Annotated in this window: 60 protein-coding genes (1 of these 60 cut by a window edge); 19 read left to right on the top strand and 41 right to left on the bottom strand. The window is 71.5% G+C overall.

The genetic code is table 11. The features are described from left to right. The 3 genes from EDF53_RS18425 to EDF53_RS19500 all read left to right on the top strand — a co-directional run. Positions 1–438, top strand: partial view of a fumarylacetoacetate hydrolase family protein gene (locus EDF53_RS18425; protein ID WP_123294901.1) — the 3' portion only. The gene continues 246 nt to the left of window position 1, outside the view; the window shows 438 of its 684 coding nt (coding positions 247–684); the start codon falls outside the window, past its left edge; the stop codon is at positions 436–438. Positions 439–597: 159 nt separating this feature from the next. Then, a complete protein-coding gene (locus EDF53_RS18420; protein ID WP_123294900.1) occupies positions 598–1,590 on the top strand; it encodes a sugar phosphate isomerase/epimerase in 993 nt (330 codons plus the stop codon). A gap of 11 nt (positions 1,591–1,601) precedes the next feature. Then, positions 1,602–1,778, top strand: a complete 177-nt coding sequence (locus EDF53_RS19500; protein WP_165901280.1) for a hypothetical protein — start codon at positions 1,602–1,604, stop codon at positions 1,776–1,778. A 3-nt stretch (positions 1,779–1,781) separates the two neighbouring features. Here the strand turns inward: EDF53_RS19500 and EDF53_RS18415 are convergent, their stop codons facing one another. The 7 genes from EDF53_RS18415 to EDF53_RS18390 all read right to left on the bottom strand — a co-directional run bounded on the left by EDF53_RS18415 (position 1,782) and on the right by EDF53_RS18390 (position 8,652). After that, positions 1,782–2,111, bottom strand: a complete 330-nt coding sequence (locus EDF53_RS18415; protein ID WP_123294899.1) for a hypothetical protein — start codon at positions 2,109–2,111, stop codon at positions 1,782–1,784. Beyond that, positions 2,108–2,677 carry a hypothetical protein gene (locus EDF53_RS18410; protein WP_148058388.1) on the bottom strand — a complete coding sequence of 190 codons (570 nt, stop codon included), beginning with the start codon at positions 2,675–2,677 and terminating at the stop codon, positions 2,108–2,110. The genes EDF53_RS18415 and EDF53_RS18410 overlap by 4 nt, the downstream gene beginning before the upstream one ends. Then, positions 2,674–3,288, bottom strand: a complete 615-nt coding sequence (locus EDF53_RS18405; RefSeq protein ID WP_260216133.1) for an RNA polymerase sigma factor — start codon at positions 3,286–3,288, stop codon at positions 2,674–2,676. Before EDF53_RS18405 ends, EDF53_RS18410 begins: the two co-directional genes overlap by 4 nt. 151 nt (positions 3,289–3,439) lie before the next feature. Then, a complete protein-coding gene (locus EDF53_RS19495; RefSeq protein ID WP_159570798.1) occupies positions 3,440–3,595 on the bottom strand; it encodes a hypothetical protein in 156 nt (51 codons plus the stop codon). Between the two features lie 178 nt (positions 3,596–3,773). Next, positions 3,774–6,290 (bottom strand): ATP-dependent DNA ligase, encoded by a 2,517-nt coding sequence (locus EDF53_RS18400; RefSeq protein ID WP_123294897.1) that lies wholly within the window; start codon positions 6,288–6,290, stop codon positions 3,774–3,776. Beyond that, positions 6,287–7,177 carry an SDR family oxidoreductase gene (locus tag EDF53_RS18395; protein WP_123294896.1) on the bottom strand — a complete coding sequence of 297 codons (891 nt, stop codon included), beginning with the start codon at positions 7,175–7,177 and terminating at the stop codon, positions 6,287–6,289. The genes EDF53_RS18400 and EDF53_RS18395 overlap by 4 nt, the downstream gene beginning before the upstream one ends. After that, a complete protein-coding gene (locus EDF53_RS18390; protein ID WP_123294895.1) occupies positions 7,174–8,652 on the bottom strand; it encodes a hypothetical protein in 1,479 nt (492 codons plus the stop codon). The genes EDF53_RS18395 and EDF53_RS18390 overlap by 4 nt, the downstream gene beginning before the upstream one ends. Positions 8,653–8,739: 87 nt before the next feature. On the opposite strand from EDF53_RS18390, the gene EDF53_RS18385 reads away from it, so the two are divergent. Both EDF53_RS18385 and EDF53_RS18380 read left to right on the top strand, forming a co-directional pair. Next, on the top strand, positions 8,740–9,750 hold the full coding sequence (locus EDF53_RS18385) for a Ku protein (protein WP_123294894.1): 1,011 nt from the start codon (positions 8,740–8,742) through the stop codon (positions 9,748–9,750). Between the two features lie 69 nt (positions 9,751–9,819). Continuing rightward, entirely contained in the window at positions 9,820–10,635 is an 816-nt protein-coding gene (locus EDF53_RS18380) for a hypothetical protein (protein ID WP_133937556.1), read from the top strand. A 1-nt stretch (position 10,636) separates the two neighbouring features. On the opposite strand, the gene EDF53_RS18375 is transcribed toward EDF53_RS18380, so the two are convergent. Further along, entirely contained in the window at positions 10,637–11,080 is a 444-nt protein-coding gene (locus EDF53_RS18375) for a DUF488 family protein (RefSeq protein WP_123294892.1), read from the bottom strand. A 66-nt stretch (positions 11,081–11,146) separates the two neighbouring features. Between EDF53_RS18375 and EDF53_RS18370 the strand changes: the two genes are divergently transcribed. Continuing rightward, on the top strand, positions 11,147–11,758 hold the full coding sequence (locus tag EDF53_RS18370) for an antibiotic biosynthesis monooxygenase (RefSeq protein WP_123294891.1): 612 nt from the start codon (positions 11,147–11,149) through the stop codon (positions 11,756–11,758). Here the strand turns inward: EDF53_RS18370 and EDF53_RS18365 are convergent. From EDF53_RS18365 to EDF53_RS18340, 6 genes are read right to left on the bottom strand one after another with little or no spacing between them, the layout of a single operon-like run. Next, the gene (locus EDF53_RS18365; RefSeq protein ID WP_123294890.1) at positions 11,755–12,366 is read right to left on the bottom strand and encodes a TetR/AcrR family transcriptional regulator; all 612 of its coding nucleotides are present in this window, start codon (positions 12,364–12,366) and stop codon (positions 11,755–11,757) included. The two genes, EDF53_RS18370 and EDF53_RS18365, sit on opposite strands and share 4 nt — an antisense overlap. Next, positions 12,363–13,070, bottom strand: a complete 708-nt coding sequence (locus EDF53_RS18360) for a DUF998 domain-containing protein (protein ID WP_123294889.1) — start codon at positions 13,068–13,070, stop codon at positions 12,363–12,365. Before EDF53_RS18360 ends, EDF53_RS18365 begins: the two co-directional genes overlap by 4 nt. A gap of 19 nt (positions 13,071–13,089) precedes the next feature. After that, a complete protein-coding gene (locus EDF53_RS18355) occupies positions 13,090–14,034 on the bottom strand; it encodes a Ppx/GppA phosphatase family protein (protein WP_123294888.1) in 945 nt (314 codons plus the stop codon). A gap of 28 nt (positions 14,035–14,062) precedes the next feature. Then, the gene (locus EDF53_RS18350; RefSeq protein WP_123294887.1) at positions 14,063–14,944 is read right to left on the bottom strand and encodes a ribokinase; all 882 of its coding nucleotides are present in this window, start codon (positions 14,942–14,944) and stop codon (positions 14,063–14,065) included. After that, positions 14,941–16,371 (bottom strand): MFS transporter, encoded by a 1,431-nt coding sequence (locus EDF53_RS18345; protein ID WP_123294886.1) that lies wholly within the window; start codon positions 16,369–16,371, stop codon positions 14,941–14,943. Before EDF53_RS18345 ends, EDF53_RS18350 begins: the two co-directional genes overlap by 4 nt. Before the next feature lie 5 nt (positions 16,372–16,376). Next, positions 16,377–17,390, bottom strand: coding sequence for a nucleoside hydrolase (locus tag EDF53_RS18340; protein WP_123294885.1), 1,014 nt, complete (start codon positions 17,388–17,390; stop codon positions 16,377–16,379). A gap of 163 nt (positions 17,391–17,553) precedes the next feature. Here EDF53_RS18340 and EDF53_RS18335 point away from each other — a divergent pair, with 163 nt between their 5' ends. Further along, a complete protein-coding gene (locus tag EDF53_RS18335) occupies positions 17,554–18,552 on the top strand; it encodes a LacI family DNA-binding transcriptional regulator (protein ID WP_260216126.1) in 999 nt (332 codons plus the stop codon). 219 nt (positions 18,553–18,771) lie between these two features. Here the strand turns inward: EDF53_RS18335 and EDF53_RS18330 are convergent, their stop codons facing one another. The 6 genes from EDF53_RS18330 to EDF53_RS18305 are packed head-to-tail and all read right to left on the bottom strand — an operon-like array spanning position 18,772 to position 23,535. Next, a complete protein-coding gene (locus EDF53_RS18330; RefSeq protein WP_123294884.1) occupies positions 18,772–20,475 on the bottom strand; it encodes an MDR family MFS transporter in 1,704 nt (567 codons plus the stop codon). Then, on the bottom strand, positions 20,472–21,092 hold the full coding sequence (locus EDF53_RS18325) for a TetR/AcrR family transcriptional regulator (RefSeq protein ID WP_260216124.1): 621 nt from the start codon (positions 21,090–21,092) through the stop codon (positions 20,472–20,474). Before EDF53_RS18325 ends, EDF53_RS18330 begins: the two co-directional genes overlap by 4 nt. A 50-nt stretch (positions 21,093–21,142) precedes the next feature. After that, complete coding sequence (locus EDF53_RS18320; RefSeq protein ID WP_260216122.1) at positions 21,143–21,625, bottom strand: GNAT family N-acetyltransferase; 483 nt, start codon at positions 21,623–21,625, stop codon at positions 21,143–21,145. A gap of 40 nt (positions 21,626–21,665) precedes the next feature. Next, positions 21,666–22,355, bottom strand: a complete 690-nt coding sequence (locus EDF53_RS18315; protein WP_123294882.1) for an HAD family hydrolase — start codon at positions 22,353–22,355, stop codon at positions 21,666–21,668. Between the two features lie 55 nt (positions 22,356–22,410). After that, a complete protein-coding gene (locus tag EDF53_RS18310; protein WP_123294881.1) occupies positions 22,411–23,052 on the bottom strand; it encodes an MBL fold metallo-hydrolase in 642 nt (213 codons plus the stop codon). A gap of 57 nt (positions 23,053–23,109) precedes the next feature. Beyond that, positions 23,110–23,535 (bottom strand): MarR family winged helix-turn-helix transcriptional regulator, encoded by a 426-nt coding sequence (locus EDF53_RS18305; protein WP_123294880.1) that lies wholly within the window; start codon positions 23,533–23,535, stop codon positions 23,110–23,112. Between the two features lie 52 nt (positions 23,536–23,587). Between EDF53_RS18305 and EDF53_RS18300 the strand changes: the two genes are divergently transcribed. Then, positions 23,588–24,343: a glycosyltransferase family 2 protein gene (locus EDF53_RS18300; RefSeq protein WP_123294879.1), complete on the top strand. Its 756-nt coding sequence runs from the start codon at positions 23,588–23,590 to the stop codon at positions 24,341–24,343. Between the two features lie 95 nt (positions 24,344–24,438). Beyond that, entirely contained in the window at positions 24,439–25,131 is a 693-nt protein-coding gene (locus tag EDF53_RS18295; RefSeq protein WP_123294878.1) for a hypothetical protein, read from the top strand. 26 nt (positions 25,132–25,157) lie between these two features. On the opposite strand, the gene EDF53_RS18290 is transcribed toward EDF53_RS18295, so the two are convergent. Then, positions 25,158–25,766: a helix-turn-helix domain-containing protein gene (locus EDF53_RS18290; protein WP_123294877.1), complete on the bottom strand. Its 609-nt coding sequence runs from the start codon at positions 25,764–25,766 to the stop codon at positions 25,158–25,160. A gap of 67 nt (positions 25,767–25,833) precedes the next feature. Between EDF53_RS18290 and EDF53_RS18285 the strand changes: the two genes are divergently transcribed. Beyond that, complete coding sequence (locus EDF53_RS18285) at positions 25,834–26,820, top strand: NAD(P)/FAD-dependent oxidoreductase (protein WP_123294876.1); 987 nt, start codon at positions 25,834–25,836, stop codon at positions 26,818–26,820. A gap of 83 nt (positions 26,821–26,903) precedes the next feature. Here the strand turns inward: EDF53_RS18285 and EDF53_RS18280 are convergent, their stop codons facing one another. From EDF53_RS18280 to EDF53_RS18255, 7 genes are all read right to left on the bottom strand, one after another. Further along, entirely contained in the window at positions 26,904–27,569 is a 666-nt protein-coding gene (locus EDF53_RS18280; protein WP_123937311.1) for a pentapeptide repeat-containing protein, read from the bottom strand. Positions 27,570–27,573: 4 nt separating this feature from the next. Next, positions 27,574–27,993, bottom strand: a complete 420-nt coding sequence (locus EDF53_RS19490) for a DUF6314 family protein (protein WP_185021108.1) — start codon at positions 27,991–27,993, stop codon at positions 27,574–27,576. Between the two features lie 9 nt (positions 27,994–28,002). Continuing rightward, a complete protein-coding gene (ccmI, locus tag EDF53_RS18275; protein ID WP_123294874.1) occupies positions 28,003–28,257 on the bottom strand; it encodes a c-type cytochrome biogenesis protein CcmI in 255 nt (84 codons plus the stop codon). Next, entirely contained in the window at positions 28,254–28,607 is a 354-nt protein-coding gene (locus EDF53_RS18270) for an SHOCT domain-containing protein (protein WP_123294873.1), read from the bottom strand. Before EDF53_RS18270 ends, ccmI begins: the two co-directional genes overlap by 4 nt. A gap of 168 nt (positions 28,608–28,775) precedes the next feature. Beyond that, on the bottom strand, positions 28,776–29,861 hold the full coding sequence (locus EDF53_RS18265) for an NAD-dependent epimerase/dehydratase family protein (protein WP_123294872.1): 1,086 nt from the start codon (positions 29,859–29,861) through the stop codon (positions 28,776–28,778). Further along, on the bottom strand, positions 29,861–31,054 hold the full coding sequence (locus EDF53_RS18260; protein ID WP_123294871.1) for a zinc-dependent alcohol dehydrogenase: 1,194 nt from the start codon (positions 31,052–31,054) through the stop codon (positions 29,861–29,863). Before EDF53_RS18260 ends, EDF53_RS18265 begins: the two co-directional genes overlap by 1 nt. A gap of 124 nt (positions 31,055–31,178) precedes the next feature. Then, positions 31,179–32,066 carry an aminoglycoside phosphotransferase family protein gene (locus tag EDF53_RS18255; protein ID WP_123294870.1) on the bottom strand — a complete coding sequence of 296 codons (888 nt, stop codon included), beginning with the start codon at positions 32,064–32,066 and terminating at the stop codon, positions 31,179–31,181. A 22-nt stretch (positions 32,067–32,088) separates the two neighbouring features. Here EDF53_RS18255 and EDF53_RS18250 point away from each other — a divergent pair, with 22 nt between their 5' ends. After that, the gene (locus EDF53_RS18250; protein ID WP_123294869.1) at positions 32,089–32,457 is read left to right on the top strand and encodes a nuclear transport factor 2 family protein; all 369 of its coding nucleotides are present in this window, start codon (positions 32,089–32,091) and stop codon (positions 32,455–32,457) included. Positions 32,458–32,533: 76 nt separating this feature from the next. Here EDF53_RS18250 and EDF53_RS18245 read toward each other — a convergent pair whose 3' ends face one another. From EDF53_RS18245 to EDF53_RS18215, 7 genes are all read right to left on the bottom strand, one after another. Continuing rightward, a complete protein-coding gene (locus tag EDF53_RS18245; RefSeq protein ID WP_123294868.1) occupies positions 32,534–33,091 on the bottom strand; it encodes a TetR/AcrR family transcriptional regulator in 558 nt (185 codons plus the stop codon). A 27-nt stretch (positions 33,092–33,118) separates the two neighbouring features. Continuing rightward, entirely contained in the window at positions 33,119–34,651 is a 1,533-nt protein-coding gene (locus EDF53_RS18240; RefSeq protein WP_221181237.1) for an MFS transporter, read from the bottom strand. Between the two features lie 69 nt (positions 34,652–34,720). After that, positions 34,721–35,359 (bottom strand): DNA alkylation repair protein, encoded by a 639-nt coding sequence (locus EDF53_RS18235; RefSeq protein WP_185021107.1) that lies wholly within the window; start codon positions 35,357–35,359, stop codon positions 34,721–34,723. Positions 35,360–35,475: 116 nt separating this feature from the next. Beyond that, positions 35,476–36,672, bottom strand: a complete 1,197-nt coding sequence (locus EDF53_RS19790) for a peptidoglycan DD-metalloendopeptidase family protein (RefSeq protein ID WP_123294866.1) — start codon at positions 36,670–36,672, stop codon at positions 35,476–35,478. A gap of 123 nt (positions 36,673–36,795) precedes the next feature. Further along, positions 36,796–37,272 carry an SRPBCC domain-containing protein gene (locus EDF53_RS18225; protein WP_123294865.1) on the bottom strand — a complete coding sequence of 159 codons (477 nt, stop codon included), beginning with the start codon at positions 37,270–37,272 and terminating at the stop codon, positions 36,796–36,798. Continuing rightward, complete coding sequence (locus EDF53_RS18220; protein ID WP_123294864.1) at positions 37,269–37,676, bottom strand: helix-turn-helix transcriptional regulator; 408 nt, start codon at positions 37,674–37,676, stop codon at positions 37,269–37,271. The genes EDF53_RS18225 and EDF53_RS18220 overlap by 4 nt, the downstream gene beginning before the upstream one ends. A gap of 77 nt (positions 37,677–37,753) precedes the next feature. Beyond that, on the bottom strand, positions 37,754–38,509 hold the full coding sequence (locus EDF53_RS18215) for a helix-turn-helix domain-containing protein (RefSeq protein WP_123294863.1): 756 nt from the start codon (positions 38,507–38,509) through the stop codon (positions 37,754–37,756). Between the two features lie 76 nt (positions 38,510–38,585). Between EDF53_RS18215 and EDF53_RS18210 the strand changes: the two genes are divergently transcribed. Continuing rightward, positions 38,586–39,404, top strand: a complete 819-nt coding sequence (locus EDF53_RS18210; RefSeq protein ID WP_123294862.1) for a sulfite exporter TauE/SafE family protein — start codon at positions 38,586–38,588, stop codon at positions 39,402–39,404. A 29-nt stretch (positions 39,405–39,433) separates the two neighbouring features. Beyond that, entirely contained in the window at positions 39,434–41,284 is a 1,851-nt protein-coding gene (locus EDF53_RS18205; protein ID WP_123294861.1) for a gamma-glutamyltransferase family protein, read from the top strand. A 117-nt stretch (positions 41,285–41,401) separates the two neighbouring features. Here the strand turns inward: EDF53_RS18205 and EDF53_RS18200 are convergent, their stop codons facing one another. Beyond that, complete coding sequence (locus EDF53_RS18200; RefSeq protein WP_123294860.1) at positions 41,402–42,445, bottom strand: NAD(P)-dependent alcohol dehydrogenase; 1,044 nt, start codon at positions 42,443–42,445, stop codon at positions 41,402–41,404. A 298-nt stretch (positions 42,446–42,743) separates the two neighbouring features. On the opposite strand from EDF53_RS18200, the gene EDF53_RS18195 reads away from it, so the two are divergent. Together EDF53_RS18195 and EDF53_RS18190 are read left to right on the top strand one after the other, a co-directional pair. Continuing rightward, positions 42,744–43,184 carry an OsmC family protein gene (locus tag EDF53_RS18195; protein WP_123294859.1) on the top strand — a complete coding sequence of 147 codons (441 nt, stop codon included), beginning with the start codon at positions 42,744–42,746 and terminating at the stop codon, positions 43,182–43,184. A 113-nt stretch (positions 43,185–43,297) separates the two neighbouring features. After that, the gene (locus EDF53_RS18190) at positions 43,298–44,827 is read left to right on the top strand and encodes a threonine/serine exporter ThrE family protein (protein WP_123294858.1); all 1,530 of its coding nucleotides are present in this window, start codon (positions 43,298–43,300) and stop codon (positions 44,825–44,827) included. Positions 44,828–44,945: 118 nt separating this feature from the next. Here EDF53_RS18190 and EDF53_RS18185 read toward each other — a convergent pair whose 3' ends face one another. After that, positions 44,946–45,629 carry a TetR/AcrR family transcriptional regulator gene (locus EDF53_RS18185; RefSeq protein WP_123294857.1) on the bottom strand — a complete coding sequence of 228 codons (684 nt, stop codon included), beginning with the start codon at positions 45,627–45,629 and terminating at the stop codon, positions 44,946–44,948. A gap of 178 nt (positions 45,630–45,807) precedes the next feature. On the opposite strand from EDF53_RS18185, the gene EDF53_RS18180 reads away from it, so the two are divergent. Beyond that, positions 45,808–46,125 carry a hypothetical protein gene (locus EDF53_RS18180; protein ID WP_123937293.1) on the top strand — a complete coding sequence of 106 codons (318 nt, stop codon included), beginning with the start codon at positions 45,808–45,810 and terminating at the stop codon, positions 46,123–46,125. 90 nt (positions 46,126–46,215) lie between these two features. Here EDF53_RS18180 and EDF53_RS18175 read toward each other — a convergent pair whose 3' ends face one another. Then, a complete protein-coding gene (locus EDF53_RS18175) occupies positions 46,216–47,142 on the bottom strand; it encodes an SDR family oxidoreductase (RefSeq protein WP_123294855.1) in 927 nt (308 codons plus the stop codon). A 198-nt stretch (positions 47,143–47,340) separates the two neighbouring features. On the opposite strand from EDF53_RS18175, the gene EDF53_RS18170 reads away from it, so the two are divergent. After that, entirely contained in the window at positions 47,341–48,057 is a 717-nt protein-coding gene (locus EDF53_RS18170; protein WP_123294854.1) for a hypothetical protein, read from the top strand. Position 48,058: 1 nt separating this feature from the next. Here EDF53_RS18170 and EDF53_RS18165 read toward each other — a convergent pair whose 3' ends face one another. From EDF53_RS18165 to EDF53_RS18155, 3 genes are all read right to left on the bottom strand, one after another. Next, on the bottom strand, positions 48,059–48,841 hold the full coding sequence (locus EDF53_RS18165; protein ID WP_123294853.1) for an endonuclease/exonuclease/phosphatase family protein: 783 nt from the start codon (positions 48,839–48,841) through the stop codon (positions 48,059–48,061). 34 nt (positions 48,842–48,875) lie between these two features. Then, positions 48,876–50,369 carry an LCP family protein gene (locus EDF53_RS18160; RefSeq protein WP_123294852.1) on the bottom strand — a complete coding sequence of 498 codons (1,494 nt, stop codon included), beginning with the start codon at positions 50,367–50,369 and terminating at the stop codon, positions 48,876–48,878. Positions 50,370–50,457: 88 nt separating this feature from the next. Further along, positions 50,458–51,810 (bottom strand): MFS transporter, encoded by a 1,353-nt coding sequence (locus EDF53_RS18155; protein ID WP_123294851.1) that lies wholly within the window; start codon positions 51,808–51,810, stop codon positions 50,458–50,460. A gap of 109 nt (positions 51,811–51,919) precedes the next feature. Here EDF53_RS18155 and EDF53_RS18150 point away from each other — a divergent pair, with 109 nt between their 5' ends. Together EDF53_RS18150 and EDF53_RS18145 are read left to right on the top strand one after the other, a co-directional pair. Then, positions 51,920–54,166, top strand: a complete 2,247-nt coding sequence (locus EDF53_RS18150) for an FAD-dependent oxidoreductase (RefSeq protein WP_123294850.1) — start codon at positions 51,920–51,922, stop codon at positions 54,164–54,166. Positions 54,167–54,195: 29 nt separating this feature from the next. Then, positions 54,196–54,972 carry an IclR family transcriptional regulator gene (locus tag EDF53_RS18145; protein WP_123294849.1) on the top strand — a complete coding sequence of 259 codons (777 nt, stop codon included), beginning with the start codon at positions 54,196–54,198 and terminating at the stop codon, positions 54,970–54,972. The last annotated feature ends 172 nt before the right edge of the window (positions 54,973–55,144 follow it).

Raw genomic sequence — 55,144 nt, 5'->3', positions numbered from 1 at the left:
GTCGTTGCGATCGGCACCGGCGGCGCGGACATCGGCGTCGACGACGCGCTCAGCCACGTCTGGGGCTACGCGGTGGGCATCGACCTCACCCGACGCGATCTCCAGGCCGAGGCCAAGCGTCTCGGTCGGCCCTGGGACACGGCGAAGGGGTTCGACGCCTCGGCACCGATCGGCGCGATCGTCCCGGCGCAGGGCATCGACCCGACGGCTGGTGTGATCGAGCTCGTCGTCGACGGCGAACGACGCCAGGTCGGTGACCTGGCCGAGCAGATCTGGTCGGTGGCAGAGACGATCGCGGCGCTGTCGCGATCGGTGACGCTCGCCCCAGGGGACCTGCTCATGACGGGGACGCCCGAGGGGGTCGGGGCCCTGCAACGCGGACAACTCGTCGTCGGCACGATCGCCGGCATCGGCACGGTCCGCACCCGCATCGTCTGACCGGCGTTTCCGCAGTGTGACGCGCCGCTGGGAGGGCTCGCAGACACGCCGGGTATCCCTGGTTCGACGCCAGGTGGGGATCGCGGCGTCACACACACGGGGCAGGACCATCGCGACGGGCGTCTGCAGCTGCTCCGGGATGACGGAGGTACGGCCGTGATGGAACACGATCTGCTGGCGACGTCGTGGACGTGGGCGGGCGACGAGCCCATCAGCGAACGGGTCCACGCGGTCGGTGCCGCTGGGTTCGCCGGGCTCTCGTTGTCGCTCGACGACCTGCACGAGGTGCGTGCGACGACGGGCTTCGCCGAACTCCGCCGCATGCTCGACGGTGCGGGGATCGTCTGGGTCCAGTTGGGGCCGCTCGACCGCTGGTGGACCTGCACGAGCCGGGCCGACGACGACGCCGCCGACCGCGGGGTGGTCCTCGAGGCCGCCGCGGCGCTCCGTGCCTGGCAGGTGATCGCTCGTGCTGACACGACGTTGCCCGGCGCTTCACCGATCACTATGGCCGACGACTGGACCGTGCTGGCCGACCAGGCCGCGGCCGTCGGCGCGCAGCTCGTCCTCGAACCCGAGCCGTGGTCGAACCTGCCGACGATCGAACGGGCCTCGCGGTTCGTCGTGGCGGCGGGTCACCCGAACGGCGGGCTGCTGCTCGACGCGATGCACACCCTGCGGGGCGGGTCCACGTTGGCGTCGATCCGCCAGGCGGTCGCGCCCGCGACGCTCGCGGCGGTCGAACTGAGCGACGGGCTCCTGCACACCCCGGCCGGCATGACCCTGTCCGAAGAAGCCCGCGAGGCACGGTACCTGCCCGGCGCGGGCGCGTGGGACCTGCCGGGGCTCGTGCGCACCATCCGGGAGCTCGGCTTCGACGAGCCGTGGGGCGTCGAGGTCCGGACCCCCGGCCACCGGGCGATGCCGATCGGCGACGCCCTGCGCACGGCCGCTGCGGCGACGCGCGCCGTGCTCGATGCGGCGGACGCGTACGGCGCACCGGCCGCGCCGGCGATGCCCTCGTCACCGGCTCCGACCTCGGCGGTCGACTTCGAGCCGCCCCACCCGAGGACCGATCCGCGGGGCAGGACACACTGGGGGTCGCACCGCCCGGCCGGACGCCGGGACGCCGACACAGGCACGCCCGCGTAGCCTCCTGGAGCATGAGCGACCAGACTGCACACGACGACGACCTCCTCCGCCGCTCGCAGGAGTCCATCGACGAGGCCAAGGCCGCTGCGGCCGAGGTGTCCGAGCCCGGCGAGGACGAGCTCGTCGACGAGGACCTCCCCGTCGCGGACGACGCCGAGCCGTCGGACGGACCGGCACCGGCCGCCTGACGCTCAGTCGATCTCGACGACGCGGACGGTGACGTCGGAGGGCGATGCCCCGAGGGCGTGGAGCGCTGCGGTCACGACGGCGTCACGCACGGCCCGGATGACCGTGATCGTCGGCACGGCCCGGTCGGTCGTGACGACCACGCGGATCCGCGCCCCGTCCGGGCGGTCCTGCACGAGCACGGCCCCACCGTCCCGCGGGATCTCGAGCACGGAGCGGACGTCGCGGACGAGCGTGGCGAGCCCGGGTCCGGGCGGCAGGACCGACCGGACGCCCGGCACCGCGAGGACGACGGAGGTGAGTTCGCGGGAGAGCACCCGGACGTCCGCGGTCACGGTGTGCCCCCGACCACGACGTCGGCGACGCGGACGACGACACTGCGGATCCGGAACGGTGCGTGTGCGCCGAGCACCGACGTGATGTGCGCCCGGAGCGCCTCGGCACGGTCCGACACCGATGCCTCGAGCGTGGCCACGATGGTGACGTCGACGTCCACGGCGCCGCCGGGGACCCCGACGTCCCCGCTGAACCGGGTCCGCCGGACGACGACACCGGGCACGTCGTCACCGAGGGTGCGGACGAGTCCGCGCAGAGCCCCCTCGGTCACGACCAGGTGCGCGGCCGGATCGTCGTCGGGGACCGGGATGTCGCGTCCGGCGTGGGCGGTCGTCCGGATGGACGCGAGCACCGAGCTGATCCAGCGTTCGTCGCCGTCCGCCGATGCCTCGGTGTCGAGCAGGTCCCGTGATGCCACCCGCAGGGCCTGCAGCCGCTCCAGTGCGGCGACGGCTTCGGGATCACCCTCGATGTCCGCCCGGACAGGAGTCCGGTCGGCGTCGAGGTAGTCGGAGAGTTCGTCCAGCGTGAAGGCACCGTGACGGTCGTCGACGTCGTCGCTCATCGCCACCCCTCCATCTGTTCGAGCACGTGTCGCCGCGCACGTGCGAGCAGCCCGCGGACGGTCGGCGCAGGCAACCCGGTCGCCTCGGCGATCTCGGCGTAGGGCGCCCCACCCACCTCGCGCATCACCCAGACGGCGCGCTGTGCATCCGGGAGTGCCTGCACGATACGCGCGAGTTCCCGCACCTGCATCCGGGTGGCGACCACCTCGTCGACGGGGCGTTCGTCCGGGGCGTCGACCATCGCTTCGAGGTCGGCGTGCGGGTGCCGCCTGCGGAGCCGGTCGAGGGCCTTGTTGGCCGCGATCCGGAAGAGCCAGTTGCGCACCCGCTCCGGGTCCTCGACCCGGTCGATGCGCTGCCAGGCCTGCAGTGCGGCTTCCTGGACGGCGTCGTCGGCCTCGCCGTCGCCGTACCCGAGGATCCGAGCCGCATAGGCCCGCATGTGCGGTCCGTACCGACGGATCAGCACCCCGAACGCGGCCGTGTCGCCGTCGGCGCTGCGCTCGACGAGCGAGGCGTCGGACAACGCCGCGAGGGCTTCGTCGCTGGACAGGAGCAGCTCCTCTTCGCGGATCTCGGATTCTCGTGTGACGAATCGGGTGTTCGTCACGTCCTTAGTACGTGCCTACCAGGTACGCCTCCGCGCGCCTGGTGCGAGCGCGCCGTGGCCGGCCATCCCTGAAGGGTCGGTCACGGTGCTTCGACGGCGGCCCGTGCGCTCCCTGATCCGGTGCACGGGCCGTCTTCTCCCCCGCCGGTGGCTACTCGTCGGTCTCGTCGGCGAGGAAGTCCGCGTAGGTCGCTTCGGTGTCGGTCACCACGGCCCCCGGATCGACCGGGATCCGTGCGGCACGATCTCCGTTGATCGCGACGCGTTCCTCGGCCGTGTACGGCGGCAGGTACTTGCTCGAGCTCATCCCCAGGCCCTTTCGTCCCGGCGAACGTAACAGCCGGCGGCGGACCGGCGGCCGGACGGGTGGAAACGTCCCCCGCCCGGGCGCCGGACGGGGGACGGAATTTCGCCACGGGCGGACCCCATGCGCACGCATCAGCGCGTTCGCGAGCTGGCACAGGGCGGCCGGTCCGGCGAGCAGGTCAGTGCTCGCGCATCACGTCCTCGGGGTCCTTGTCCGGACGCCAGCCCCGCCAGGACGGCTGCCGCAGGCGCCCGTCACCGGTCCACTCGGCGAACTCGACCTCGCCCACCCGCTTCGGCGTCACCCAGTGCGCGTCCCGTGCGTCGATCCGGGGCACGTCGACGAACGGCGAGGTCTTCCGGTCGAGCGGTCGCAGCGCTGCGGCGATCTCGTCGAGGTCACGGTCACGGAACCCGGTGCCGACCTTGCCGACGTACTCGAGACCGTCCGGACCGGGCACGCCGAGCAGCAACGAGCCGATCCCACCCGCTCGACGACCGCTGCCCGGCTTCCACCCACCGACCACGACTTCCTGCGTGGCGTGGTGCTTCAGCTTCAGCCAGGCCTCGGACCGCCTGCCCTCGGCGTACTTCGAGCTGCGCTTCTTCGCGACGACCCCTTCGAGGCCCTGCTCCTGCGACGACGCCATCACGCCGTCGAGGTCACCCTGCGAGGCTGGCGGCACGTCGATCGCCCCGCCGGGCTCGACGACCGTCTCGAGCGCTTGCCGCCGGGCGTCGTACGCCAGGCGGGTGAGTTCGTGCCCGTCGGCCTCGAGCACGTCGAAGACCAGGAACCGCACGGGGGTCGTCTGCTGCGCCGCCCGCACCTCGCGCGCCTTCGTCAGGCCCATCCGGTTCTGCAGGAGCTGGAAGCTCGGGCGCCCCCGGTCGTCGAACGCGACGATCTCGCCGTCGAAGACGCCGTCGACCCCGGCACGGTCGCCGAGTTCCTGCAGTTCCGGGTACTGCTCCGTCAGGTCGTTGTCGTTCCGGCTCCGCAGCGTGACCGAGCCGTCCCGGACGGTGGCGAGCGCACGGACGCCGTCCCACTTCATCTCGAACGCCCAGTCGGCCGGGTCCAGCCGGGGTGCGTCCTTCGCCAGGGTGGCCTGCATGGTCCGTCGGTCCCCCGGAGGGGTGTCCGCAGGGCTGGCTCCGCTGATGCGCCGCTGTCCGTCTCGGTGCGCGGCAGAGGGACGGGAGGCCCGCCCCGCGTCCGTCGCGCCGCCGGCGTCCGCCAGCTTGTCGGGTTGCTCCTTCGTGCGGTGGATGAGCCAGTTCTTCTCGTCGCCCGCTCCGCCCCGACCGCGGGTGTGCAGGAGCGCCAGTCGGCGAGCGCCGCCGGTCCGACCGTGCAGGGTGACGATGACCTCTTCGCCCTCGCGCCACTTCTCGAGCTCGTAGGTGCCGTCGTCCCAGAGCGTGACCGTGCCGCCGCCGTACTCGTCCTTCGGGATCGTGCCCTCGAACGCGCCGTACTCGAGTGGGTGGTCCTCGGTCTGCACGGCCAGGTGATTCTTGCCCGGGTCGGTCGGTTCGCCCTTGGGCAATGCCCAGCTCACGAGCACGCCGTCGTGCTCGAGCCGGAAGTCGTAGTGGTCGCGGGTGGCGTGGTGCTCCTGGATCACGAACGTCGGGGTGCCGTCCTTCCGGACCGTGGGGGCTCCTTCGGGCACCGGTTCCGGCGTCTTCGAGGCGTCGCGCTTCGCGCGGTAGGCGGTGAGCCGGTCGCGAGCCGGCTGCTCGGCCTCGTTCGCACGCTCGGTCCGGTCGCTGTCCCAGTGACCGTGGTCGTCGCGCCCGACGGCCAGCGAGGCGGAGGCGACCGGGTGCAGGTGGTCCCCGTGCGCCTGCAGGCGTTCGAGGACCTCGTCCAACGTGAGCTGCGCGAGCCCGCGTTCCTCGAGCTCCTTCCAGGTACGGGGTGCTGCGACCGTCGGCCGCTCGCGGCCGCGCAGCGAGTACGGCGCGATCGTCGTCTTGTTGCCGTTGTTCTGCGACCAGTCGACGAACACCTTGCCCGTCCGCTCGGCCCGGCTCATCGACGACAGCACCAGGTCGGGCAGGTCGTGCTCGAGCGCCTTTGCGAGTTCGTGCGCGACGTCGGAGACGTTCGCCGTGGTCGACCGGCCGTCGAGGGCGGCGTAGAGGTGGATCCCCTTCGAACCGGAGGTCACCGGGTACGGGTCGAGCCCCATGCCGTGCAGGATCTCGCGTGCCGCGACCGCCACCTCGACGCACTCGGGCAGGCCGACGCCCTCGCCGGGGTCCAGGTCGAGCACGAGCCGGTCCGGGTTCTGCTGCCCACCGCGCGGGCCGAACCGCCACTGCGGCACGTGGAGTTCCAGCGCGGCCTGCTGCGCCATCCACACGAGGGTCGGCAGGTCGTCGACGATCGGGTACTCGTTGTCGTGCTCGGAGTGGTGGATGGTGTGGTGGCGGACCCAGTCGGGCGCGGAGTCCGGCAGGTTCTTCTCGAAGAAGACCTTGCCGTCGACGCCGTTCGCCCACCGCTTCCGGGTCACCGGGCGGTCCTTGACGTGCGGGATCATCCACGGCGCCACACGCTCGTAGTACTCGATCACCCGCCCCTTGGTCGTGCCGGTCTCGGGGTAGAGCACCTTGTCCGTGTTCGTCAGCGCCAGTCGCCGATCGCCGACCAGGACGACGGTCTTGCGGGCCGCCGGACTCACAGCGCCACCCCGGTCGCTCCCGCCACCGTCAGGGTCGTGCCCGAGGTGTACGACGACTCCGGCCCCGCCAGGTACACGTAGGCGCTGCCGAGCTCGACGGGCTGCGCCGGCCGGCCGAAGGGGGTGTCCTGGCCGTACCGTGCGATCTCGTCGCCCGGGTAGCTGATCGGCTGCAGCGGCGTCCACACGGGCCCGGGCACCACGGTGTTCGCCCGGATGCCCTTCGCCGCGAGCTGCCGCGCGAGGCCGTTGGTGTAGGTGGTGATCGCGGCCTTCGTCGCCGCGTAGTCGATCATGCGGTCCTGCGGCTGGTACGCGGACACCGAGCTCGTCGTCACGATCGCGCTGCCCGGCGCCATGTGCGGCACGGCTGCCCGGACCAGCCAGAACAGCGAGTAGAGGTTGACCTTCATCGTGCGGTCGAAGTCCTCGGTCGACTGCTCGGTGACGTCCTCGTGCACCAGCTGGTGTCCGGCGACCAGGACGAGGGCGTCCAGCCCGCCGAGGTCGCGCACCGCCGTCCGGACGAGTTCGTCGCAGAAGCCCTCGTCCGTCAGGTCACCGGGCAGCATCACGGCGTTGCGACCGAGGTCGGCGATGACGTCACGGACCTCGGTCAGGTCGTCGATCTCCTCGGGCAGGGAGTTCAGTGCGACGTCGGCCCCTTCCTTCGCCATCGCGATCGCCGCGGCTCGGCCGATGCCGGAGTCGGCACCCGTGACGAGCACGCGGTACCCCCGCATGCGCCCCGTGCCGAGGTAGGAGACCTCGCCGTGGTCGGGCGGCGGGTCCATCGCACTGGCCAGCCCGGACCCCTGCTGCGTCTGCGCGGGGAACGGCGGTCTGGCGAACTGCGAGCGCGGGTCCTGCTTGTCGAGCTGGCTCATGCGCCCATCGTGCTCGCGTCGACCGGTCGACGGTCCAGCGAACCCGGATCTGTGGACGACTCACTCGACGCGGCTGCACTCTCGCCTCCGCCGGCGACGGTGCGGCCGGGCGCGCCAGCGAGTCGCCACGCTTCGTCCGCCCGCCGGATGCGGCGATCGGCAAGCCAGAGGCACACAGCGGCCCACACGGACAGCGGCCCCAGCGCGAGTCCCGCGGCCACCCCGACGAGCTGCGCGACCACCGTGGTGGTCGTCGTGCCGACCACGCTCGTCAGGATCCAGGCCGCCGTGAACGCAATCACGACCGACGCGGTCGCGTACGGCCAGCTGCCGCGACGGACCGGACGGCCGGCCGCCGCGAGCCCAGTCGCCAGGCGGTAGTCATCGGTGATCCGCACGACACCGGCCGCCACGGTGACGCCGACGAGCGTGGTGATCCATGCGATCGTCGCGACGCTGAGGAACGGAGCCGCGACCGGTACGAGAGCGACGACACCGACGACGGCAGCGCCGCCGAGGAGGACGACCGCACCGATGGTCATCAACCGGTCGTGCAGCGGGACGCCACGCGTGAGTGCGGACCGTACCCCACCGATGACCACCGCCAGGAGCATCAGCCCGGACACCGCTCCGCCGAGCAGCACGGACCAGGAGGTCGGGAGGTCGTCGGCGAGCTGCGCCGTCCAGGCCCACAGGGCACGGATGGTGCCGGTCTGCCAGAGGGCCACGAGCGCGAGGACCACCAAGGTTCCGAGCGTCATCACGACGCGGAAGCGCGGTGGGAGGGCTCGGAGGTCCGCCGCGGCGGCGCACAACCGATGCCGCGCGGGGCCGACCAGCGCGGCGAGGAGTGCGAGGACTGCCGCGGAGGTACTGATCTCGCCGGCGGCGTCCGCCACACCCCGCGACGTGCCGCCGGCGACCACGACCGCACTCAGCAACGCACCGCCGCCACCGACCCAGGCGGCGAGATGCCCGGACAGACGGAGACGTCGTCGGTCGGTGGCGGCGCGGACGAGCCACACAGCGGCGTCGACGAGCGATCGGAGCTCGTCCGTGCACCCGGCCAGCCGTGTCCTCCAGAGCGCCGCGCGCAAGGTCGGCGCCCCCTTCAGGGCACGGTCGTGAGCGTCGAGCCGCCGGACGGCGTGCGCCCTGGACCGCACGACGAGTTCCGCACGCGTCCGACCGGGGTCCCGGAGCCATGGCTCGAGCGCGGCGAGCGCCTCCGTCCCGGGTGGTGTCGGGTCGTCGCGAGCCGGCAGCAGCGCGGCGATCTGCTGTCGTTGCGCCTGCGACACCGCACCGCCCGAGCGCAGGAAGGGCATCAGCCACCGTGCTGTCCGGTCGTCGATCCGCTGCTGCAGGTCGGCCGGTCGCAGCGCTCCGCGCACGAACACGAGCAGCGTCCCGACCGCCACCACGACCCCGGCTCCGGTCAGCGACTGCACCGTCCGCATGATCCCCTCGAACATGTGTCATGGGTACCAGCGACCGCGGACATCCCGTCGCATCCAGCGACACTGCGGGCGCTCCCGTGCGGACACGGGCATCATGTGCGCATGAGGTCGATCTGGAAGGGCTCCATCGCGTTCGGGCTCGTCAACGTGCCCATCAAGGTCTACGCGGCCACTGAGACGCACGACGTGTCCCTGCACCAGGTCCACGACGAGGACAAGGGCCGCATCCGCTACAAGCGCGTCTGCGAGTTCGGGCACGAGGTCGAGTACGCCGACATTCAGCGCGCCTACGACGACGGCGACAAGACCGTGGTGCTCACTGCGGACGACTTCAAGCAGCTCCCCGAGGAGCAGTCGCACGAGGTCGAGGTGCTCGAGTTCGTGCCCGTCGACCAGGTCGACCCGATGATGTTCGAGAAGACGTACTACCTGGAGCCCGACTCGCGCTCGCCGAAGGCCTACGTGCTGCTGCGCGAGACCCTGGCGAAGACCGACCGGCTCGCGATCGTGCAGTTCACGCTGCGCCAGAAGACCCGGCTCGGCGTGCTGCGTGTTCACGACGACGTGATCCTGCTGCAGGGGCTGCTGTGGGGCGACGAGGTCCGAGCCGCCGACTTCACGGCGCTGGACTCGTCGGTGAAGGTCAGCGCGAACGAACTGAAGATGTCCTCGTCGCTCGTCGAGAGCATGTCGACGGACTTCGATCCCGACCGCTACACCGACTCCTACCAAGAGGAACTGCAGCAGCTCATCGACGCCAAGCTCGACGCCGGTGACGACATCGACACCGAGAAGACGTTCGGCGCGAAGGAGGACGAGGACGACGAGGGCGAGGGCGGTGACGTCCTCGACCTGATGGCCGCCCTGCGTGCGTCCGTGGACAAGAAGCGGACAGGAGGCTCGGGGTCGCGTTCGGCGTCGAGCTCACGTTCGTCGTCGGGTTCGGACAAGAGCGCGTCTGGGTCCACGAAGAAGGCGCCGGCTGCGAAGGCGCCGGCTGCGAAGGCCGCGGCGAAGAAGTCAACGGCGGAGAAGGCCCCTGCGAAGAAGAAGGCGCCCGCCAAGAAGCCCCCGGCGAAGAAGGCACCCGCCGAGAAGAAGCAGGCGAGCTAGCCCGAGCCGCCCGATGCGGACGGCCTCGCAGCCCAGTATGCTGAGATTTCAGGGCGAGAGGGGTGGCGAATGCCGGAACGGATGCAGGTGCTGGTCACGGTCAAGGCGGCACCCGAGCCCTCGAACACCTACATCGACACGGTCTGCGTTGCCGGCGTGCGCGTCGATGGCGACCGGCGCGACTGGGTCCGCCTGTACCCGGTGCCCTTCCGGCATCTCTCGACAGATCAGCAGTTCAAGAAGTACGACGTGATCGAGGTCGACACGATCCCCGCGAAGTCAGACAGTCGCCACGAGAGTCGTCGACCGATCTGGGACTCACTTCGCGTCACGACCAACCTCAAACAGAAAGCCGCACGCGAACGCGTCCTCTCGACCTTGATCGGCCCGAGCATGTGCGATCTGATTGCGGGAGTGCACCGCCATCAGGACTCTCAGTCCCTCGGCCTTGTGCATGTGGCTCGCTTCGATCGCCTTGTCATCAGCCGGCACAAGGGCTGGTCGCAATCGCAACAGCGGGCGGTCGAAGCCGCAGTTTCACAGCCGACGCTCTTCGACGATCCGGGCTCTGCACGAGCGCCGCTGCAGCCGCCGCGGTTCGTGGTGAAGATCCGGTACCGGTGCGACACCGCGAGTTGCCCCGGTCACGAACCGTCTCTGCTCGATTTCGAGCTGTCGGCGCTGCAGTACCATCAGCGGCACCTTTCGGACGATGCGCTGAAAGCCCAGATCGAGCGCAAGTTCGGCGATGAGCAGTTCAGCTCCGACCGGCGCACATCGCTGTTCGTCGGCAACATCGCCGACCCTCCGAAACGAAGGAGCTTCTCGGCGCTCGGAATCCACCACGTACCGAGGGACTCGGACTGGGGTTCGACGCTCTTCTGAGTCAGACCACGAGGGCAAGCGCCCCGACGCCGAGCGCCTCCAGGACAAGTTCCCGATGACAGTGTGATCCGTCGGCCTCAAAGCACATCAGCGCGACGCGATGGCCGGTGGCGAGCTCCCGGATCTGTGAGAGTGCATCCTGCGCTGCTTCCGATCGCAGGAGTTGCTGGTACGCAGTCCGGCTTGCATCCGCCGCGGGGCCGGTCGTGCTTGCGAAACCATCGCGGTTCGTCTTGGGGTTTCCGAGTGCGCGGAGGTGGCTGTAGCCGAGGCCCGCCGCGCCCAGCCCTGCCCGCAACGCCGTCTTCGAGAGGCCGCGCTTTCGTGAGATCGGGTTCAGTCTGACGTCCACGACGTGGTCTACACCGCGGAGGCGCAGCTTTGCAATGAGTCCGTCGAGGTCAGATCCCTCGTAGCCGATCCCGATGATTCGCTGCGGCGTCATCGGACCAGTCAAGCACGGACGGAGACACGACACGAGCCGGTAACACGCGTCCGCGAGACTGGACCCATGACTCCACAAGAGCCAGGGAGCCTGCAGTCGTCACCCGAGACCGCCGGCCCGCCCGTCACCGTGTCCATCACCCGCCTGGTCGAACCCGACCGCATCCCCGAGGTCACCCACTGGGTGCAGTCCGGCGTGAACCTCGCCAACCGCTACCCGGGGTTCCTCGGCTCCGGGTGGGTGCGGTCCCGGGCGCAGTCCCGCGAGTGGCACATGCTCTACCGCTTCGCCGACCACGACTCGCTGGCCACGTGGGAGAACTCCGACGACCGGCTGCGCTGGCTCGACCTCGGTCGCGACCTGGTCGTGGAGTCCCGCGTCGAGAAACGCACCGGCATCGAGGGCTGGTTCGACGTCCCGCAGGACGCCCCGGCCTCGAGCGCTCCCCCGCGGTGGAAGCAGGCGGTGAGCATCTGGCTCGGCTTCTTCCCGGTGAACCTGGCGTTCACGATCGTCGTCGGGCTGCTCGTGCCGTCGTTCGCGGGACTCGCAGCGCTGCCGCGGGTGCTCATCACGACGCTCGTGCTCACACCGATCATGACGTTCTGGGTGCTGCCCTTCGTGACGAAGCTGATCCGTCCGTGGCTGCTCGCTCCGCCGAGGTCCGAGCGGGCTTAACCGACGAACCCGAGCGGCACGGGCCCACCGTGGCCGAGGGCGTCCCATCCGATCTGCAGCATGTGCGGCCGGGCCTCGGCGGCGGAGGCCTCGGTCTCGTACGTCAGCGCGAGCATCACGATCGCACCGAACGCGCCGGAGACCCGCGCCCGCCGATCGAGCGGGGTGGCCGTGGCGTCGGCCATGTCGATGCCGAACACGTCGAGGAGCGTCGCGGCGACCGGTTCGAGCCGGACGCCGACGTCGTCCCCGCGCCGCAGGGTGAACGCCGCGAGGGCGAGTTCCGCCCACCCCGGCCGGGCGAGTGCGAGGTCGGCGATCCCCGCGAGCGCCGCGGCGTCGCGGGACTCCCCCGCGGGGGCGGCGGCGGCAGCTGCCCGGATCGCCTCGGTCTGCACGGCGCACTGCGCGAGCGCGGCCTCGACGAGCAGCTCCTTGCTCGTGAACCGGGCGAGGATGCCCGCCTTCGAGTAGCCGGCCTGGTCGGCGACGGCCTGCACGGCGGTGTCCTTGATGCCGCGGCGGGCGATGAGTCCGGCGGTGATGTCCAGGACGTCCCCGTTGATCTCCTCGGCAGAGGGCCGAGCACGGCGCGCGGGGCGGGTCATGCGCGGACCGCCGCGGCTCGTGCCGCCCGCCGCCGGGTCCCCGCGACCAGCAGGGTGATCCCGGTCATGAGCTCCCACGCGACGATCGTGTACACGGACGCACGCTCCCACACGCCGTCGGGGAGCAGGTCGATCACCGTCGACGACGAGTCCACGACGAGCATCACGAGGGAGACGAGGCCAAGGATCCCGAGCACGACGCTCGCGATCCGGTAGGCCGCCGGTGCCCGCAGCGCCCGGGACCCGATGCCGACGGTGATCGCCACGAGGTTGCCGGTCGTGATCGCTGCTGCGGCGCCGAGGACGTGGAACACGATGGTGCCGCCGTCGGTGCTCGTCTGGCTGCCGTGGAACGAGCCGACCAGGACCATCCCGACCAGGTGGACCACGGCGAGGACCGCGGTCGCCACCCGCGCACGGCGGGACGCGGCACGGAACACCACGACGGCGAGCACCGCTGCGATCCCGAACAGGACGCCCTGCCCGATGAACGTCGTGTTCATGAGCGCGTGCAGCGGTGAGTCGATGGACCGCCCCTCGAACGCGCCGACGTCGGGGACCCCGAGGTCGGAGATGTAGTTCGTCGCGTAGCTGTAGCCGGGGAACGCCGACGCCGAGACGGCTTCGCCGACGAGCCATCCGACTCCCGCGACCGTCCAGAGTGCGCCGGGGACGAGCGCACGGGGTGTGTCCGTTTTGGTCATGTACTGACCATAACGGTCACTACTGGGAGTTGCCCAGCACCGACAGCTGGTCGAGCCGCTCGAGGATCACGCCCTCGCGGAGCGCCCACGGGCAGATCTCCAGCGCCGGCAGGTCGAAGATGTCGAGGCAGGCCTCGGCCACGAGCGCACCCGGCACCACCTGGTGCGCACGGCTCGCCGACACCCCGGGCAGCGTCGCGAGTTCGTCGACCGACATGGTCAGGAGCGCCGGCAGCTTCGACCGGAGCACGTCACCGTCGAGCACCCGCGGCACGAGCGGACCGGCACCCGAGGGCGCCGCCCCGCAGATCCGCGCGATCGACCGGAAGGTCTTCGAGGTCGCCACGGCACGGTCCGGACGTCCGGCGCGGAGCAACTTGCCGGCGTCGCGGGCGATCTCCACGCGGATCTCGTGCCGGATGCGGCGGACGTCGTCCTCGGTCGGGGTGCCCGCGGCGAAGTACGAGCGGGCGAGCCGTGCAGCACCGATCGGCATCGACCACGCGACGTCCGGAGCCTCGTCGGCGCCCCCGGCGATCTCGAGCGAGCCGCCGCCGATGTCGAACACCGCGAGCCGTCCGGCCGACCACCCGAACCACCGCCGGACCGCCAGGAACGTCAGTCGCGCCTCGTCCCCACCGGACAGCACGGCCAGTTCGACCCCGGTCGAGGCCTCGACGTGGGCGAGCACCTCGTCGGAGTTCACCGCGTCGCGCACGGCCGAGGTCGCGAACGCGAGCATGTCCTCGCAGCCGCGTTCCTCGGCGACGCGGACGGCGTCCGCGACGAATCGCGTCAGCGCGTCGACGCCCTCAGGCGTCACCGCGCCGGCGTCGTCGAGGTGCTCGGCCAGTCGGAGCGGCTGCTTGAACGAGGACGCCGGCAGCGGCGCGGCGCCGCCGTGGGCGTCCACCACGAGCAGGTGGCCGGTGTTGGACCCGATGTCGAGGACTCCCACGCGCATGCCACAACGCTAGCGGCCGGGCCGGCGATCAACGGCCGGGAGGCCCGTCCTCCGCCCGCAGGAACGCCTCGAGTTCCGCCGTGGTCGGGTACGAGGCCTGTGCGCCCGCCTTGGTCGCGGCGTACGCCCCGACCCCCACCGCGAACCGTGCGGCGTCGACGAGGGAGTCTCCCACCGCCAGCCGCAGGGCCACCGAACCCATGAAGGCGTCGCCGCAGCCCGTCGTGTCCACCGGCTCGACCCGGACGGCGTCGATCGACACCGGGTCCGCCTCACCGTCGTGCACGACGCAGCCCGAGCCGCCGCGGGTGACGATCGAGCGCTCGACACCGTGCTCGCCGAGCGACTCGGCCTCGTGCTCGTTGACGAGCAGGACGTCGGTGAGCTCGAGCAGCTCGGCGGGGACGTCCCCGAACGGCGACAGGTTCGTCAGCACCGCGACCCCGGCGGCGTGCGCTGCCCGGGCTGCGGCGAGGACGACGTCGATCGAGACCTCGAGGCACAGGCCGAGCACGCCGGCGTCGTCGAATGCGTCGGCGGGCACGTCGTCCGGCGTCAGCGTGCCGTTGGCGCCGGCGGAGATCACGATGGTGTTCTCCCCCGCGGCGTCGACCGTGATGACGGCGGTGCCGGTGGCCACGCCCTCCCGGACGGCGACGTGCGTCGTGTCCGCACCCGCAGCCGCGACGGAGTCGCGGAGCAGTGCACCGTTCCCGTCGTCGCCGACCGCACCGATCATGCGGACCGTGCCCCCGAGCCTCCCGGCAGCCACCGCCTGGTTGGCGGACTTGCCACCCGGCAGGATCGCCAGGTCGGACCCGTGCAGGGTCTCACCGGGCTTCGGGAACCGCTCGGTCCGGACCACCAGGTCCGCGTTGAGCGATCCGACGATCACGATGGTCTGGGTCAACGGACGGTCTCCTTCTGCGGCGCGACGGACGTGGTCTCGGCGCTCTCCGGGCGGGGGATGAGGAACGAGATCGCGAGCGCGGCGGTCGTGATCACGGCACCGAGCAGCATGCCACCCGAGTACCCGGCGGTGCCCGCGGACCCGCCGACCCCGAGCGCGATCTGCAGCGCCGGCAGGACGGCGAAGCTGACCCCGGCACCGAGGTTGAACGCACCGGCGTTCAGACCGGGCAGGAAGCCGGGGTTCGACTCCGGCGAGAGCACGATGCCCAGGCCGTTCAGGATGATGTTCGCGATGCCGGCGTACGTGATGCCGATCAGGACGGTCGCGGTGACCAGGACCGGCAGCGAGTGCACGCCCACCAGTGCCATCAGGACCGTCGAGACGATGCTGCCGATCAGGCCGAAGCGGAGCACGGCGCGGTAGCCAATGGTCGGCGCGAGGCGTCCGGCGAACGGACCGACGATCCAGCCGACCAGCGCGTACGGGGTGAGGAACACCAGCGAGGCGAGGTCGGGTTCCATGCCGAAGCCGGCGTCGCCGTTCTGCGCGAGCGACGTGACGAGACCGTTGACGACCGCGAAGACGCCCGTCATGGTCAGGAAGGTCGTCGCGAGGAGCGCCCACGTGGCACGGCGCTTCAGGAACCGGGTCTCGACGAGCGGCTCCTTCACGCGGGACTCGACCGCCCAGAACACCGCGAAGGCGGCGAGCGCGACGACGACACCGCCGATCACCAGTGCCGGGTTGGCGGCACCGAGCTTGCCGGCCTCGTTGAACGCGGTGAGCAGGGCCCCGACCGAGACGACGAGGGGCACGACACCGATCCAGTCCATCCGGGTACCGGCGGACGGCTTCGACTCCACACCCCACACGGCGACGAGCGCCAGCGCGATGACGGTGACGACGGCGATGACCCAGAAGATCCCGCGGAACCCGAAGTTCGTGGCGATCCAGCCACCGGCCAGGGCATCGACCCCGGCGATGCCGCCGTTCACGGCGGTGAGCAGACCGAGCGCGGCGCCGTAGCGCTTCGGGTCGGCGATCTCGTTGCGCAGGACGAGCAGGCAGATCGGGACGACCGGACCGGTGACACCCTGGATGATCCGGCCGGCGAACAGCATCGGCACGTTCACGGCGAGTGCGGCGACGATGCTGCCGACGAGCATCACGGCGAGCATGCCGATCAGGACGCGCTTGCGGCCGACGATGTCGGACAGGCGCGGCAGGAACAGCGAGAACAGTGCCGCGAGCGTGAAGTACAGGGTCTGCGAGAGCCCGATGGTGGCGTCGTCGGTCTTGAGCTCGCGCGCCATCGTGACCAGCGCGGGGCTGAGCATGCTCGCGTTGAGCTGGAACGCGATGCACGCTGCGAGGAGCGCCGCGGTGAGGGCGCCGATCGACTTCTTCGTCGATGTGGTGGTCATGGTGCTCAGATCTCCGAGGTCGTGGTGGTGGTCGTGGCGGCGCGCGGGGTCCAGCCGGTGTCAGGGGTCTCGCCGATGCGCTCGAGGGCGTCGACGACCAGGTCCCAGAACCGTTCGTGGTCGAGCTCCATGGCGGCGCTCGTCCGGCAGTCCTCCGGCGCGGGCGCACGGAAGTCGGCGACGGTCATGCCCAGCGTCAGGGTGCCCTGGGTCTCGATGTGGATCGGGACCTTCACGGCGCGGACGATGGTCGGGTCGATGACGTAGGCGACGGCGCAGGGGTCGTGCACCGGCGGGGCGTCGAAGCCCTGGGCGTCCTTGTAGGTCTGGCCGAAGAAGTCGAGCAGCTCGCCGACGAACGCGGCGGGGGCGGTGCCGACGGCGGCGATGCGTGCGGCGACCTCGGGGGTGGCGAGGGCCTGGTGCGTCAGGTCGAGTCCGACCATGACGACGTCCCAGCCGGCGTCGAAGACGATCGACGCGGCCTCGGGGTCGATGACGATGTTGAACTCGGCGACGGGGCTCCAGTTGCCGACGTGCACGCCGCCGCCCATGAGCACGACCTGCTTGACGCGCTCGACGATGCGGGGTTCCTTGCGGGCCGCGAGGGCGATGTTCGTCAGGCCGCCGGTCGGCACCAGCGTGACGGTGCCGGGCTCGTGCGCCATGACCGTCTCGATGATCAGGTCGACGGCGTGCCGCTGGTCGAGCTCGAACGAGGGCTCGGGCAGCATCGGCCCGTCGAGTCCGCTCTCGCCGTGGATGTCCGGCGCGACCTCGATCTGGCGCAGGAGCGGACGATCGGCGCCCGCGGCGAACGGCACCCCGGTGATGCCGGCGATGCGCGCGACGGCGAGGGCGTTGCGGGTGACCTTCGGCAGCGTCTGGTTGCCGACGACGGTGGTGACGGCCAGGAGCTCGATGTCCGGGTTGCCGTGGGCCAGCAGGATGGCGACGGCGTCGTCGTGGCCGGGGTCGCAGTCGAGGATGATCTTCGCGGGCTGGGTCGCACTGGGCACGCTGGGCGCTCCACTTCTTCGGGGAATCGAGGGGTCTGTGCTCGACGCGGTGGGGATCCGCGGTCCGACAGAGCGTCGTCACGCAGCGCGTCAAGCGTTTGACATCGAAACACGTCAAGCGTTTGACGTCAAGTCGTCGAGGCCTCCTCGGTAGCATCGACCCGTGCCTTCATCCGTCGCCCCGGGCCGCCGTGTGACCGCTGCCATGGTGGCCGAGCGCGCCGGCACGAGCATCGCCACGGTCTCCCTGGTCGTCAACGGCAAGGACCGCGGCCGGGTCTCCGTCCCCATCGCCACGCGGGTGCGCGACGCCGTCGACGAGCTCGGCTACGTCGTCGACCACGCCGCGAGCTCCCTGGCGCGCGGCAGCGGCGACCTGGTCGTCCTCATCGCCCCCGACCTGTCGAACCCCTTCTTCGCCGAGGTCATCCGCGGCGTGCGCGACACCATCGGTGACCGGTTCCAGCTCGTGCTGTCGGTCACCGAGCGCGGCGCGCAGCCCCTGGCAGCCGATGTCCGCCGCTTCGAACGCCTCCGGCCGGCGGGCATCCTCGTCGACGCTCCGGCCGCGGGCGAGTCGATGTCGGCGAGCGTGCCCGTGGTGCTCCTCGACGCCCCCGGTGGTTCCGAAGCGGTCAACTACGACCTCTCCCCCGGCGTCCACGACCTCGTCGCGCACCTGCACGAACAGGGGCACCGCCGCGTCGGGTACCTCGACGGGACCTCGCGTGCGACGACGTTCGGGGTCCGACGCGAGCTCTTCGAGCAGGAGTGCGCCGCCGCGGGCATCACCGTGTCCGAGGTCACCGCCCGCGCCGACCTCACCGTGGACGCCGCTGCCTCGGCCACCGAGCACGTCATCGAGGCCTGGCAGGACGACGACGTCACCGCGGTCGTCGCCGCGGCGGACACCCTGGCTTACGGCGTCCTGCGCGTCGCCGGGTCACTGGGCATCGCGGTTCCCGGGGAGCTCGCGGTCGCCGGCTTCGACGACCTGCCGTCGTCCTCGGTCACGGCACCCGCGCTGACGAGCGTCGCCCTGCCCGGCGCCGACCTCGGGCGCGCGGCCGCCGAACGGCTGCTCGCGACGCTCGACGGCACCGCGGCCGAGCCGGCAGCGCTCCCCACCCGCCTGGTCCGGCGCGCGAGCACCGGCGCGTAGCGCCCGGTCGCGCGACCTCACGCGCTCAGCGACACCTCACGCGTGCTGGAACGCGCGAGGTGTCGCTCACCGCAAAACGCCGGCCGCGGCAGTGGACGCGACCGGACGACGGACGGGAGGCGCGGTACCAGCTGGCACCGCGCCTCCCGTCAGCACGCCGTCGTCTCCACAACGCGCCCCGCGATCCGCAGGACGCCGCCGGATTCGGCGGCGTCTCGCTCAGTCGGAGGCGTCCCGGCGGGACGCCGGCGTCTCACCACCCGACGACCCGGACTCCGCCGAAACGGACTCCGCCCGGCTCGCGCGCTGCGCACGCTCGAGCTCGTCGGCCTCGTCGCCACCGACGGCCTCGCCACGGGCAACCATGCCGGCCGTGTCGGAGAGCGTGATCTGCGGCAGGAACAGGGCGAGCAGGAACGCCACCGCGATGAAGGGCAGCAGGTACCAGAACACGGGCGCCAGCGAGTCGGCGTACGCGTTCACGATGCCGTCCTGCACTGCCTCGGGCAGCTTCGCCACGGTCGCGGGGTCGATGCTGCCCGCCGACGACGCCGCATCGGTCGCCGAACCGCCGGCCCCGGTGAACACGTCGGTGAGCGACGTCGTGAGCCGGGCCGTGAACAGGGCACCGAACACGGCGGTCCCGAGGGAGGCGCCGACCTCGCGGAAGTAGTTGTTCGTCGAGGTCGCGGTGCCCACCTGCTCGGCCGGCACGGCGTTCTGCGCGACCAGGACGACCACCTGCATGATCAGTCCGAGCCCGGCGCCGAAGACGAACAGGTACGCGCAGATCAGCCAGATCGGGGTGGCCGCGGCGAGCTGGGTCATCGCGAGCATCGCGATGGCGACCAGGACCGTGCCGATGATCGGGAACATCCGGTAGCGGCCGGTCTTGGTGATCAGGTTGCCGGACGCGATCGAGGTGCCGATCAGGCCGACCATCATCGGCAGCATCAGCAGACCCGACACCGCGGCCGAGGTGCCTGATGCCATCTGCAGGAACGTCGGGACGAAGCCGATCGCGGCGAACATGCCGATGCCGAGCACCAGGCCGATGCCGGTCGCGAGCAGGAAGGTGCGGTTCTTGAAGAACGACAGCGGCAGGACCGGGTCCTGCGCACGTGACTCGACGAGCACGAGGAGCGCGGCGGAGACGACGAGCCCGGCGAACCACGCCCAGGTCTCGGGGGCGTCCCAGCCGTGGTCCTTGCTGCCGCCGAACTCCGAGAAGAACACCAGGCACGTGGTCGCGGCGGACATGAAGAGCACGCCGAGCACGTCGATGCGCTTCGTCGCCTTCTTGTTCGGCAGGGTCAGCGCGAACCACGCCACGAAGAACGCCGCGATGCCGACCGGGATGTTGATGTAGAACGCCCAGTTCCAGGTGAGGTGGTCGACGAAGAAGCCACCGAGCAGCGGGCCGCCGATCGCGGACAGGCCGAAGATCGCACCGAGCGGGCCGAGGTACTTGCCGCGCTGCGAGGCGGGCACGATGTCGGCGATGATCGCCTGCGACAGGATCATCAGACCGCCGCCGCCGAGCCCCTGCATGGCGCGGAACACGACGAGCTGCGTGAAGTCGCCGGCGAAGGCGCACCCGGCCGACGCGATGGTGAACAAGGCGATCGCGATGAGGAACAGGTTGCGGCGGCCGAGGACGTCACCGAACTTGCCGTAGACGGGCATCACGATGGTCGATGCGAGCAGGTACCCGGTCGTCAGCCATGCCTGGTGCGCGACACCGCCGAGTTCGCCGACGATGGTGGGCATCGCCGTCGAGACGATGGTCTGGTCGAGGCTGGAGAGCAGCATCCCCGCGATGAGCGCGGAGAAGATGATCCAGATCCGGCGCTGTGTCAGCAGCAGCGGTCCGTCGGTGCCGGGGCGGGCACGCTTGGTGGTGCCCGGCGCGGTTGCGCTCATGGTGTGTGGTCCTGTCCGGTGGTGATGGCCGCCCTCATCAGGCGGAGGTTCTGGGTGAGCAGCTCGTCGAACGGCGGGCCGGTGGTCTCGTCGAAGGCGTCGTCGAAGTAGGTCTCCGCCGTCACCTTGAGCAGCCCGGCGGCGGCCTCGGTGACGAGGCGCGCACGGCGGTCGGCGGGGTCGTCCCATCCGAACCGCAGCCGCACGGCGTCCGTGATCCGAGCGAGCTGCACATCGGTGGCCGACAGGAACCGCGCGACGAGCGCCGGTTCCCGCTCGAAGACCCGGCGCACCAGGACCTCGTCCGCACGGTCGATGCCGACGCGGTGGAACTGGTCGATCGCCAGCGCGACGATCGAGTCGAGCGGGTCGAGTCCGCCGGGGACGATCCCGCCCTCGGCGTACCGGTCGATCGCCTCGACGTCGGCGTGCAGCTCGATGCCGAGCACAGCGTCGTCCTTCGACGCGAAGTGGTTGAAGAACGTGCGCCGTGACACCCCGACGGTCTCGCAGAGCTGCTCGATCGTGAAACCGCTCAACCCGTGCTCGACGGTCGCCCGACGCGCTTCGACGATCATGCGTCGGCGCAGTGCGCGGGTGCGTTCGGTGGTACTCACCGAGCAAGAATTGCACTATCTTCCTGAGAGTGCAATACGGGCGGGAAGCCTCAGAGCGCCTTCTCGAAGCAGAACGACCACGGCATCGTCGCCGCGTACGGCGCGTAGACCGGGATCGGGCTCCACCCGGTCTTCTCGTACAGGGCGACCGCGTCGGGCTGCTTGTCACCGGTCTGCAGGATGAGCCCGGGTGCGCCGAGCTCGCGGCCGATGCGCTCGCACTCGTCGAGCAGCCCGGTGGCCGTACCCTTGCCGCGGGCCGACGTCAGCACGATCAGTCGCTTCAGCTCGACCTCGTCGCCGAGACGGCGGATCGCGATGTGCCCGACGGCGTCACCGGACTCGTCGAGCGCCAGGACCGAGGTGACGACGGTCGACGGGTCGACGGACAACGCGCGGCTCCGCTCGGCCGTGATCGCCGGGTCCTCGTCGCCGTTCGACGAACCGTAGCGTTCGTGCATCTCGTCGTCCATGCGGGCGCGGAGCACCACGGATCGGGGGTCGTCCCAGGGCACGCGTTCGATCGTGATCACGGTCGACGATCCTGTCACGGATGTCGGCAGCGGTGCATGCTCACGCGCGCCCGCCCAGCGCGGCGATCGCGCCGTCCCCGGACCGCAGCGCGGCGAGCACGGCAGCGGCGTCGTCGTGGACCTCGGCGGCGCCGACTCCGCGGAGTTCGTCGCCGCCGATGCCGCCGGTCATCACCGCGACGCAGGTCACGCCGACGCGTCCGGCCGATTCGACGTCCCACATCGCGTCGCCGACCATCACGGCAGCGTCCGCACGCACACCGGCCCGGTCGAGTGCCACCTGGATGATCCCGGGGTCCGGCTTCGCCTGTTCGACGTCCTCGGAGCTCGTCACCGCGGTGAGCCACTCCTCGGCGTCGAGCAGTTCGCGCAGCCGCGTCAGTTCGTGCTCCGGCGCACTCGTCGCCAGGACGACGGCGTGCCCGGCCTCGGCGACCGCACGGAGCAGGTCACGGGCGCCCGGCAGCAGCCGAAGCTGCGGCATGTGCTCGGCGAAGTAGGCGGTGTTGAACTGCTTCACGGTGTCGCGCGTCTCGTCGGACGCGTCCGGCAGCAGCGTCTCGAGCAGCTTCGCGGAGTCCATGCCGATCGCGCGGTGGATCCGCCAAGCGTCGACGGACTCGCCCGCTGCGCGGGCAGCGCGCCACCAGGCATCGATGTGGGCGTAGTTCGAGTCGACGAGCGTGCCGTCGATGTCGAAGAGGACTGCGGTCGAGGGAGCGTCGGACATCCCTCCATGCTGCCCGGGAGGCGCGGATCGCCTCCCAGGAGCACGGTCGCGTCCGTCAGACGGTGACGTGCTCACCCGCCTGGAGGATCGTGGTCGGCACGCCGCCGAGACCGTCGGTCCCGAGCATGCGGACGTTCATCTGCTGTCCCGCATCGCTCAGCAGGAGCTCGTGGATCTGGATCGCGCGCTGCGGCGCGACCTCGCGGACGTAGTCGACGGCGGCGGCGGTGTGCGCCCACGGGCCGCTCGTGGGGATGAGCAGCGTGCCGACCGGGACCCCCGGCACGAGGTAGGCGTCGCCCGGGTGGAAGACGGCACCGTTGACCAGGTAGCCGACGTTCGCGATCGTCGGGATGTCGCGGTGGATGACGGCGTGCTCCTCGCCGAAGACCTGCACGGAGAACGGCCCGACCTCGAACGCGTCACCGGCACGGACCGCAGCGACGCGGCCGTCGTGGTCACCCAGCTGCTCGACGATCGCCGCCGGCCCGCGGACCACGAGCGACGGGTTCGCGTCGAGCCCGGCACGGACGGCGTCGACGTCGAAGTGGTCGGCGTGCTCGTGGGTGATGAGGACTGCGGCGGCAGCGCCGGCAAGATCAGCAGCCTCGGGCGTGAAGGTACCCGGGTCGATGACGAGGGTGGTGCCGTCCTGCTCGAGGACGACGGTGGCGTGGTTGTACTTCGTCAGCTCCATGCCGACAACACTACAACTGTGTTGTACTTCTGGTGGCCGATCCGGGTGAGGGAGCACTCAGTCGGCGCGCCGGGCCAACCGTTCGAAGATGCCGGGCAGGCGTTCGAGGGCCGCGCGTTCCTCGTCGTCGAGTTCCTCGCGGATCGCCGTCGCCAACCAGTCGGCCCGCGCCGTCATGTCCCGGCGGAGGACCTCGCTGCCGGTGTCGGAGATGCGGATGACCGACACGCGGCGGTCGGTGTCCGACGCCGTCCGCTCGACGTACCCGAGGTCGGCGAGCTCCCCCACCGTGCGCGACTGCCCCTGGTGCTTCACCGCCCGGCGACGTGCCAGCTCGGCGATCGGCATCGGACCCTCGCGCTCGAGGAACCCGAGGGTCGTCGCGTGGGCGGTCGGCAGCGAGTCCGCCTCCCGTCTCGCAGCGCGCACGACGCGACCGATCGCGTGCCGGAGCTCCACGGCGAGTTCGTCGGTCCGGTCCATGCCCGGAACGCTACCGCGTGGCCGCACAGCGGACCTCCGGTTGGATCGGAGGATGGTCCGCGTCTCCGTCGTCATCCCCGTGCGCGACGACGCTGCGCACCTGCGACGCTGCCTCGACGCCCTCGCAGGCCAGACGCTGCTCGCCGACGAGGTCGTCGTGGTCGACAACGGCAGCCGGGACGACAGTGCCGAGGTCGCCCAGGCAGCGGGGGCGATCGTGCTCACCGAACGCATCCGTGGCATCGCCCGGGCCTCGGCGCGCGGCTACGACCGGGCCTCCGGGGACGTCCTCGTCCGGCTCGACGCCGACTCCGTCCCGCCGCCGGGGTGGATCGCCGACGCGGTGCGGCTGTTGGCCGATCCGTCGGTCGTCGCGGTGACCGGACCCGGGTGTCCGCACGACGGCGGACCGCTGATCGGCCGACTGTGGGACGCCGTCTACATGCGGCCGTACTTCGCGCTCATGTGGGCCGCGCTCGGCCGCCCACCGCTGTTCGGTTCCGCGATGGCGATGCGGTGGTGGACCTGGGACGCGGTCCGCAGCCGAGCGCACCGCGAGGACTCCGAGGTGCACGACGACGTCGACCTGAGCATGCAGCTCGACCCGGCCTGGCGGGTGGTGGCCGACCCCGTGCTCACGGTGCAGGTGTCCGCGCGACCGTTGTCGGGCCTCCCGTCCGCACTGTTGCGGACGCGACGCGCCTTCCACACGTTCCGCGTGAACGGCCGGCGGGCGAACCCGGTGCGTCGGTGGGCGCGGCGCGTGCGCGTGGGGCTGCGGGTACGCCGCGGATGGCGAACCCGCTGACGGGGTCACGGAACGGTGACGCTTGCGGACGCCGTCAGCACGTCCGCCTACGTTCGGGTGTGCGGGCACGTCCGCACGACGAACGAGGGGGAACGATGCGGCGATCAGCGCGCACGACGACATCCGGGATCACGGCGACGCTGACGGCGGCACTGGCGATCGGACTCGCCCTGTCAGGCTGCGCCCAGAGCGCACCAGCGGGGCCGGGCACGCCGTCCGCGACGACGGCGGAGAGCACCGGCACAGCGAGCACCGGCACACCGAGCGCCAGCACGAGCAGCACTCCGGAGCCGACATCGACGATCACGCAGGTCCCCGGGGTCGACTACGACGGCGGCACGGTGCCGGCGAGCTGCACCGATCTCATCACCCCCGGCAAGTGGGACGACGCGTTCGCCTCCACTCCGCTGAACGACCCCTCGGTCGTCGGCGACCCGATCGCGATCCCGAAGAGTGCCTTCACCCCCGTCCTGCAGGCCGACGGCAAGCGTCTGTACTGCGTGTGGCGGGAACCGCAGGCCGACATCTCCTACCTGTCGATCGCGGTCGACGTCGTGGACTCGGCAACCGCGAGCGCAGCGCTGCAGAAGCTGCCGGACGACGGTTACGACTGCGGCAACGAGGCGGAGGGCTACCAGTGCCAGAAGGTGTCGAAGAACGAGCAGTACCCCGTCACCGACGGGGACACCTACTTCACGCGTGGTGACATCGGCATCCACATCCAGCAGTCGAACATCGAGACCTCGGGGCTCCTCGACGACGTCATGGACCACGTCTTCACGTCGTAGACCGAGCGGGCCAGCGGGCCCGCGGGTCAGCGCGTCGGTCGCGACCGCACGTGCGCTCGCTCCCCCTGGGGCCCGTACAGGCACATCACCTCGGTCACCGAGTCGGTGACGTTGCCCATCCAGTGCGGGGTGTGGGTGTCGAACTCGGCGACCTCACCCGGCCCGAGGTCGAGGTCGTGTTCGCCGAGCACCAGGCGCAGGCGGCCGGACAGGACGTAGAGCCACTCGTACCCCTCGTGCGTCTTGAGCGACGGTTCGCCGCCCGGTGTGTTCGGTGGGAACAGCTGCTTGAACGACCGCACGCCGCCGGTGCGCTTCGTCAACGGCACGACGACCCGGCCGCCGTGCACCTCGGGCTTCATGTGCACCCGGGGGTCGCCGGTCTGCGGTGCTCCGACCAGGTCGTCGAGCGGCACCTGGTACGCCCGCGCCAGTGGGAGCAACAGCTCGAGCGTCGGCTTGCGCTGCCCCGACTCGAGCCGCGAGAGCGTGCTCACCGACACCCCGGTCTCCTCCGACAGGGCGGCGAGCGTGACGTCCCGGTGGGCGCGGAGCGCGCGCAACCGCGGCCCCACCCCGTCGACGACCTGGGCGGTCGTGCGGGGGGCGACTGGTTCCTGCAGGCCGTGGGACATGCTGCCCAGTTTGCCACATCAGCAAGGTTCCTTGCTGTCCGCGACCGATCGGCCGCATGCTCCTTGCATGCGTGATCACTACGACGTCATCGTCATCGGCGGAGCAGCCGCCGGCCTCTCCGCCGCCCTCGTCCTCGGGCGTTCCCGCCGCTCCGTCCTCGTCGTCGACGCGGGCGAGCCCCGCAACGCGCCGTCGGCCGGCGCCCACAACTACCTCGGGCGCGAGGGCATCGCCCCCGCCGAGCTGTCCGCGATCGGTCGCGACGAGGTCGCCGCCTACGGAATCGAGGTGACGGCCGGGAGGATCGTGGCCGCGTCCGCCACGACGGGTGACGGCACCGACCCGGTCGGCTTCTCGGTCACGCTGGACTCCGGCACGGTCGTCACCGCCCGCAGGCTCGTCGTCGCCTCCGGCGCCGTGGACGTCCTGCCGCAGGTGCCCGGCCTGGCCGAGCAGTGGGGGCGCGGGGTCGTGCACTGCCCGTTCTGCCACGGGTGGGAGATCCGCGACCAGCGCATCGGCGTGCTCGTGACGACACCGAACGGCGTGCACCACGCGCTGATGTTCCGGGCGTTGAGCGAGCACGTGACGGCGTTCGTCACCGATCCGGCACTCGTCGACGACACCGCCCTGGCCGGTTTGCGGGCCCGCGGGATCGAGGTCGTGGACGACACGGTCACGCAGGTCCGCTCGTCGGAGGGCACGCTGACCGGGGTCACGCTCGGCTCCGGCGAGGTCGTCGAACTCGACGCCCTGGCCGCGGCGAGCACCGCTGAAGCGCGCGTGGACTTCCTGTCCGGGCTCGGCCTGGTCGCCACCGACCAGTTCATGGGTGACTTCCGGTACGCGAGCGCGCTGACGGTCGACCCGGCCGGGCAGACCTCGGTGCGCGGTGTGTACGCGGCCGGCAACGTGGCGGCCCCGATGGCGACGGTCATCGCGTCCGCTGCCGCCGGGGTCCAGGCCGGGGCTGCGGCCCACGGCGACCTGGTGCAGGCCGACCTCGCGGCAGCGCTGGCCGCCGCGGCGGGCTCCGGGCGAGTCTCGGCCTGAGCGACAGTCCTCGCGCTCGGAGCAGCGAGGAGTGTCGTCCACCCCGAGACTCGGGGCAGACGGCCCGAGACTCGGGGCAGCCGTCAGTCGACGCGGTAGCCCGCCTGCGCCGCCAGCAGCGGGGCGAGCGTGTACAGCTGGTCGGCGCCGATCGTCGCACCGCGGAACCCCTCGAGGCGCTCGACCCGGTCGAGGTCAGCACCCCGCAGGTCCACGTGGTCGATCCGGGTGTTGGAGCCCTCGGCGTCGCGGATGCTGCTGCCCTCGAACGACACCCGCAGCAGCTTGGCGTCCGCGATGTCGAGCTCGTCGATGACGCAGTCGCGGAACACCACGTCGGTGAGCGTCGACCCGCGCAAGTTCACGAACCCGAACTTCATCCCGACGAACTCGACGCCGTTCAACCCGGAGTCGTACAGCTCACCCGAGCCGATGCGACCGCCGGACACCCGGACCTCGCGCCACGAACTGCTCGACGCCCGCAGCACGGGGGCGTCGAGCGTGTCGATGATCGAGTCGTGCACCCGCAGACCACGGAAGTCGGCGCCGTCGCCCCGGAGCGTGTCGATGACGCACTCCTCGATCTCGAGATCGGGCAGCCGCTCACCGGCCAGGTCGAGCACGCCGATGCGCTTCCCCTCGATGCGGTCGCCGGTCAGGACGTCGCCGGGTCCGGGGACCCAGTCCTGCAGGTCGACGGGCTCGGTCAGGGTGATGCGCGGGGCTTCGGTGCCGGAGGAACGTGCCATGGACTCAGTCTGGCGCGTGCCGGTGACGCTCCAGCACGCTGTCGAGCCGGTAGTCCTTCGCCGGGCCCCGGGCTTCCCAGCGCACGGTCCACCGCTGCTCGTCGCCGTCCAGTGCCCCGGTGTAGTCGTCCGGTGCACAGGCGTGGGCGACGCTCGCTCCCCACACCCAGTCGTGGAACACCCGGCCGTCAGCGAAGTGCACGGTCCACGCGTGGTCATCGTCGCGCCGGACGGTCAGTGTCCGGGACACCGGGGTGGTCCGGCCGTCGAAGGTCATCACGCCCGCTTCGTCCCAGCGCACCTCGTCCGTGCCGACCGCGGTCAGCGTCGAGGTGCCGGTGACGACGCCCTGCACGCCGGCACGCCGGTCGTCCAGGGTCCGGCGGAGCACCCACTCCCCCAGCAGGTCCGTCGGCAGCAGCACCGCCCCAGGCTAACCGCGCAGGGCCTCGGCTCGCGCCGCCCGGTGCTCCTCGTCGGAGATCACACCGCGAGCGTGCAGGTCGTCGAGTTCCGCCAACCGCTGCTCGCGGAGCGTTCGGGGCGCACCGTTCGAGCGACGGCTCCGGACGACCGCGATCCACACGGTGACGACGACGGCTACCACGATGAGCCCCATCGCCACGCTCCACACGATGTCGTACAGCGGCGGGATGAGCGGGTTGTGCAGCTCCTCGGAGGCGATCATCCGCGCAGGGCCTCGGCTCGCGCCGCCCGGTGCTCCTCGTCGGAGATCACACCGCGGGCGTGCAGGTCGTCGAGTTCGGCGAGCCGCTGTTCGAGCGGCTTCTCGGGCGCGAGCGTCCGGCTCTGCATCGCCTGGTACGCGATGTCCTCCTGCATGGTGAGCGGGTTCTGACCGCGGTCGGCCATCCGCTTGCCCCGGTAGAGCGTCAGGACGACGATCGTCAGGGTGGTGAGGATCGTCAGGGCTGCGACGACCCCGAACGCGATGCCGAACCAACCGCCGAACAGGTCGGGCATCCCCGAGCCGCCCGGTCCCTCGAGTTCACCGAACGCCGACCAACTGAGCACCATCGCGCTCCCCCTTCTCACAACGACGAGCGAAGCGTAGCGCGACCCGAGCGCCCGTTCCTTCCCAGAACACCCGCGATGGGAAGCGGAATCGGGCGTACCTGGTCGAAACTTCCGACCAGGTACGCCCGAAAGCACCCGCAACGCCCCGGCAGCACCCGCCCAGCCCAGCTACCCCCGCAGCGGATCCGACGCGGCCACGTGCGCACCGTCCGCGAACCCGGCCACGAGCGCACGCAACGCGTCTTCGGAGGTGTGCCGGGCCTCCCATCCGAGCACCGACCGGGCACGGTCGGTCCGCATGATCGGCACGCCGGCCGCGATGTCGATCCAGCCGGCATCCGTCGGCTGCAACCGCAGCCGCCACGTCAGCGTCACGATCCAGCGCAGCAGTCCGAGCGGGATCCGGACGGCACCGAGCATGCCGAATGCCCGGGCCAACCGCGGCGGGTTGAGCACGGGCGACGCAGCGATGTTGAACGCTCCGCCGGCCCGCTGGTCGACGGTCCGCCAGTAGGCGTCCGCGACGTCGTCGGCGTGCACCGCCTGGAACACGAACGGGTACGGCAGGGGCAGCACGAGCCACCGGATCCACCGCACGATCGACATCGGCACGAGGCGTCCGAGGAACAGCCCGCGGATCTCGGCGGCGGCGTCCCGCTGGAAGATCAGCCCCGGGCGCAGCCGCGTGACGACCACGGACGGATGGTCTGCCTCGAACGCATCCATCGCCGCTTCGTTCGCGGCCTTGTGGATCGAGTACGTCGCGGTGGGGATGCCGTCGGTCGGCCAGCTCTCGTCGACCGGGGTCCGCTTGCCCGCGGCGTCGACGCCTCGGTAGGTCCCGACCGACGACGCGACGACGACCTGTGGCACCCCTGCTCGCGCCACGGCCGACAGAACGTTCGCGGTGCCGGTGACGTTCGTCCGGTACTGCAGCGGGATGTCGTGCGTCGGCTGCAGCGCCCACGCCAGGTGGATCACGGCGTCGGCGCCGGTGAAGACCGCGGTGAGCTGGCCGACCGCGTCGGACGCGCCGATGTCGACGGCGTGCCAGACGGCGGAACCGTACGGCTCCGCGTGCACGTCCGGCAGCCGCCGCGCGACGCCGACGATCTCGACGCTGCCGCCGCGCCCGTCGCTGTCGGAGGCACCGGGCGAAGCCCCGTCCGCCCGCGCGGCGACCCGCGCCTCCGCGAGCCGACGGAGCACCGCCGTCCCGACGTTGCCGGTCCCGCCGACGACGACGATCCGCATCAGGCGGCGGCCAGGGCGGGGTCGAGCACGACCTTGACGCAGCCGTCCTGCTTCTTCTGGAACACCTCGTACATGTGCGGGGCGTCCTCGAGCGACACCCGGTGCGTGGTCAGGTCGAGCGTGCCGAGCGGGTCCGACGGGTCCTGCACGAGCGGCATGATGTCGTCGATCCAGTGCTTCACGTTGCACTGGCCCTCGCGGATGGTGATCTGCTTGTCGAAGAGCGTCATCATCGGCATCGGGTCGGCCATGCCGCCGTAGACGCCGCTCAGGGACACGGTGCCGCCGCGACGGACCAGGTCGATCGCGGCGTGCACGGCTGCGAGCCGGTCGATGCCGGCGACCTCGATCGCCTTCTGCGCCAGGGCGTCGGGGAGCAGCCCGGCCGCACGCTGCGCGAAGCCGGCGACGGGGTTGCCGTGCGCCTCCATGCCGACGGCGTCGACGACTCCGTCGGGGCCGCGGCCGTCGGTCAGGTCGACGAGCTCCGGCACGGTGTCCTTGGTCAGGTCGAACACCTCGGCACCGTGCTTCGCCCCCAGGTCGCGGCGGACCTGTTCGGGGTCGACGGCGAGCACGCGGTAGCCCAGGTGCTTGCCGATGCGGGCGGCGAACTGGCCGACGGGGCCGAGTCCGAGTACGGCGAGCGTGCCGCCCTCGGGCACGTTCGCGTACTGCACGGCCTGCCACGCGGTGGGCAGGATGTCGCTGAGGAACAGCCACCGGTCGTCGGGCGTGCCGTCGTCCGGGATCACGATGGGCCCGTAGTCCGCGTGCGGGACCCGGAGGTACTCGGCCTGGCCGCCGGGGACCTGGCCGTACATCTTCGTGTAGCCGAAGAGCGCCGCTCCCGAGCCGTACTCGGTGACCTGGGTGGTCTCGCACTGCGACTGCAGGCCGTTCTTGCACATCCAGCAGTGGCCGCACGAGATGTTGAAGGGGACGACGACCCGGTCGCCGACCTTGAGGTTCGTGACGGCGCTGCCGACCGCCTCCACGACGCCCATGGGTTCGTGGCCGAGGACGTCGCCCTTGTCGATGTACGGGCCGAGGACCCGGTACAGGTGCAGGTCGGAGCCGCAGATCGCCGTGGACGTGATCCGCACGATCGCGTCGGTCGGTTCCTGGATGGTCGGGTCGGGGACGGTCTCGACGGACACCTTCTCGGTGCCCTGCCAGGTCAGTGCGCGCACGTCGCGTTCCTCTCGTGGTCGCTTCGGGCCGGCCGGGAGGCGCGGCTCGCTTCCCGCTCTTCGGTACGCGCCCGCCCCGTGGTGCGTTCACAGCCCCGCCTGGGTTCGGGGCTCCGCCGCCCGGTCAGACGACCGGATCCGCGAGCACCGTGGCGAGCACGCGCTCGTGCTCCACGCGGTCGCCCGGACCGGCACTGCCCGCGAGCATGATGAGCGCCTTCCACAGCGCCCAGCCGCGCGCCCGCGCCCACGCGTCGGCGTCGAGCCCCACGGCCTCGTGGAACACCGGGCGCGCCGCCGGCTCGAGGAACGTCCACGCGAGCACGAGGTCGCAGGCCGGGTCGCCGACCCCGCACGTGCCGAAGTCGATCAGGGCGGCGAGGCGTCCCACGTCGTCCACGAGCAGGTTGCCCGGCGCCACGTCCCCGTGGAACCAGACCCCCGGACGGTCCCAGGTCGAGGCGACCGCGTCGTCCCAGATGCGTTCGCACGTGGCACGGTCGACCTGCGCGCCCAGGGTGTCGAGCGCCGCGACGACCTCGGCGCCGTACACCGAGGGGTGCTCGCCACGGTGGAACGAGTGCATGCCGGCGGTCGGGCCCCCGGTGGCGGGGAGGCTCCGGAGCTGCCGGAGCACCGTGCCGACGTCAGCGGCGAAGCGCTCGTGGTCGAGGTCGACCGCACGCGCGGCCACCGTCCCGTCGAGCCACCGCCGGACCGACCACGGGAACGGGTACCCCTCGCCCGGTTCGCCGAGGCCGACCGGCTCGGGGACCGCGACGTCCAACCGCCGTGCCAGGTACGGCAGGACATCCTGCTCCTTCTCGACCCCGGGCACGTAGCCGGCGGCACTCGGCAGCCGGACGGACAGCACGTCGCCGAGTCGGTACGTGCGGTTGTCCCAGCCCTGGTGGTCGACCTCGCGCACGGGCAGGCCGCTCCACTCGGGGAACTGCGTCGCGACGAGTCGTTCCACGAGTGCGGCGTCGATCCGGGGCACTTCGGTGTGCATGGCCCCAGGTTAGGCTCCGGGCATGGCCACCGTGTCCGAGCTGCTGACCGCGAACCTCCACGACGTCTTCGGGAACCGAGACGCCACTTCCCGCCGAGCCGCGATCGAGCGGACGTACTCCCCCGCCGTCGCCTTCACCGATCCGGAGGGCACCGCCGTCGGCTGGGATGCCCTCGACCAGAAGGCCGCCGAGCTGCTCGACCGGATGCCCGGCGCGTTCCAGTTCGTCGAGGAGGGCCGCCGCTACGTGTCCGCGACGCACGGGGCCCTGGCGTGGGGCTTCGGCCCGGTCGGCGCCCCGGCGGTGCGCGGCATCGACGTGATCGAGGTCCGCGACGGTGTCGTGGTCACCCTGACGACCTTCTTCGCCGAGCCGGGCGACACCGACTGAACCACGGGGGTCGGGCCGGCCGCCTGCCCTGGTGACCGGCGGGGCGGGCCGGCACCGGGCCTCCTTGCAGGGGTCGTCAGGCGGGTTCTGCCAGGGCGAGCAGCGCGTCACGGGTGACCGCCAGCTCGCGTGCGTCCAGGTACGGCGGCATGGCGACAGCTGCTGCGAGCCCCTCGGCCGCGTGCCGGACGACCAACGTGCGGTCCTCGGGCAGGCCGTCGCGCGCGAACACCGCGCGCCAGTCCTCGGCGTCCGCGGCGACGACCGCCTCGACCCCCGGCACCGCCATCAGACCGGTCCAGTGCGCCGTCGGCGAGAAGACCTCCATGGCGCGTTGGCTGCCGCCGCACAGGGTCCGCACGTAGGCGCGGAGGACCTTGCCGGGGCGGTTCTCGGCCAGGTCGACGTGCCGGAGCACCTCGTCCTTGAACGTCGCGAGACCGTGCGCGGCGACGGCGAGGAGCAGCTCGTCCTTCGACGGGAAGTGGTGGAGCAGGCCGCTCTTGGAGACGCCGGCGTCCGCCGCGATCTCGGCGACGCTCACCCGGGTGCCGCGCTCGGCGAGCAGCCGCTCGGCGGCCTCGAGGACCGCCTGGCGAGTGCGCTCACGATCGCGGGTGCCGTCAGTGCTCATGACGACCCTCAGCGCTCATGACGACCTTCAGTGCTCATGCGGTCCATCCTGCCGGTTCGGGATCACCCGGAGTGCGACCGCGGCTGCGACGGCGAGCGCCACGGCCGCGCAGATCGACGCGAGCTGCATGCCACCGGTGAAGGCGTGCCGCGCGTGTTCGAGGATCGGGTCGCCGTCCTGCAGGACCTGTGACGCCGACGCCAGGGACTCACGGATCTGGTCGCCGACGCCGCCGCTGACCGCGCCGCTCGTGACGTCGAGGTTCGACCGGTAGAACGCGGTCTGCAGCGAGCCGAGCACCGCGATGCCGAGCGCGACGCCCAGTTCGTAGCCGGTCTCGGAGATGGCCGAGGCCGCACCGGCACGCTCCCGCGGTGCCGCGGCGACGACTGCGTCGGTGGCCAGGGTCATCGAGACCCCGACGCCCAGGCCGACCACGGCGAGGGCGATCGCGATCCCCCAGTACGTCGGCAGCCCCTCGGCGAATGCGAGGCCGGCCATGCCCACGGCGGCGACCGCCAGGCCGAGGCCGATCGACCGGCCGGGTCCGACCCGCCGGGACAGCAGCCCGATGATCGCGATCACCGCGATCGAGGCCAGGGTCGCCGGCAGCTCGGCCGCTCCGGCGAGCAGCGGCGTGAACCCGCGGACCAGCTGCAGGTACTGCGAGAAGAAGAACAGCAGGCCGCTCAGCGCGAAGACCGACAGCGAGTTCGCGACGACGGCGCCCGAGAACGCCGGGATCCGGAACAGCTGCAGGTCGATGAGCGGCGTCGTGAGGCGCTTCTGGCGGCGGACGAACCACCAGCCGGCGCCGATGCCGAGGAGCGCCGTCAGGGGCACCGTCCAGTCGAACCCGTGCCCGGCGACGTGCTTCACGGCGTACACGAGCGGCACGATCGCCAGGACCGAGAGGACGGCGGAGAGCAGGTCGATCGGGGTGCGCGAGCCGCCCTTCGACTCGGGCAGCAGGATCGCTCCGGCGATGACGATCACGACGATGACCGGGATGTTGATGAGGAAGACCGAGCCCCACCAGAAGTGCTCGAGCAGCGCACCGCCGACGAGCGGACCGGCGGCGGCACCACCCGTCGCACCCGCCGACCACACGGCGATCGCGGTGGTGCGCTGCCGGGCGTCGCGGAAGATCGTGCGCACCAGCGACAGGGTCGACGGCATCAGGGTCGCTCCGGCGATGCCGAGCAGTGCCCGCGCGGCGATGAGGAGTTCGGGCGTCTGCGCGAACGCCGCGGCAGCCGAGGCCAGGCCGAACGCGACCGCGCCGATGAGCAGCAGGCGCTTCCGGCCGATCCGGTCGGCGACGTTGCCCATCGTGACGAGCAGCCCCGCGAGCGCGAACGAGTACACGTCGCCGATCCAGAGCACCTGCGTCGCGGTCGGGTCGAGGTCCGCGGTCAGCGACGGGACGGCGAGGGCCAGCACGGTGCCGTCGATCGCGAGCAGCACCACGGCCAGGGTGAGGACGCCGAGGGACGCCCATTCACGGACGGAGGCGCGGTGGATCGGGGCGGTGCTGGTGCTCGGGGTGGTTTCGGTCACCCGGAGACCCTAACCGACCACATGGTCGGTAGAGCCGACTGCACAGTTGGTTGTCAGCGTCGTTCGTCCTCAACCCCGCAGGCGGTCGCGATCCGCCGGCGGCAGGTGCTCGGTCGCCGTGTGGCGCGCCGCAGGCGCCAGGAACCGTCCGCTCTTCTCGAGGAACGCCACGAGCGCCGGCTCCGACGCGCGCTTGCCCGTCTCGCGCAGGACCCACCCCAGCGCCGACTGCACGGTGTCGCTCCGCTCCCGCACCAGGCGTCCCGCGATCCCGAGTGGCACCTCGGCGTCGCCCTGCTTCGCGAAGGCCAGCGTCGCCACGACCGCGATCCGGCGCACCATCGCCACGTCGGACTTCACGAGCGCGAACAGCGGCCCCGTCGAGCCACCCACGAGCGGCGCACCGACGAGCTCCTCGGCTGCCAGGTCGACCAGCGCCGGGTCGTCGAAGCGCTCGGCCTTCGCTGCCGACAGGTACTCGTCGGTCAGCTCCGGATCGGGGTGCTCGCGCATCGCCTGCACCAGCAGCAGCACGGCGATGAGCTTCGCGCCGTCGTCGTCGCTCCAGAGCAACGCCGAGCGCTCGCCGTCGTCGAGGCCTTCGAACCGCCGTGCGACTCGGCGCGCTGCCGCCACGTCCCCGCTGGTGCGCGCGAAGGCGACGAGCACGGCCTCCGCGTCGGCCCCGGTCCCGCCGCGCGATGTCATCCGGTCAAGGGTATCCGCGCGGCCCCGCCCGCACTTCGTGAGCAGAAATGGTCGGGTGCCCGAAGGCGACCCGACCATTTCTGCTCACGAAGCGGTACGCCGCCAGCGCCCCCGGATCAGCGGAAGTGCATGTTCTTCACCGGGTCGACGAGCGTGCCGTTGCGCCGCGTCTCGACGTGCACGTGCGGGCCGGTCGACTGCCCGGTGTTGCCGGACTTCGCGATCTCGGTACCGAGCTTCACGATCTGGCCGTTCTTCACCTCGATCTTGCTGAGGTGGGCGGTGAGCACCGCGGTCATGCCGTAGGTCACGACGATGTAGTTGCCGTACGAGGCGTCGTTCGCCACGGTCTTGGTCACCTCGCCGGTGCCGGAGCCGTACACCGGGGTGCCGACAGGCACGGGCGCGTCGGTGCCCTGGTGGTAGCGCGGGACGTGTCCGGCGCCACGGTCGTCGCCGTACTTGCCGGTGATCTTCGTCCCGTTGACGGGCCAGGCCAGTCCGGTGACGGGTCGGCTCGACCAGACGCGGGTGTCCTTGGCCCCGTAGAGCACAACGTTGCCGTCGACCTGCACGAGCAGGTTGCCGGAGCCGGCCGTGCCGGTGCGCGAGGTCCAGAGCGCGACCTTCTTGCGCGATGCGTCACGGGTCCAGATGACGAAGTTGCCCTTGGACTGCAGTTCGGCCCAGGCGCCGGGGTGCCCGCCGGTGCGCGACTGCCAGACGACTCGGCCGCTGACCTTCTGCACCAGGTTGCCGTCGGTGCGCATGTTGAGGATGCGCGTGTTCGTGGTGTCGGAGCGCAGCACGGTGCCGCCGAGGAGCGTGTTCCCCGAGGCGACCCGATCCTGGTAGGTGGTCCAGTTCACGACGACGGACTTGCCGGCGAGCAGCGCCATGGTGCCGTCGGCGCGGATCTTCAGCGCCGTCGAGTTCACGGTGCCGGCGGAGGCCCAGCGGGCCAGACGCTTGCCGTTCTTGGTGATGTCGAGGGCACGGTTCTTGCCGACGACCGCGATCGCACCGGGGGAACCGGCGGTGTTCGAGGCCCACAGCACGCGGTTCCCGATGCCGTACTCGACCAGGTTGCCGTCGCCCTGCATGATGAGCTTGAACTGGCCGTTCGGCGACGTCACCTGGTCGCCGGGGTTGATCTTGGTGCCGGCGGGTGCCGATCCGACCCACACCGCCGATGCTGCGGCGGGTTCAGCGGTCGCGACGAGGCCACCGGCGGCCAGGGCCAGCACCGTGAGCGCGCCGGCGAAGCGTGGGAGTCGGCGCGCACGTGCGACGGTCGACGGAGTGGTGGTCATGGATCCCCTGACTCGGAACCGACCACGCCCCTGCGCGGTCGTTCGGCGCTCGCCCTGTACGAGTCACCGAACGATGTTCGCTTTTCTGCGCGGGGCGCACAACCCCTTGACAGGGGGGTGCGGCTACGGCTGCTGGAAGAACTCCTTCGGTGTCGCCAGCAGTGCTTCGAGCTTGTGGAACGACTGCGTCCAGCCGGCGATGTTCATGTCGCGCATGAACTCGGGGAAGGGTCCCTGCGTCAGGGTGACGATCGTGCCGTCGCCGTCCTCGGCGAATTCGAGCGTCAGGGACAGCGCGGTGCCGTCCTCGACCCCCGGGATGTCGTGCGCGGTCGAGGTGCCGACGATGATCCGGTTCTCCTCGATCTGCTCGAGGGTCGAGGTGACGGGCGACGACCAGTCGGCGTTGTCGTTGCTGACCATCGTGAGGTTCCAGGCGCCACCGACCCGTGCGTCGACCTCAACGGTGGCGACGGGGACGTGGAAGCCGAGGGGGCCGAACCAGAGCGCGAGCAGCGCCGGGTCGACGAACGCTCGGTAGACGTCGGCGACGGGGTGGGCGAAGCGGTGGGTGGCGTGGGCGGTGAACTGTTCGGTCATGACTGCTCCTGCGGATCGACGGTGAAGGCGGAACTGGCGAAACTGGCGGGTGGGGCGGTGGACGGGCTGCCCACCGGGGCGGGCGTGCGCTGGGCGGCGAGCAGGGCCTCCAGTCGGTCGAACCGGCGGTCCCAGTCGGGACGCAACCGGCCCAGCCAGGCGCCGAGCTCGTCGACGGCCTCGGGCCGGAGACGGCACGTGCGCCACGTGCCGTGCCGCTCGCGCGTGATGAGGCCGGCGCGTTCGAGCACGCCGAGGTGCCGCGAGATCGCCGGGGCGCTGACGTCGAACGGCTCCGACAACTCGGAGACGGTCGACTCACCCTTGCCGAGCCGTTCGACGATGCGCCGTCGGATCGGGTCGGCGAGCGCCGACAGGACGACGTCGGTGTGGTCGGGTTCCATCGTCGCCTCTCGGTGAACCAGACGGTTAATTAACCGTTGCGTTCAGTATGCGCCCACTCCAGGAAGAGCGCAAGACCTCACCGGAACCGGGACGGCGGGGCCCCGAACGCATTCGAGAAGGCGGCGGTGAACGCCGCGGGGGTCGCGTAGCCGAGTCGGCCCGCCACCTCCGTCACGGTGCCGCGTCGCAGGGCCGGGAGGCTCGCCAACAGTCGCGCACGCACCCGCCAGCTCGCGGGGCCCACTCCCGTGGCCGCACGGAAGTGGCGGTCGAGGGTGCGTTCCGAGACGGCTGCCGCACGCGCCCAGTCGGCGTTCGTCACGTGGACGTCGGGCTCGGCCAGGTACGCCCGACACAGGTCGCGCAGGACACCCCGTGGCGGCAGCGAGACGCTCAGCGGGATCGGTGCGACGCGCTGCAGCTCGTGCAGGGCGAGCCGGACGAGGGTGCCGTCCCGGCCGCCGTCGTCGTACGGCACGTCGAGCGCGTTGGCGGCGCGCAGCACCTCGCGCAGCAGGGGCCCGACCTCGACGACGGTGCACCGTGTCGGCCACCAGGGCACGGCGTCCGGCTCGACGTACAGGCTCCAGGTGCTGACGTCGAGCATCCGGACCTCGTGGGGCACCCCGGGCGGGATGAGCACGGCCCGGTCGGTCGGCACGGTCCACGAGCCGTCGTCGGTCTCGACGAGCATCACGCCACTCGCACCGCAGAGCAGCTGCGCCCGTCGGTGCTCGTGCCGGGCGAGCAGGTGGTCCGGCGGGTAGTCGGTGCCGATCGGCAGGGCGTCGAACGGCTGGTGGTCGAACTCGGAGACCGGGACGTTGCGCACACGTCGAGGCTAGGTCTCGAAGGAACCTGCCGCACACCCGATCGTCCGCCGTGGTGATCCCCGCTGGGATGGAGGCATGTCGTTCATCGTGCTCGTGGTCATCGGGGTCCTGGTCGGGGTCACCACCGTCCTGTTCGGGTTCGGGGGTGGGTTCGTCACCGTGCCGATCATCACCGTCGCCGACGCAGCCCTCGGTGGCGACGCCGTCCGGGTGGCCACGGCGACCTCGGCCCTCGTGATGCTGGTGAACGCCGCCGTGGCCACCGTCTCGGCCCGGCGCGGCGCACTCGCACCACTCCGGGGCCGTTCGCCGCTGTTCGTCCTGCTCGGGGTCGGCGGCGCGGTCGGGGTGCTCGCCGCACGAGGGGCCCCGGACGCGCTCCTGCGCTGGGGCTTCGTCGCCTACCTCGGGGTCACGGTCGCCGACCTGCTGCTGCGCCCGGGCTTCCTGCGCAGCTCGGCGACGGACCGCGCGGTCGCGACCCGCGGCGGTGGACGCGACCACGGACCGACCCGTACCGGCGTGCCGACCGCCACGGGCCTCCCGATCGGTGCGGTCGCGGCGTTCCTCGGGGTCGGCGGCAGCGTGATGACGGTCCCGATGCTGCGCCGGTCCGGTGCCACCATGACGGCGGCGACCACCCTGGCGAACCCCCTCACGCTGGCGATCACGCTGCCTGCCGCCGCCGTGACCATGCTGCTGCCGGCGGTCGTCCCGCACGCCGCCGGACTCGTCGGCGCCGTCGACGTCCGGGCAGCCGTGGCCCTGCTGGTCGGCGCGATGCCGGTCATCGTGCTGCTCCGACGCCGCCCGCCGCACCTGCCCGAGGTCGCGCACGCCTGGGGCTACGTCGCACTGCTCGTCGCAGCGGGGATCGTCGTGGCCCTGGGCTGAGCGGCGAGCCCCGGGGAGAGGATGGGTGCATGCCGACGCCGAACCCCGCCTTCGTCCCGCCCGCCACGCAGACCTCGCGCCCGGACCTGCAGGGCACGTTCGGCATGGCGGCCGCCACGCACTGGATCGCGACCGCCACCGCGCAGTCGGTGCTCGAACGCGGCGGCAACGCCTTCGACGCAGCCGTCGCGGGGGCGTTCGTCCTGCACGTGGTCGAGCCGCACCTGAACGGCCCGGGCGGCGACCTGACGGCGGTGTTCGCGACCGCGTCGGACCCGACCCCGGTCGTGCTCGTCGGCCAGGGTCCGGCACCGGCCGGTGCGACGCCCGAGCACTACCGCGCCGAGGGCCTCGACCTCGTCCCCGGCTCCGGCGCGCTCGCCGCCACCGTCCCGGGTGCCGTCGACGCGTGGCTGCTGCTGCTCCGCGACCACGGCACGTGGGAGCTCGCAGACGTCCTCGCGCCGGCGATCGCGTACGCCCGTGACGGCCACCCGGTCGCAGCCGGGGTGGTCCGGACGATCACCGCCGTGCAGGGCTTGTTCCGTGACCACTGGCCCACGTCCGCCACGCAGTGGCTGCCAGGAGGCACGGTGCCGGTCCCCGGGGACATGGTGCGCAACGAGGCGCTGGCCGCAGTGCTCGACCGGCTCCTCGACGCCGGTGACGGCTCCGGCAGCCGGACCGCCCGCATCGACGCCGCGCGGAGCGAGTGGGCCGAGGGCTTCGTCGCCGAGGCCATCGACCGCTTCGTGCGGGAGCCGCACCGACACGCGTCGGGCACCGACCACGCCGGGGTCGTCCGAGCGTCGGACCTGGCGGCGTTCCGGGCGTCGTACGAGCCCGCGGCGACGGCGGAGTTCCGCGGCTGCACGATCGCGAAGACCGGGCCGTGGGGCCAGGGTCCGGCACTCCTGCAGACCCTGCGGCTGCTCGAACCGCTCGACGACGCACTGCTCGACCCTTCGACGTCGGTCGGCGCACACACCATCGTCGAGGCGCAGAAGCTCGCCATGGCCGACCGCGAGGCGTTCTACGGCGACGGCGACGTCCCGCTCGACGTGCTGCTCTCCGACGCGTACACGGACGAGCGGCGTGCGCTGATCGGCGAGCGGGCCTCGGCCGAGCTGCGACCGGGCACGATCGCGGGCACCGAGCGGGCGATGCCGCCGGCCCGGACGTCGTACTCCGCTGGCGACGGCGCTGGTCTCGGCGAACCCACGGTGCAGGTCGCTCCGGTCGCTCCGGTCGAGGACCGCGGCGAGCCGTTCGTGGCCCCGGACGGCGAGACCCGGGGCGACACCTGCCACATCGACGTCGTGGACCGCTGGGGCAACATCGTCAGCGCGACGCCGTCCGGCGGCTGGCTGCAGTCGTCGCCGACGATCCCGGAGCTCGGGTTCTGCCTGGGCACCCGGCTGCAGATGACCTGGCTCGAACCGGGCACGGCGTCGACGCTCCGCCCCGGCGAGCGCCCGCGAACGACCCTGACGCCGACCCTGGTGCTGCGTGACGGCGTCCCCGTGGCCGCGGTCGGTTCACCCGGCGGCGACCAGCAGGACCAGTGGCAGCTGCTGTTCCTGCTGCGGTGGATCGTCGGCGGGTACACCCCGCAGCAGGCGATCGACGCCCCGGCGTTGCACACGACGTCGTTCCCGGGGTCGTTCTGGCCGCGCACGTGGGAGCCGGCGGGGCTCGTGGTCGAGGACCGGCTCGGCGACGACGTCATCGCGGAACTCGAGGCACGCGGTCACGTCGTCACCCGCGCCGGCGGCTGGAGCCTCGGACGGCTGACGTGCGTGACGCGGGACCCGGCGACTGGCGTGCTCGGCGCCGCCGCGAACCCACGCGGTGCCCAGGGCTACGCCGCAGGCCGCTGACCCGGGGTCGTTCCTTCCCATAACACCCGCGCTGGAAAGCGGGATCGGGCGTACCCGGTCAGAACTTCCGACCAGGTACGCCCGATTCGACCAGCTACGCCGCGAGGCGCCCCGGCGTCAGAGCGTCGGGACGACGACCGCGCGACCCGACAGCTCGCCGGCCTCGAGCTTCCGGTAGGCCTCGAGAGCGTCCGACAGCGCGTACCGCTCCACGTCGGGGACGATCTGCCCGGCGCGGTACATGGCGACGACCTCGTGCAGGTCCTCGATCGTGCCCCAGTAGGTGTTCGTGATCGTCGACTCGTACGGCGTCGCGAAGAAGTTCCACTCGGTGGTGCCGCCGGCGATCCCGACGACGGTGAACCGGCCGCCGACCGCCATGGACGCCTGAGCGACCTTGATCGTGGGCGTCGCTCCGACGAAGTCGAACGCGGCATCGACGCCGCGGCCGCCGGTGATCTCGCGGATCGCAGCGGCCTGGTCCGGCCCGCCGGGCACCGTGATCACGCCACGGGCGGCAGCGCGGTCCATGGCGTCCTGCTTCATGTCGGTCGCGATCACCGTGGCGCCGGTGAGCGCGGTGAGGATCTGCACGGCGATCTGCCCGAGGCCGCCCAGACCGACGACCAGCGCGTACTTGCCCCCGCCTGCCAGGTTCGGCAGCGCGTTCTTGATCGCGTGGTACGGCGTGAGTGCGGCGTCGCTGAGCGGTGCGGCGGCGATCGGGTCGGCGTCGCCGAGCGGCACGAGGTTGCGAGCGGGCACGCTGACGTACTCCGCCATGCCGCCGTCGCGCCCGAGACCGATGCCCATGTAGGGGTTCGTCGCGGCGTTCTCGCAGTAGGTGTCCTGCCCCTTCGAGCAGTACGAGCAGTGCCCGCAGCCGACCGGCCCGTAGACCAGGTAGGCGTCGCCCTCGGTGAACCCGGTCACGCCGTCGCCGACGGACTCGACCCAGCCGGAGTTCTCGTGCCCGAGGACGAACGGGGGCTGCTGCGACCCCGGAGCACCGGCGGCGAACTCGCGGTACACCGCGACGTCCGAGTGGCACGCGCCGGCACCTGCGACCTTGAGGAGCACCTCCCCCGGACCCGGGGTGGGCTTCGGGACCTCCGTCAGGGACGGGAAGGTCTGGTACTGCTCGAACACGACGGCGCGCATGATGGGTCTCCTTTGAACACCATCACGCTACACCTGTTGTTGTGGGCAACACCTGTCGCTCAGCGTCCCGCGTTCGGTTCTTCCCAAAGCACCCGCGATGGCGCGAAGGATCGGGCGTACCTGGTGGGAAGTTCCGACCAGGTACGCCCGACTTCACCAAGTGCGCGGCCACGTGCGCGCGGAACACCGGCGAACCCTGCGTCTTCGCCGTGAGCCGGTTGCGAGAACGCACGTTCTCCGCTTGACTCGGCTGCGACGGTCCCGCTCGGGTCCGATCCCCCACACGAAAGGAGCGGCCATGCCCACGCGCACCGCACGCACCGCCTGGAACGGCGGCCTCAACGACGGTTCCGGCCAGGTCGAACTCTCCAGCTCGAAGGTCGGCACCTACGACGTCTCGTTCCCGAAGCGCGCCGCTGACGAGGCCGGTGGCAACACCAGCCCCGAGGAGCTCATCGCCGCCGCACACTCGGCCTGCTACGCCATGCAGTTCTCCGCCGTCCTCGGTGAGGCCGGCGGCACGGTCGAGGCCCTCGACGTCAAGGCCGACGTCTCGCTCGGCCCGGACTCGGCTGGCGGCTTCAAGCTCACCGGCATCGCCCTGACCGTGCACGGTGAGGTCACCGGCATCGACGAGGCGACCTTCCTCAAGGCCGCCGAGGACGCCAAGGCGACCTGCCCGGTCAGCAAGGCGCTCACCGGCGTCGAGATCACGCTCGACGCGACGTTCGAGCAGTAGTCGGGTCGCGTCCGAGACGCGACCGACCACCTGACGGGAGGCCCGGTGCCAGCTGGCACCGGGCCTCCCGTCCGCTCTGGTCGCGTCCAGATCGCGACTGGCACCATGGTCGGATGGCCGAGCAGCACTTCCCCGGCGAGCCCAAGCCGGGGCGCCCACACCGGCCACCCCGCCCCCGACGCCGCAGCCTGGCGCAGCACGACCTGCGCGACGCTCGTGCGCGACTGCGTGGCACGATCTACGAGCACGTCGAACCCGATGCCAAGGGTCGCGACCAGTACACCGCCGCCCAGATCGTCGACTTCTGCCTCGACCTGGCCGAGGTGATGCTCGCCTCCGGCGCCGACACCCGCAGCGTCGAGACCGCCGTCGTCGCGGTGTCGACGAAGTGGAACCTGGCACCGCTCGACCTCGACTTCTCCGGCAGCTCGGTGACGATCCAGTACGCGCCGGCCGACATCCCGCCGCTCGTGAAGGTCCGGACAGTGAGTTCCGACGGCTCCGACCTCGACCGACTCGCGCGCGCGAACCAGATCGTGGACGACCTGATCCACGACGAGCGGGACATGACCTCGGGCGTGAGCGCCCTCGTGGCGGTGCTGCGGATGCCGCCGCGCTGGCCCACGTGGCTCGCCGACGTCGGGCTCTCGATCCTGGGGACCTCGATCGCGATGCAGGCCGGTGGTGGGTGGCGAGCGGGCATCGGCGCCTTCGTGCTGATGTTCGGGATCATCCTGTCCGGGCGCTGGCTGACCGGTCGTGGCTACCCGCAGTTCTTCGTGTCCGGGGCGCAGGGAGCGGTCGCGTCGGTGATCGGCACCCTGGCCATCGGTGTGGGCGTCCTGCACCCGGCGGGTGCCGCCACGATGGTGGCGGCCCTGGTGGTGCTGCTCCTGCCGCACGTCTCGCTCGTGACGTGGGCGCAGGACGCGATCTCCGGCTTCCGTGCGATGGCGGTCGCCCGGGCGTTCTACATCGGGCTGGTCATCGCCGCCATCGTCGTGGGGGTGCCCGCGGGGATCGCGATGACGAAGTGGCTGCACCTCGAGGTCGACCCGTCGGGCATCGTCACCCAGGCGCTGCCGTTGTGGGCGTCACTTTCGCTCACGGTGGTGTCGGCCGGGGCGAACTGCTTCGTGCAGCAGGCCAGTGCGCGGGTGATCCCCGTCGCCGTGGTGTTCTCGGTGGCCGCGGGGGCCTCGCTGTGGGGACTGCGGCAGCTCGGCCTGCCGCTGCTCGGCGCGACGTTCCTGGCCGCGGTCCTGCTCGGCGTGCTGTCCACCTACGCAGCGGCGCGGATGCGGACCGCGGTCGCGGCGATCGCGGTGCCGGCGTTCTGCGGAGCGCTGCTGCCCGGTGTCGCCGTGTCGAACGCACTGCTGAACTTCATGTCGGGATCGTCGAGCGCGGCCCTCGACTTCGTGGCCGCGGTCTCCGTGGCGCTCGGGATCGGCGCCGGGCTCGTGCTCGGCGGCCTGTTCGCGACACCTGGTGCGCGCCGGGCGCTCCGGCGGACCCGTCGGGTCGTCGTGCACTCGGTCCACAACGACACCACGGCGCTCCGGGTCATCCGCGACACCGGGTACGACCCCGGTGACGGCTCGGTGCCCCGCGGGTCACGGTCGGCGCCGGACGGACGCTGACGGTGCGGCGCTCCGGACGGACGCTGACGGTGCGGCGCTCCGGACGGGCGCTGCCGGTCCGGCGCTCCGGACGGGCGCTGCCGGTCCGGCGCTCCGGACGGGCGCTGCCGGTCCGGGCTCAGATGTCCCAGCTGCCGTCGTCGCCGTCGCTCCACGTCGCGTGCCGGCGGGCGGCCTGCGGCTCGTAACGCTCCATCCAGCCGCGCTCGAGTCGGGCCACCGCACGGTCGAACGCCGGCACCAGGTCGAGGTCCGTGCGGAGCAGGGCCTGGAGCTGCAGGCCTTCGTACAGCGCGATGAGCTGTTCGGCGCCGCGACGGGGTTCCATGGTGTGCGGGGCGCGGCCGACGGCGATGTCGTGCTCGAGGCCGCGCTTCACCTGGGCGTAGAAGAGCTGGTACCGCGACCGCAGGTAGGTCGCCATCGGGTGCTCGGCGTTGCCCGCGACGGACAGCAGGGCGACGAGCAGGCGCATGAGCGCGGGGTCCTCGGCGTTCGACGCGACGATCGCGCGCAGGAGCTCGACGGTCGAGCCGTCGCCGACCTCGCGGGTGACCTCGTCCATCCGACCGCCGTTCCAGCGGTCGACGGCTGCGAGCACCAGGCCGTCCCAGGACGGGAAGTGCTGTTCGAGCTCCTCGACGGAGATGCCCATCCGCTCGGCGACGTGCACGGCGCGTGCTTCGTGGAACGGGACGTCACGGAGCAGGTCGACGGTGGCCCCCACGATCGTGATCCGGAGGTGAAGTGTCGCCGCTGCGGCGACTGCGGCCTGCGTGTCGGCGCTGGTGTGTTCGAGCATCGTGCCCTCCGTCGTTCCACGGACGTCCTGTCCGAGGTCGCCCCGACCCGGGGCACGTCCATCCAAACGCAGAACGGGGGACAACAGAATCCCCGGTACGGGTGTCAGCACATGGGGGGACACGGACACCGACACCACGCCCAGCGCGTTCGCACGGATCCGTGTGACGATGCCGGGCATGACCCCGAACGACCCCACCGCACAGGGACTCGCGACGATGGCCTCGGCCGGCTTCGAGTTCGGCGGCGACCCGGAGCAGGTCGCGCACGACGTCCGCGCGATGTGGGAACAGCTCGGGCGGCCCGCGGGCGCGTTCGGGGCGGCGGCCCAGGCGATCGCCGTGCTGCCCCAGCGCCCCGAGGTGCCGATCGCCGACCAGGCCCGCCGCCGCGCGTTCGAGCACGCGATCGGCATCAACCCGGTCGAGGTCGAGCTCGCGGCAGCACTGTCGGCGCGGGAGCTCCTCGAGCGGATGGCGCGCGCGGTCACCTGCTGACGTCGCCACGGCCCGCAGACGGGACCACCCGGACGACGGGAGGCGCGGTACCCACCGGCACCGCGCCTCCCGTCAGCCCGCAGCGGCGCCCTACGGCGTCGGCATCCCGCCGTCGACGTGCAGGGTCTCGCCCACGACGTACGACGACTCACCGCTCGCCAGGAACACGTAGGCCGGCGCGAGCTCGGCCGGCTGGCCCCAGCGGCCCAGGTAGGTCTGCTCGCCCGCGGACGGCAGCGCCTCGGGCGGCTGCCCACCAGCCGGCTGCAGCGGCGTCCAGATCGGCCCCGGTGCGACGGCGTTGACGCGGATGCCCTTCGGCGCGAGCTGCGCAGCCAGGCCCTTCGCCAGGTTGTTCACGGTGGCCTTCGTGGCCGCGTAGTGCACCAGGTGCGGCGACGGCGCGTAGGCCTGGATCGACGTCGTGTTGATGATCGTGGAGCCCGGCTGCAGGTGCGGCACGGCGGCCTTTGTGATCCGGAAGGTCGCGTAGGCGTTCGTCTTGAAGGTCTCGTCGAACTCCTCGTCCGAGATGTCCTCGATCGAGGAGACGTTCTGCTGCTTGCCCGCGTTGTTCACCAGGATGTCGATCCCGCCGAGCTGCGCGACGGTGTCGGCGACGATCTGCTCGCAGACCGCGAGCGAGGTGATGTCGCCGGGCAGCGCGACGGCCTTGCGGCCGGCTGCCTCGATGAGCGCGACGATGCGGTCGGCGTCCTCCTGCTCCTCGGGCAGGTAGGAGATCGCGACGTCGGCGCCCTCGCGTGCGTAGGCGATGGCGACCGCTGCGCCGATGCCGGAGTCGCCACCGGTGACGAGGGCCTTGCGGCCCGTCAGCCGTCCGGAGCCGCGGTAGGTGTCCTCGCCGTGGTCGGCGGGGACGTTCTCCGCCATCTCGGCGTCCGTGCCGGCGCCCTCGAGGTACTGCTCGTCCGGCTTCTTGTCGGCGTACATCTTCGTCGGGTCCTGCATGGCGTATTGGTCGAGCCCTGCCTGGTCGTTCTGCTGGTCCGTCATGCCGCCGACGGTACGCAGGGGCGCACCACGGGCCGTCCAGGAGGCTGTCCCCCGGCGCGCGGTGCGGCCAGCGTCCGCCGGCCGCACCGGTCCAGGGCCGCAACTGCGTCTTCCTCGTTTGTCACGGTCCGGTGACGGCCAGGACCCGATTCGGTAACACCTGTCGTTCTGGACGGATCAGGGTCGTACCGTCGAACGGTGACCCCTCGGACCCTGCTGGCGCTCGGCGCTGCCGTGCTCGCCTTCTCGGCCGGTGCGCTGGCGCTCGACGGCACCACCGGGCTCGGTGCGGACACCGCCGTGGCGGCGGAGACGTCGCACGACGCCGCTCCGGTGCACGTGTCGAACGCGAAGCTGCGGCGGGTCGACTCCATCGAGCTCGACGCCGAGTCCCTGGTGCTCCGCAACGGTGGGAAGACCGTCGTCGAGTCGTCGATGCGCGACTCCCGGTTGACCGTGAGCCTGCTCGACCGCCTGCTCGGCACCCCGTCGCGCACCCAGACCGCCGAGGGCGACGGCGGCGCGTGCTTCCCGGCCGGCACCACCTACACGTGGGGCGGCGCCATCCGGGTCGCGGCCCTGACCACCGATGCGCAGGCGGGCAACGCCGTCGAGGTCCGTGTGCTGCGCGACCAGGTCCGCAGCCGGCTCGGTGCACGGATCGAGCTGACCGGCCCCGGCGGCGTCCAGGTCGGCGACGACATCGCCGACGAGATCGCGGACGCCCCGCGTTCCGAACGGGTGTCCTTCGGCTCGGACGACTTCCGCGCGTGGCAGTTGCTGCTGCGCGCAGGCTGGGGCTCCTCCGACGACCAGGACTCCTCCGGCACGAACGGCGTCTCGGCCCTGACGGACGACACCACGGTCACGGTGCTCGGCTCCCCGATGCCCGTGCACGCCCAGCGGAGCTGCTGACTCACACGCGGATCGTCGCGATCACCGGGAAGTGATCGCTCGCGAACCACGTCTCCGGCCCGTCGTGGTCGATGACGACCCTTTCGACGCCGGCGACCCCGCGGGTCAGCACCCAGTCGATGCGCTCCCCGGTGTCCACCGGCGGCTGCCAGTCGTTGAACGTCGCCGTCCGGTCCCCCGGGTCGCCCGCGAGCAGCCAGGTGTCGTCGAACCCGGCGTCGGCGAAGACCCGTGACGCGGTTCCGGCGCCGGCCGGCTCGTTGTAGTCCCCGGCGACGATGACCGGACCGGTCTCCCGCGCGAGCCGTTCGACGATGAGCGCCGCGCTCTTCCCGCGCACCTCGTCGCCGTGCTCGCCGAGTTCGTGGTCCAGGTGCGTGGTGAGCACCGTGACCGCCGGCCCGTCGGTGTCCAGGAACACGGCGTGGTTCGCGATGCGGGGGAACAGGCTGCCCCACGTGTTCGAGACCGGTTCGTCCGGGGTGTCCGACAGCCAGAACGACCCCTCGTCGGTCGGTCGGAACCGGTCGCGTCGGTAGAAGACCGCCGGGTGTTCCCCCGCGGTGCCGCCCTCACGCCCCTGTCCGACGTCGGCGTGGTCCGGCAGCCCGGCGCGCAGGTCGTCGAGCTGGTGCGCGAAGGCCTCCTGCACGCACACCAGGTCGGGGTCGTGCCGGCGGATGACGTCGAGGAGCACGGGGAGCCGGGCAGGCCAGTCGTGCTCCGGATCCGGGTTCTTGATGTTGTAGGTCATCAGGACGATCGGACGCGTTGCGCTGCTCACCCCTCGAACCTAGCGACCCGGTCCGGCCACGGCCTCAGTTGATGCAGGTGCCCTCGGTGCCGTAGTTGTGCACGTCGGTGGACTTCGGCGCGGGTTCCTTGGACGCCTGCTTGCTCGGCTTCGACCCGGAACCGGTGCTCGCGGGCTTCGACGCGGTCGCGCTCGGCTCGCTGGCGGCCTTCGCGGTCTTGCCGTCGGTGCCGAGCACGAGCGTGACGCCGGTGACGGCGCTGGTGCGCACCGGGACGGCACCGGGCACGGCTGCCGCGATCGCCTTCGCCTGGGACTCCTGGCCGGCGGGGTACTGCACCTGCGTGGCCTTGGTGGTGTCCGAGGAACCGGCCGGTGCGACCTGGAACCCGCGGCTCGTCAGGACCTGCCCTGCTGCGGTCGCGGCACCCTCGACTCCGCTGCCGTTCAGCACGGTGACCGAGGTGTTGGCCGGCTGGGCGCGACCGGCCTTGGCGTAGGCCTCCGGTTCGCCGACCAGGCCCTGCACGAAGGCGGGCAGCCCGACGGTGTCGACCTCGACGATGGACAGCGCCGAACCGTTCACGTAGATCGTCGGCGTGCCGAGGGTCGGGATCGTGGCCGACTGGATGTTCGCGGGGCGCAGGTTCCGCATCTGCGAGGCGAGGTCGATCAGGTTGGTGTCGGTCTGGATCGATCCGCCGACGGCCTTGAGGATGTTGCCCATCTTGACCGGGTTCAGCAGCGTGCCGGCGGAGGTGACCTTCCGGGCCTCCTGCGACAGGAAGTACTGCTGGCGGACGTTGCGGTCCAGGTCGCCGTTCGGCAGGCCGTGGCGCTGCCGCACGAAGGACAGCGCCTCCTTCGCGTTCAGCGAGGACTTGCCGGCCGGCAGGTCGACGCCGGAGTACGGGTCGTTGGTCGCCTGGTTCAGGCAGACCTCGACCGGGCCGAGCTCCTTGACCACCTGGTAGAAGCCGAGCAGCGAGACGCGCACGTAGTGGTCGATCTGCAGGCCACTCAGGTTCTCGATGGTCTTGATGAGCATCTTCGCACCACCGGTGTCGCCGCCACCGTTGAGCGTGCCGTAGTAGAAGGCGCTGTTGAGCTTGCCCTTGCCCACGTCCGGGATGTCGACGTACGAGTCACGGGGGAACGAGATCATCGTCGCCTGCGTGCCGTCGGCGTTGATGTGCAGGACGATCATCGTGTCGGTGTTCGTCGCACCGCCGTCCGACGTCGTGCTGAGTTCCGCCATCTGCTCGGGGGTGGCGTTGTCCGGCCGGTGGTCGTCGCCGACGAGCAGGATGTTCTGCGCCTTGCCGTCGACGTCGTCCTTCGTGTCCTTCTTGCCGGTGATCGCGTTGACGATCGTGACCCCGCCGGACAGCTGGTTGTACGCGTACGCCGCGTAGCCACCGCTCAGCACGACGGCCATGGTGAGCACACCCGCGATCGCCGGGAACACCACACCCGCTCGTCGCTTCTGGCGCCCGTGGCGCGGCGTCACGGCACCGCGGCGCGCGGGCTCCGTCGTCTGCTCGGGTTCGTTGCTCACCGGGAAACCATAACCGGAGCGCGCGCAGGGGACATGGAATCCGCCTGGAAGGTCACTCCACAGCCCCTGCGACCGGCCCGCGCCCGACTCACTCGGCGACGAGTCCCTGCTTGTTCGTCTCGCGCGCCCGGAGTACCGTCACGCCGGTGATCGCGGCGGCGGCCATCACGTAGAAGGCCGGCGCGAACGTGTTGCCCGTCGCGCTGATCAGCCACGTGGCGAAGTACGGGGTGATGCCGCCGAAGAGCGCCACGCTGATGTTGTAGGCGATGCCCATCGACCCGTAACGGATGGCGGTCGGGAACAGTTCGGCCATCGCGGCGCTCACCGCCCCGTCGAACGCGGCCATGAACAGCCCGAGCAGCACCATCGCGGCTGCGGCGGCCCAGAAGTTGCCGGCGTCCATGAGCATGAGCGTCGGGTAGGTCAGCACCAGGAACCCCGCGCACCCGGCGAGCATCACGGGCTTCCGGCCGATCTTGTCCGACAGCAGCCCGAAGAACGGGACGAGGCCGGCGATCACCAGGAAGCCGATGACGACGACCCCGTACGAGACGAGCGGCGAGTACCCGAGGTCCGCCTGCAGGTACGAGGGCATGAAGGTCTGCAGGATCCAGTGACCGACGGCCTTGAGGACGACGAACCCGACGCAGAAGAGCAGGGCCTTCCACCCGGTCCGGAGCGAGCGGCGGAGCGGGTTCTTCGCGAGTTCCCCCTTGGCCTTGAGCGCGCGGAACTCCGGGGTGTCCTCGAGCTTCGTGCGCAGGTACAACCCGACCAGACCGAGCGGCACCGCCACGAGGAACAGGACACGCCACCCCCACGACTCGAGGGCCCCGTCGCCGGCGATCGCCGTGAACAGGAAGACCAGGCCACCACCGACGATGAACGCCGCGAAGCCGAAGACGTCGATGAAGCTCGTCACGAAGCCGCGCCGGTTCGACGGGGCGTACTCGGCCAGGAGCGTCGTCGCCCCGGCACCCTCGCCACCGGCGGCGAAGCCCTGCACCAGCCGCACCACGACGAGCAGGATCGGTGCGAGCATCCCGACGCTCTGGTACGTCGGCAGGATGCCCATCACGGCGGTCGCGCCGCTCGTGATCAGGATGACCGTGGCCAGTGTGGTCTTCCGGCCGACCCGGTCACCGAGCGACCCCCAGAACAGCCCGCCGAGCGGACGCATCACGAAGCCGGCACCGAACACGGCGAAGGCCGACAGCAGTGCGACCTGCGGGTCGCCCTGCTTGAAGAAGTACAGCGAGATGACGGTCGCCAACGTGCCGTAGAGGCCGAAGTCGAACCACTCGACGAAGTGTCCGACGCCGGCGGCGACGATCACCTTCCGCATGCCCTGGCGGCGTGCGTCGTCGCCCAGGGCCACCTGGACGTCGGGGGCGGTGGCGGCATCGACGCTGGGTTGCGTCCGGGTTCCGTCGCTCATGGGTGGGGCCTCACACTTCGTTGTCGAGAATTCGTTGACGATAGCACTCGCCGGGCACACATTGCCACACAGTGGGAAAGACACGCCACCGAGTGATACCGTTCCGACCATGCAATCCCGTGAACAGCACCACGACGTCGTGGTCGTCGGCGGCGGTCTCGCCGGTGTCAGCGCGGCCGTCGCCGCAGCCCGCCTCGGCTCGAGCGTCGCCCTCGTCACCAACCGGCCGGTCCTCGGCGGCAACGCCTCGAGCGAGATCCGGGTGTGGGTGGTCGGCGCGACGGCGCACGGCACGCAGCGGTTCGCCCGCGAGACCGGGATCATGGGCGAGCTCTTCCTCGAGAACCAGTACCGGAACCCGCAGGGCAACGCGGTCTACTGGGACCAGGTCGTGCTCGACCTGGTCCGGGCCGAGCCGAACGTGCACCTGCACCTCAACACCGACGTCCGGACCGTGCAGACCACGGACGACGACAGCGGCGCACCACGCATCACCGCCGTCACGGGGTGGACCATGGGGTCCGAGATCGAGACGACGTTCACCGCACCGGTGTTCCTCGACTGCACGGGCGACGGCCTCGTCGGGGCTCTCGCCGGCGCCGAGTACCGCATCGGGCGCGAGGGCCGCGACGAGCACGGAGAGGAGTGGGCGCCGGAAACGGCCGACGACGAACTGCTCGGCAGTTCGATCTTCTTCTCGACGCACGACACCGGCCGCCCCGAGAAGTTCGTGCCGCCGTCGATCGCGAAGGACCTCGGCACGACGCCGATCCTGGCGAACCGGGCGATCCGGACCGGCGACAACGGCTGCAACTACTGGTGGATCGAGTGGGGCGGCGAACTCGACACCGTCGCCGAGAACGAACGCATCCGCGACGAGCTCTGGGGCGTCGTCTACGGCATCTGGGACCACATCAAGAACTCGGGGGCGTTCGACGCGGACACCCTGACGCTCGACTGGGTGGGCGCGATCCCCGGCAAGCGCGAGTACCGCCGGTTCGTCGGCGACCACACCCTGACGCAGCAGGACCTGCTCGAGCAGCGCTCGTTCCCCGACACGGTGGCGTTCGGCGGCTGGTCGATCGACCTGCACCCCGTCGAGGGCGTCTACGCCGAGACCGCCGGCGCCCAGCAGCGGTACACCGACGGCACCTACGACATCCCGTTCCGGTCGCTGTACTCGGCGAACGTGTCGAACCTGCTGTTCGCCGGCCGCGACATCTCCGCGTCGCACGTCGCGTTCGGGTCCACCCGGGTGATGGCCACCTGCGCGGCCCAGGGGCAGGCAGCCGGCACCGCCGCGCACCTGGTCGCCCGGCACGGCACGACGCCACGGTCCCTCGGCACCGAGCAGATCGCCCTGCTGCAGCAGACCCTGCTGCGCGAGGACGCACCGGTCATCGGGGTCCGCGCCGACGACCCCGCCGACCTGGCCCGCACCGCCCGCATCACCGCGAGCAGCGAGCTGACCACGATCGACACGACGCCGTTCGCGACCGCCGACCGCTTCGACCTGGATCGCGACGTCGCGATCCTCCTGCCCGCCGACCCCGCGCTCGGCGAGTTCCGGCTCCGCACCGAGGCGGACGACGACACCGACCTCACCATCGAGCTCTGGACCACCGGCAAGCCCCAGAACTACGCCCCGATCGACCACGTCAGCACGCACTCCGCACACGTCGCCGCCGGACCGGGCGAAGCGGTCGTCGATCTGGACTTCCACCCGGACGCACCGTGCAACGCGGTCGCCGTGGTCCGTCGGCAGCCCGGCGTCCGCCTGGTGCTGACCGACGGCCACCCCTACGGCGTGATGGCCCTGCGCGCCCGCGCCGCCGACGACGAGCAGTTCGACGACCACATCCCCGAGGAGTCCGGACAGCCCGTGACGGACTGGGAGGCGCGCGCCCTGCGCGGACACGCGTTCGCGTTCACCGCAGCCGGCGAGACGGACGCGTGGCGGGCCTCCCGGGTCAGCGACGGTCACCAGCGCCCGTTCGGCGGACCGCACATGTGGTCGTCCGATGCGGGTGCCGGCGCAGCCGTGCTCTCGCTCGACTGGCCGGAGCCCGTCGACGTCCGCCAGGTGCGCATCGTCTGGAACGACGACGTCGACGCCGACCTCATCAACCTGCACCACCACCGCACCCCCTGGGACGCCGTGCCCACACTCGCCCGCGACTACCGGATCGAGGCGTGCGTCGACGGGACCTGGCGGACGCTCGCCGCGGTCGACGCGAACCGGCACCGCCACCGCATCCACGACGTCGATCCGGTGCGCACGGCGGCCCTGCGGGTCGTCGTGACCGCGACGAACGGATCCCCGTTCGTCACCGCGAGCGCCGTGAAGGTCTCCTGACGCGCGCCGGGACGGGCCAGAATGAGGGGATGGCGACCACCCCTCCGAACCAGAGCATCGAGCGAGCCGCAGCGGTCCTCGGTGCGCTCGGCGCGTCCGACGGCGCGGTGCGCGCCTCCGACATCGCGCGGGCGATCGGGCTGGGGACCTCGACCACCGGGCGGCTCCTGGCGACGCTCGAGTCGCTCGAGTACGTCCGACGCGACCCGGAGACCCAGGCGTACTCGGTCGGTCGGGCCGTGCTCGAGCTCGCCAGCCAGGGGCTCAACCACAACCCGGTGCACCGCGAGAGCCGCTCGGCGGCGCAGGAACTCGCGCACCGCGTCGGGCTGACCGCCAACGTCGGCGTGCAGGACGCCGCGTCGTGCATCTACCTCTGCCACTTCGAGGGGTCGCTCGCGCCGAAGTCGCACACGATGATCGGGATGCGGCAGCCGATGCACGCGTCCGCACTCGGCAAGGCGCTGATGCTCGACCTGTCGCCGGACGAGCGACGCTCGCTGCTCGGGGACGACCTGGCCCGGTACACCGACCACACGATCACGACGCACGACGCCCTGACGGCCGATCTCGCCGCCTCGGCGAAGCGCGGCTGGTGCGAGGAGAACCAGGAGCTCGCGCTCGGCCGGTTCTGCATCGCGGCACCGATCCGCAACGCCTCGGGGCGGATCGCGGCGGCGCTGTCGATCTCGGGGCGCCTGACGCAGCTGCGTGACCGCGACCTGGACTCCCTCGCCGAGGACCTCATCGAGGTCGCCGACCGCATCAGCGTCGGCCTCGGGATGATCAGCGCCGTCGCGCACTGACGCGGGCGTCGCGGAGCGCCGCCCGCCGGCCCGCCGCCCGCCGGGACGGGATTCCCGCGAAAGCGACAGTCTGCCGCCTTGGGTTCAAGGGGTGGTTGCAACACCTTGAGTGGTGAGGTGTTGGTGTGGGTCGTTGGCACACGCGTGAGGACAAGCGACGGTTCTGGGCTGC

The sequence above is a fragment of the Curtobacterium sp. PhB78 genome, from assembly GCF_003751685.1.
Lineage (GTDB): Bacteria > Actinomycetota > Actinomycetes > Actinomycetales > Microbacteriaceae > Curtobacterium.
This window is presented reverse-complemented; position numbering and strand designations above follow the sequence as displayed.

Excerpts from the sequence above, each read along its gene's own strand:
- EDF53_RS18185 (WP_123294857.1), bottom strand. The coding sequence starts at position 45,629 with ATGCTCGAACACACCAGCGCCGACACGCAGGCCGCAGTCGCCGCAGCG.
- EDF53_RS18380 (WP_133937556.1), top strand. The coding sequence starts at position 9,820 with ATGCCGGAACGGATGCAGGTGCTGGTCACGGTCAAGGCGGCACCCGAG.
- EDF53_RS18385 (WP_123294894.1), top strand. The coding sequence starts at position 8,740 with ATGAGGTCGATCTGGAAGGGCTCCATCGCGTTCGGGCTCGTCAACGTG.
- EDF53_RS18315 (WP_123294882.1), bottom strand. The coding sequence starts at position 22,355 with ATGTCCGACGCTCCCTCGACCGCAGTCCTCTTCGACATCGACGGCACG.
- EDF53_RS18190 (WP_123294858.1), top strand. The coding sequence starts at position 43,298 with ATGGCCGAGCAGCACTTCCCCGGCGAGCCCAAGCCGGGGCGCCCACAC.
- EDF53_RS19495 (WP_159570798.1), bottom strand. The coding sequence starts at position 3,595 with ATGAGCTCGAGCAAGTACCTGCCGCCGTACACGGCCGAGGAACGCGTC.
- ccmI (WP_123294874.1), bottom strand. The coding sequence starts at position 28,257 with ATGATCGCCTCCGAGGAGCTGCACAACCCGCTCATCCCGCCGCTGTAC.
- EDF53_RS18235 (WP_185021107.1), bottom strand. The coding sequence starts at position 35,359 with ATGACATCGCGCGGCGGGACCGGGGCCGACGCGGAGGCCGTGCTCGTC.
- EDF53_RS18360 (WP_123294889.1), bottom strand. The coding sequence starts at position 13,070 with ATGACCAAAACGGACACACCCCGTGCGCTCGTCCCCGGCGCACTCTGG.
- EDF53_RS18245 (WP_123294868.1), bottom strand. The coding sequence starts at position 33,091 with ATGAGCACTGACGGCACCCGCGATCGTGAGCGCACTCGCCAGGCGGTC.
- EDF53_RS18395 (WP_123294896.1), bottom strand. The coding sequence starts at position 7,177 with ATGAGCCAGCTCGACAAGCAGGACCCGCGCTCGCAGTTCGCCAGACCG.
- EDF53_RS18265 (WP_123294872.1), bottom strand. The coding sequence starts at position 29,861 with ATGCGGATCGTCGTCGTCGGCGGGACCGGCAACGTCGGGACGGCGGTG.
- EDF53_RS18310 (WP_123294881.1), bottom strand. The coding sequence starts at position 23,052 with ATGGAGCTGACGAAGTACAACCACGCCACCGTCGTCCTCGAGCAGGAC.
- EDF53_RS18220 (WP_123294864.1), bottom strand. The coding sequence starts at position 37,676 with ATGGAACCCGACCACACCGACGTCGTCCTGTCGGCGCTCGCCGACCCG.
- EDF53_RS18150 (WP_123294850.1), top strand. The coding sequence starts at position 51,920 with ATGCAATCCCGTGAACAGCACCACGACGTCGTGGTCGTCGGCGGCGGT.
- EDF53_RS18375 (WP_123294892.1), bottom strand. The coding sequence starts at position 11,080 with ATGACGCCGCAGCGAATCATCGGGATCGGCTACGAGGGATCTGACCTC.
- EDF53_RS18270 (WP_123294873.1), bottom strand. The coding sequence starts at position 28,607 with ATGGTGCTCAGTTGGTCGGCGTTCGGTGAACTCGAGGGACCGGGCGGC.
- EDF53_RS18210 (WP_123294862.1), top strand. The coding sequence starts at position 38,586 with ATGTCGTTCATCGTGCTCGTGGTCATCGGGGTCCTGGTCGGGGTCACC.
- EDF53_RS18305 (WP_123294880.1), bottom strand. The coding sequence starts at position 23,535 with ATGGACCGGACCGACGAACTCGCCGTGGAGCTCCGGCACGCGATCGGT.
- EDF53_RS19790 (WP_123294866.1), bottom strand. The coding sequence starts at position 36,672 with ATGACCACCACTCCGTCGACCGTCGCACGTGCGCGCCGACTCCCACGC.
- EDF53_RS18255 (WP_123294870.1), bottom strand. The coding sequence starts at position 32,066 with ATGCACACCGAAGTGCCCCGGATCGACGCCGCACTCGTGGAACGACTC.
- EDF53_RS18280 (WP_123937311.1), bottom strand. The coding sequence starts at position 27,569 with ATGGCACGTTCCTCCGGCACCGAAGCCCCGCGCATCACCCTGACCGAG.
- EDF53_RS18285 (WP_123294876.1), top strand. The coding sequence starts at position 25,834 with ATGCGTGATCACTACGACGTCATCGTCATCGGCGGAGCAGCCGCCGGC.
- EDF53_RS18200 (WP_123294860.1), bottom strand. The coding sequence starts at position 42,445 with ATGCGCGCCGTCGTGTTCGAGCAGTACCAGACCTTCCCGTCCCTGACG.
- EDF53_RS18225 (WP_123294865.1), bottom strand. The coding sequence starts at position 37,272 with ATGACCGAACAGTTCACCGCCCACGCCACCCACCGCTTCGCCCACCCC.
- EDF53_RS18250 (WP_123294869.1), top strand. The coding sequence starts at position 32,089 with ATGGCCACCGTGTCCGAGCTGCTGACCGCGAACCTCCACGACGTCTTC.
- EDF53_RS18355 (WP_123294888.1), bottom strand. The coding sequence starts at position 14,034 with ATGCGCGTGGGAGTCCTCGACATCGGGTCCAACACCGGCCACCTGCTC.
- EDF53_RS18370 (WP_123294891.1), top strand. The coding sequence starts at position 11,147 with ATGACTCCACAAGAGCCAGGGAGCCTGCAGTCGTCACCCGAGACCGCC.
- EDF53_RS18410 (WP_148058388.1), bottom strand. The coding sequence starts at position 2,677 with ATGAGCGACGACGTCGACGACCGTCACGGTGCCTTCACGCTGGACGAA.
- EDF53_RS18330 (WP_123294884.1), bottom strand. The coding sequence starts at position 20,475 with ATGAGCGCAACCGCGCCGGGCACCACCAAGCGTGCCCGCCCCGGCACC.
- EDF53_RS18390 (WP_123294895.1), bottom strand. The coding sequence starts at position 8,652 with ATGTTCGAGGGGATCATGCGGACGGTGCAGTCGCTGACCGGAGCCGGG.
- EDF53_RS18195 (WP_123294859.1), top strand. The coding sequence starts at position 42,744 with ATGCCCACGCGCACCGCACGCACCGCCTGGAACGGCGGCCTCAACGAC.
- EDF53_RS18365 (WP_123294890.1), bottom strand. The coding sequence starts at position 12,366 with ATGACCCGCCCCGCGCGCCGTGCTCGGCCCTCTGCCGAGGAGATCAAC.
- EDF53_RS18145 (WP_123294849.1), top strand. The coding sequence starts at position 54,196 with ATGGCGACCACCCCTCCGAACCAGAGCATCGAGCGAGCCGCAGCGGTC.
- EDF53_RS18155 (WP_123294851.1), bottom strand. The coding sequence starts at position 51,810 with ATGAGCGACGGAACCCGGACGCAACCCAGCGTCGATGCCGCCACCGCC.
- EDF53_RS18295 (WP_123294878.1), top strand. The coding sequence starts at position 24,439 with ATGCGGCGATCAGCGCGCACGACGACATCCGGGATCACGGCGACGCTG.
- EDF53_RS18290 (WP_123294877.1), bottom strand. The coding sequence starts at position 25,766 with ATGTCCCACGGCCTGCAGGAACCAGTCGCCCCCCGCACGACCGCCCAG.
- EDF53_RS18345 (WP_123294886.1), bottom strand. The coding sequence starts at position 16,371 with ATGACCACCACATCGACGAAGAAGTCGATCGGCGCCCTCACCGCGGCG.
- EDF53_RS18300 (WP_123294879.1), top strand. The coding sequence starts at position 23,588 with ATGGTCCGCGTCTCCGTCGTCATCCCCGTGCGCGACGACGCTGCGCAC.
- EDF53_RS18205 (WP_123294861.1), top strand. The coding sequence starts at position 39,434 with ATGCCGACGCCGAACCCCGCCTTCGTCCCGCCCGCCACGCAGACCTCG.
- EDF53_RS18180 (WP_123937293.1), top strand. The coding sequence starts at position 45,808 with ATGACCCCGAACGACCCCACCGCACAGGGACTCGCGACGATGGCCTCG.
- EDF53_RS19500 (WP_165901280.1), top strand. The coding sequence starts at position 1,602 with ATGAGCGACCAGACTGCACACGACGACGACCTCCTCCGCCGCTCGCAG.
- EDF53_RS18175 (WP_123294855.1), bottom strand. The coding sequence starts at position 47,142 with ATGACGGACCAGCAGAACGACCAGGCAGGGCTCGACCAATACGCCATG.
- EDF53_RS18420 (WP_123294900.1), top strand. The coding sequence starts at position 598 with ATGGAACACGATCTGCTGGCGACGTCGTGGACGTGGGCGGGCGACGAG.